Source organism: Ruegeria atlantica (assembly GCF_001458195.1).
GTDB classification, from domain to species: domain Bacteria; phylum Pseudomonadota; class Alphaproteobacteria; order Rhodobacterales; family Rhodobacteraceae; genus Ruegeria; species Ruegeria atlantica.
The window spans coordinates 1-57,228 of the sequence record NZ_CYPU01000068.1 but is presented as its reverse complement, the minus strand read 5'-3'; the positions used below and the strand labels follow the sequence as shown (position 1 = coordinate 57,228).

Here is a 57,228-nt window from a genome sequence, read left to right as displayed (position 1 = left end):
GGGTCTGAAGGCACAGCTGAACAATCCCGTCTGGCACATTCACGGCGGGAACGTTCCGGAATCCACCCTGATCGTGCCATTCGCGATGCTGCTGAACCTTGCGTCTGTGTCCGGGGCCGAGGACAAAGAGGCGCTGTGGGGCTTTATCCGCCGCTATGCGCCCGAAGCCACGCCCGACACCCATCCTGACCTGGATCAGGCTGCGGGCTTTGCCGTGCGTTACTTCAACGATTTTGTCAAACCCACCCGCCAGCACCGCGCGCCGAACGATCAGGAACGCGAAGCGCTGGAGGCTTTGAAAGCCGCGCTTGAGGCCTATGATGGTCCGGTTGAGGACGAGGCGCTACAATCCGTGGTTTATTCCATCGGACGCGAGCGGTTCGACCCGATGCGCGGCTGGTTCACTGCGCTTTATGAGGTGCTGCTGGGTGCCTCGCAGGGTCCACGCTTTGGCGGGTTTATCGCCCTTTACGGCGTGCCCGAAACCATCGCACTGATCGACAAGGCTTTGGTCGGGGATCTGGCCTGATTTGACCTGAAACCGCATGGGGCTACCTTTCAACAGGAGGTGGCCCCATGCGTCGTTTACTACTTGCTGTATCACTCAGTGCCGGACTGGCCTCGGGCGCGTTTGCCCAAAATGCCGAGATTGAGGCAAATATTGCGGCGCAAATACAGGCGTTTAAGGCAGATGACTTTGTCACGGCCTTTACCTTTGCAAGTCCCAACATCCAGAACTTTTTTGGGACGCCCGAGAACTTCGGAGCCATGGTCCGCAATGGTTATCCCATGGTTTGGAGACCTGCCGAGGTTCGCTTTCTGGAACTGCGAGAGGTTGCTGGCGCATTGTGGCAGAAGGTCATGATCACGGATGGCAATGGACAAGTGCACGTTTTGGATTATCAGATGATTCAGCAGGAAAACGGCTGGAAGATCAATGGTGTGCAACTTCTGGGAAACTCAGATCCGGCCGCTTGATGAAATACCACCGTCACGGTGATATGAGCGGCGGTTAATCCCTATTCGGTACTCAGACTTTTGCGTTCGGGCAGCCCCGGACACTGGGTTTGTGCGTGCAGTGACCTGCTGCGCGCAATTGGGAAAGGGATTTCTATGAACAAGGCAATCACCGACGGCATTGTCTTCATGCCGCCTGCTTTCGCGAATGGTCTGAGCGTCTGGTCCAGAGGCGACGGGACACCAGGTTCGCCAACCTATAACGGCGCACCGAACGGGGCATTTGTTCCGGCGGATCCGGATTTTGGCGGCTGTCTGGAAATCCTGAAAGTGCAGGCCACGCAACAGCTTCGCTATATGGGACAGACGCCCCTGATCCCGGGATGCTATTTGCAAATCAAGGCGCGGGTCAAAGCGATCAGCGGTCCCTTGCCGCAGGTTCGTATTGCGGCTTGGGCGGGCGGGGCCGGAGACCAGCAGGTACCCGGTGTGGTCGATCAGGGGCCGGTCACGCAGCTATCGGGCTATGGCACCGTCCACGAAATCACAGCGATCGTATGCAATGGTCAACGCTCGGGCGTCGATATGCCCTGGGGCGTTGCAGCGCTTTATGGGCATTTCGGTCTGAACATCGACGGTGCCAATGGTTCGCTCGTTCGGGTCGATGATATCGAGATTACCGATGTCACCAGTATCTTCCTGCGCGAAATGATCAGCACTGTCGACGTGCGTGACTATGGTGCAATCGGCGATAGCGTCGTCGACGATTCCGTAGCGTTCGAAGCAGCGGACCAGGCCGCTGGCGGTCGCAGGATTTATGTCCCGAAAGGCACTTATTTGCTGGCGCAGAACACGTCGATGTCGTCCGAGATGGATTTCGAGGGCACAATCATCATGTCCGACGACAAGATGTTGTTGCTGACAAAGAATTTCGACCTTCCGGCTTACATCGCAGCATTCGGGGACGAGGAGCTGGCGTTCAAAAAAGCGTTTCAGGCGTTGTTGAACAATTCGGATCATGAATCGCTCGACATGGGCGGGCGCAAAATCTCGGTTACAGCGCCAATTGACATGGCCGCTGCCGTTCCGAACCGGCAGGGCGGTTTTTCGACCCGGCGCATCATCCGTAACGGGCAGTTCGATGTCAAAAGCAGCTCGGCCTGGGATACCGAAACCTTCACCTCGGTCGCAACCTACAACCCGGCGGATTCGACCAAGCTGACTAATGTGGAGAACATCGCCAACATTCCGGTTGGCGCACTGGTGCAGGGCAATGGTGTTGGGCGTGAAATCTATGTGCGCTCCAAGGATGTCGGTGCCGGAGAGATCAGGCTGAATGACCCGCTTTATGATGCGGCGGGGACGCACACCTTCACGTTTCAGTCGTTCAAATACCTGTTGGATTTCAGCGGTTTCAGTACGTTGCGCAAATTTGGCATGGAAGAGATCGAATTTCAGTGCAACGGTCGCAGCAGCGCAATCCGACTTGCGCCGTCCGGCAGTACTTTTGCGGTGACGAATTGCTTTATCAGCCGGCCCAAAGATCGCGGCATCAGCTCGCACGGAACCGGATGTCAGGGGATGTTGATCGACAATTGCCAGTTCCTGTCGACCGAAGAATCCTTCAACGTGTCTGACCGCAAATCCATCGCGTTGAATGCCAATGCAAACGATATCAAACTAAGGCACAATCGCGCCGTGCGGTTCCTGCATTTTGCTGTGTTGGCCGGATCCAACAACCTGATCTTAGGCAACCACTTTTTCCAGGGTGACAGCATCCCGCAGGGTATCCGCAGCGCCGGGTTGATCATGACCGGGACCTATAACAGCTCGACCATTTCCGAAAATTATGTCGATAACTGCTTTGTCGAATGGACCAATGAACGGGATGCAAACCCGGTCTACACAAGCGGATATTCCTTCAGTTCGATGACAATTTCGGACAACATCTTTTATGCCAGCGAAGTCGCGCCGTGGTTCAGTCAGATCGTCATTCGACCTCATTGGGCCGGGCACTATCTGAACGGCGTGGTCGTGACCGGGAACAAATTCCGGTCTAGCAGCGGTCGTATCGACCGGGCCGACCGCGTTGATACCAGCTTTGCCGATCTGAACCATTCGGCGCATCTGAACGTGATTTTCGAAGACAACACGTTCAATGGCATCAACGCAAAGGTGGAAAACCCGTTGCGAATCCGACGCTCGCAACAATCGGCATCCTCGGTTTGGACTATTCCTGCTGACGGCCGGTTGCCCTTTGGCGGTAAGGCACGCGGGTGCGATGCGGTTACGGTGTTGGGGCCGCTCAGAAATGCGGGCGGGCAGATCGTTCATGCCACGCCCTATGTCGAGTTAGAGCAGGGCGCAAATCAGGACAACATCCAAATGCGCTGGCCTTTGCCCGTCAGTGGGTCGGTGTCGGCCATCATGCGAATGGAATACTAAGCGGCCCCCATCACGGGCGTCTTAGAATGTATTCCATATAGCCAGCCTGATGCCCGTATTTTTGCGGGCATCATTGCGCTCCAAGCCCAGAACCCATGTGGTGGGGCTGTCCTTGGTGCGGATCATGATCGAGGGCTTGATCCTCCAGTGCAGGGGGTGGTCGCTTTGGTACGCGGTTTCGATCTGCAGCAGGGGGTTGATAAGGCGCGGGGATGACAGGCCTGCAGTAAGGTCCAACTTGCGATATACCGCATCATGCGTTCGAAATTCTAGCGCAGCGTCAATGGCGATCCAGCCATTGCCCCAGCCGGTCTGAAACCCCTTGCCGTACGAGAGCGTGGCTTTGTACAAGGCCCAGGCTCGCATCTGGCGATGATGGGCACCGATTGCAATCTCGGCAGCAAAGCGCCCTGACTTTTCGAATTCGGCGACAGGCAAGCGGGCAAACACCAGAGCGTGCCCATAAATGTCGCGGTGCTCTTCAACGTCCAGGCCAAGCGTTAGCTTCTCTCGCAACCCGTACTCGGCATAAAATGACCCTTTGTAGTCGTATCCGTAATCCGGTTCCTTAAACGCCGTTACGGCAGTCGATACAAAAGCAGCGCCCTTGTCCCGCAACCAAGCGCCAGACCAGGCTGGTGAGGCTGCTAACAACAAAATCAGAAGGATTGAAACCCGGCGCATGAGCGCAGCATCCGCCAGCATGGTTAACGGATCGTTAGGATTTGACCCAAATCCGCAGGAACTCTATGCCGCTGAATGACAAAGGAAACACAAGACCTTTTCAAAACCTATGTTAAGTTTGAAACAGATAGAGGAGAATCCAGATGCCGAAGATTGCCAAAGACGCCAGCGTCCAGACAGTTATCACGACCTTTGAGATGACGCCCGGCACCTGCCAGGACCTGCTGGAAGCTCTGACGGATGCTTATGCGGAATTCATCTCGAAACAGCCCGGATTTGTCGCCGCGGGACTGCACGTGAATGACGCGCAGACGCGGATCGCCAACTATTCGCAATGGGAACGCCGCGAGGATTTTCTGGCCATGCTGCGCACCACGGAAATGCGCAACCGCAATCGGCAGATTAACGAGCTGTGCAAAAGTTTTGAGCCGGTGATGTATGAGGTGGCCGGGACCTTTGGTGGAGCCTGATCTGAATCAATGCCTAACAGCCTGAGATGGTGCAAGGTTCAGGCGTGAAAACGGAGGTGCGCGTCATGTATCACAATATTCTTGTCCCCATTTCCTTTGATGCCGAAAGGGATATCTCTGGGCCGTTGAAGCTGGCCGAAATACTGGCGACATCGGATGCACAGGTCACGTTGCTGCACGTGGTCGAGCATATTCCGAGCTATGCCATTTCTTACATGCCGCCCGAGTATCTGGTCGAAGCTCGCAAGGCGCTGCAGATGGAACTGGACGCGCTTGCGGAAAAACTGCCCAACGCCAAAGGTGTTCTGGCCGAGGGTCATTCGGGGCGGACAATTCTTGACTGGGCAGTCGAACATAAGCCTGACCTGATCATCATGGCATCTCACCGTCCGGGGATGCAGGATCTGTTGCTGGGTTCTACGACCAACCACGTCGTGCGCCATGCGGCCTGCGCCGTTCATGTGGTGCGCTGATCGGGCCAAATGTCGGTTGGGGCAAGGCGCCATGCCTTGCCAAAGCCGCCGTTCAAAACTGCATCGGAAATGGTGAACGTGACGAACCCGAAATCGGTGAAGTCCGCATAGAGCTTGGCCTTGGGGCGAAGGCTCACATACCGCGCGCGCAGCGCGGTGTGTTTCTCTGTCTCTCTGACGACGAACTGCGCGATGGCATGTAGCGTCAACCTTGGGTGCGTCAACGGATCGCCTTTATCACCGGGTTCACCAATCAACAGGGCGCAGGCCGAATTGGTGGTCAGTGCCCGGGTGTGGTCGGCCAGGGTTGAGATCAACGTGACCGGATGCCCCTGACTATCCGTTGCTAGTGCTACGCGCGACACAGAAGGAAACGCACTATCGGGGCGCAGCACGGCCAGCGCGCCGAACGTCGCGTTTTCGATCAGGTTGCGGGCCATTTGGCAGGCTGTGTCATCAACCGGGCGGTACGGATCGGTGTTGGTCATTGGTGTCTCAGCCTTGGGCGTTCATTCGGGTGCAACATTATCCGCATTGCGACCTGTGCGCGAGGGGTCGTACAGGTCTCGATTTTGCCGCAAAGCCGGTTTAAGTCTCCGATATGGTTCTCAATGATTCCGAGCAGGGCTCGAATAAGAAAAACCAAAGAGCCGCAGCGCGGCATCGGCGCGCGGATGCGCTGCGCAGACGAGCGTTGTCGCCTGTACGCATCATTTTCATGATCCTCATGTTGCCCGCCACCACCGCGGCGATCGCGGTAGGTGTCTTTTTGCGGACATCCGAATTCGAAAGTCCCGATGCCCTTTTGCATTTGGTAGCGTTGGCTGGCTGTCAGGCCGCCGAAGCGCTTGTACCCGGGCCGTACTGGGACGGTGAGCCGGGATATCACGCGCGCAACGATACGGATGGAGATGGTGTTGCCTGCGGGGCGACGGCTCCTCAGTTCGCAACCCCCCAACCGGCTGCGGACCCTCAACCAGCTGCGGCGGCGCCTCAGCGGCAGGTGGGTACGGCCAAGTTCGTCCGGCCCTGATCACCTCGACCCGAAACATTCAAATCTATGCTATAGTGCACGTGACGCGCCAATTCGGCCGTCAGTGGGGGATTTCGCCCTGAAAGGGAGAAAAGTCATGTTTGCACGTATTACGCAGTTCAAAATGAAGCCTGGCATGCGGGATGCTGCCGAGGCCAAAATGAATGAACTGAAAGACCAGATTATGGGCATGGAAGGTATGCACAGCTTTACCAATGTCATGAACGAGGACGGCACCGGATTTGTTGTCGCAGTTGTCCAAAGCAAGGAAACATCAAACGCAAACGCATCCAAAGTGGCCAAGCTTTGGGGCCATTTCGCCGAATTTCTGGAAGGCCCACCATCCCCTGCGGGGTATGACGTCGTGGTTCACTGGGACAAGGGATAAAACCTCGCCCAGCGCTTGCCAAACCACACCCAATCGCCAAAATTGGGCTGATGACCCGCGATGAATTCAACAGCTTTTGTGCCAACCTCAAAGCCACCAGCCATGTGGTGCAATGGGGCAATGCAGATGTGTGGAAAGTAGGCGGCAAGGTGTTTGCGCTTTGTGGCTGGAACGACGGCAAGGATGCTTTCACTTTCAAAGCGACCGATCTGGCTTTTGAGGTGCTGGGCAGCGAACCCGGCATCCGCCCAGCGCCTTATCTGGCGTCGCGGGGCATGAAATGGCTACAGGTCTATGACGAACGCGGGATGAGCGATGCGTCGCTGCGCGAGCATATCGTGACGTCCTACGAGTTGGTCGTGGCCAAGCTGACCAAGAAATTACGGGCGGAATTGGGTGTTTAGCCCTTCATCGCCTGCAGCAATTCCAGCAGTTGTTTTCGGTCGCCGTCATCCGTGTAGTCACCGGTGGCCAGACGCTCGGCAATGCGCAGGCGCAGGCGTTCCTGCTGGGTGCGCACCTCTTCGCCTGCGGTCTCAGCCAGAGTTTTCATGATCATCGCCACCGCCTGTTGCCGCTTGGTGGTGGGGTTGGCGATATAGTCGACGAGGCTCTGTTGCCCGGAATCGAGGATTTTTTCGGCCAGATCACGCAGTTGATCGCCATTGGGCAGCAGCGGGGCAGGGGCGTCCTCGGGCGGCAAGATTTCCGGTACGCTGCGCGGGGTCTCGGCCAGCGCATTTGCGCCGTCGACAAAGGCCTCGGTGATCATCCTTGTGATCTTGATGGCGCGCGGGTCCTTGAACAGGGTCGAGGCGATGGCCACGCCGTAATCGGTATAGACCCACGGATTGACCCGCCGCCCACCGCGGCCTTTGGGCTTTGAAATCACATTCCGTGATATCAAATCCGCCACCTCGGCATCGGTCAGCTGAAAGCGGTAGTCCTCGAACAGGTCGGTGTTGCGCGACACGGCCTGATTGAATGCGCTGACGGATTTCCCATAGAACTGCGCCAGATCCTCGGCCAGCACCACGCGGGTGCCACGCACCCTGTGGATGGCGCTTTGGACTTCATGTGTGCTGGGCAGGTTTTTCGGGTTCGTCATGGCCGCCGTTTGGAATCACAATTTGTGATTTCAAACGTGACGCAGCGCGCGCTGGGCTGCAAGTTTGAAGTGCCGTGGAAGACGCAACATGATACAACTAACGCTTGCAAATGAGCGCGAACGTAGACAGGTTTTGGAGACCAATTAACCAATACGAAGTAGATTAGTGTCAGCCCAACACGCAGATCCGATCCAGCAGTTTGTTCAGTTTCTATACTCGGACTTACCCGCCGAAAATGAATTTGAAACGGCGCGACCAAAGCTGGCACATTATTCCTCGCTTTTTGTGCTTGAGAGCATGTTGAAGAATGATGAGCTCTGGCTTTCTAACCCTTTAGTAATGAATGACTATGAAGAAGTTGCATTTGGGATCAACGCGTCACTGCGAGCGATATATCAGCATGAAAGGCTGCTAAACTCACTACAAACAAAGCAGAGATGTGATCTTTTTCTAGCTAGTTTTCAATCTTGCTATGACGAATATGGAACGAGTGAGATAGCCGAATTGTACGTTGGTTGTTTGTCGCAATACGATGATCGTGAGCCCAACGGAAAACTGTCGATGTGGAGAGCCTATGGCGCTGATGGTGGGGGTGCTGCGATTGTTTTAGACACTGCGAAGCTGACGAGTGTTCCACAGCGTGGCCTTGTCTTGGCAAAGGTAGTCTACGGCACTGCGCAAGAGCGGTTAGCTTGGATTAACAGGCTATTCAGTTCTGTCGCGGAGTTCTTGAGAAAAGTCGAATTTGATGATGCTGCGGTCCCTACTCTTGCCAAAGAAGTGTTTAAGAGGATTGTGTTGGCCTCGATCTTTTCAAAGGACGTCGGGTTTCGAGAAGAACAAGAGTGGCGCCTTGCATATTTGAAAGACCGCGATCCAGAATCTCAATTTGAGAAGATGAAGAGCTACTCGATTTCAGGCCGTGGAATCGAGCCTCGCCTGAAGCTGAATATGGGAGCGCTTAGCCGCATCTTTGGCATGGACTATTCCTATGAAAATTTAGCTGACGCGGTAATTCTTGGCCCAACAGCCAGTACGCCAATTTCTGTGATGGCGACCCGCAAGATGCTGCAAGAATTTAAGAAAACTACATTGGCGAAGAAAGTGCGGGGAGCGAACATTCCGTATCGTCGGCAGTAAAGGATTCCTACCGCTTTCTCCGCTTCACATTCCCACCCCGCTGCCCCGGCCTGCCAGCCGTTGACCTCCCACGCGATTTCACTGCATCTTCCGAGGCTTTCTCGACCGCCCATTGGCGCGCCATGGGGTCGTCGGCGATGGCCAGATCGACCGCTTCCAGACGTTTGATCTCATCCCGGATGTTGGCGGCCTCTTCGAATTCCAGGTTCTCGGCGGCTTTGCGCATCCTGTCGCGCAGACCGTCCAGATGGGCTTCGAGGTTCGCGCCGTGCATCGGTTTGTCGATGGTGGCGGTGACGCGGTTCATGTCGACGTCGCCCTTGTAGAGACCGGCCAGAACATCCTCGACATTCTTTTGTACGGTCGCGGGGGTGATGCCGTGTTCTTCGTTATAGGCGACCTGCTTGGCGCGGCGGCGGTTGGTTTCGCCCAGCGCGCGCTCCATGCTGCCGGTGATCTTGTCGGCATACATGATCACCCGCCCGTCAGCGTTCCGTGCGGCGCGGCCGATGGTCTGAACCAGTGAGGTCTCGGATCGCAGGAAGCCTTCCTTATCGGCGTCCAGAATGGCGACCAGACCGCATTCGGGGATGTCGAGCCCCTCGCGCAGCAGGTTGATCCCGATCAGCACGTCGAACGCCCCCAGACGCAGGTCGCGCAGGATTTCGATACGTTCCAGCGTGTCGATATCCGAGTGCATGTAGCGGACCTTGATGCCCTGTTCGTGCATGTATTCGGTCAGATCCTCGGCCATGCGTTTGGTCAGGGTGGTGACCAGCGTGCGATAGCCATCGGCGGCGACCTTGCGCACCTCGTCCAGCAGGTCGTCGACCTGCATGCCGACAGGGCGGATTTCGACCTCGGGGTCCAACAGGCCTGTTGGGCGGATCACCTGTTCGGTGAAGACACCGCCGGTCTGTTCGATCTCCCACTTCGCAGGCGTGGCGGAAACGAAGACAGATTGCGGGCGCATGGCGTCCCATTCCTCGAACTTGAGGGGGCGGTTGTCCATGCAGGACGGTAGGCGGAACCCGTGTTCGGCCAGCGTGAACTTGCGCCGATAGTCGCCCCGGTACATGCCGCCGATCTGCGGCACGCTGACATGGGATTCATCGGCGAAGACGATGGCATTGTCGGGGATGAATTCGAACAGCGTCGGGGGCGGCTCACCCGGTGCGCGGCCGGTCAGATAGCGCGAGTAGTTTTCGATCCCGTTGCAGACGCCAGTGGCCTCAAGCATTTCCAGATCGAAGTTGGTGCGCTGTTCCAGGCGTTGGGCCTCCAGCAGTTTGCCCTCGCCGACCAGCTGGTCCAGCCGGATGCGCAGTTCCTTTTTGATGCCGATGATCGCTTGGTTCATCGTTGGTTTCGGTGTTACGTAGTGTGAATTCGCATAGACCCGCACCTGATCCATCGACGCGGCGCGTTCGCCGGTCAGCGGGTCGAATTCGGTGATAGTCTCCAACTCCTCACCAAAGAACGAAAACTTCCACGCCCGGTCCTCAAGGTGAGCAGGCCAGATTTCCAGTGAATCGCCCCGAACCCGGAACGAACCGCGCTGAAACGCCTGATCATTGCGGCGGTATTGCTGGGCGACCAGATCGGCCATGATCTGACGCTGGTCGTATTCGTTGCCGACCTTCAGATCCTGCGTCATCGCCCCGTAAGTTTCGACCGAGCCGATACCGTAGATGCACGAGACCGAGGCCACGATGATCACGTCATCGCGTTCCAGCAGCGCGCGGGTGGCCGAGTGGCGCATCCGGTCGATCTGTTCGTTGATCTGGGATTCTTTCTCGATATAGGTATCCGACCGCGCGACATAGGCCTCGGGCTGGTAATAGTCGTAGTAGGAGACGAAGTATTCGACCGAGTTTTCCGGGAAGAAGCCTTTGAATTCGCCATAAAGCTGGGCCGCCAGCGTCTTGTTGGGCGCAAGGATGATTGCAGGGCGTTGGGTTTCTTCGATCACTTTGGCCATAGTGAACGTCTTGCCGGTTCCCGTCGCGCCCAGCAGAACCTGTTCTCTTTCGCCGTCAAAGATACCGCTGGTCAGTTCCTTGATCGCAGTTGGCTGATCACCAGCAGGCGCAAACTCGGTATGCATGACGAACTGCTTGCCACCTTCGAGTTTCAGGCGCGCGCGAACGTCATCAGCGGTCAGCTGTGTCTTGTCGGAATGGGCATAGGGCATAGGCAGGCTCCGGGTCAGGCCCTTACATTTGTTCTTATTTTGTCCAACTGCAAGGCCTGATCCGGTTCAGAAACTCAGTTTCAGTAATAGGCATACTGTGCATCGGGGATTTGAACCGATTGCACCTTGTTGGCCAGCGCTTTCAGATTGCTCTCCAGAACCCGGCCCATCATCGCCTTCATCAGTGTTTGACCCATCAGCCAGCCCAGTGGGCCATATTTCATCTGGTAATCCATGCTCCAGACGACCCGCGAATGGCCATTCGCGAGGGGTTCGATGGTGATGGACGCATGTGCTTGGGTCAAAGGCATCGCCGGCATCTCGGACAAGTGTACGCGATAGCCTTTGTTGACTTGCCAATCGGTCACTTCCTCGACCAGCGAGGTGCCGTTTTCAAAGTGGCAACGCCGTTTCGACCCGACGCCGTCTTGCCCAGTCGTCAGCGCGTCCACCGAGGCGACTTGTGGTGCGAATTCGTCGATATGCATGAAACGGCTTAGAATAGCCCAAAGGGATTCGGGCCGGGCGTCGATTTCCAGGCTTTTTCTATGGTGGATCATGTTGGGGTCCTCTTGATGGCGTTGCACGATTTATAAAAGGCCCTGATGACAGTTTCTGACATCAGGGCGTGACCAGCCGCGACAATTCCCATCTTGTCCCAGCCTGTACTCTGACGCATAAACAATCTCAGCCAAGTGAGGACGGAGGGGCGACATGCGCGCACGGATTTACAAGCCTGCCAGGAACGCAATGACTTCGGGGATGGCCAAGACCCGCAAATGGGTTCTGGAATACGCGCCCGCGTCGTCGCGTGAGGTTGATCCGCTGATGGGCTGGACGTCTTCCGACGATACGCAATCTCAAGTGCGCCTGAAGTTCGACACCAAGGAAGAGGCCCTGGATTATGCCAAAGACAATGGCATCGAAGTCCAGGTTAGCGAACCGCACAAACGCAAACCCAACCTGCGTTCGCGCGGCTATGGTGAGAATTTCGCCACCGATCGGCGTGCGCCCTGGACCCACTAAATGATCGAAATCCATGAGGCGGATCCGACCTCGGACGCGCTGCGCCCATTGATCGAGGCGCATTTCGCCCATGGCGAAGCTGCAGGACCTGCGGAAAGCAACCATACCATGGATGCCCAGGCTCTGGCTGCCGAGGGCATCAGGTTCTGGGCCATGTTTGAGGACGGACAGCCCGTCGGATGTGGAGCGTTAAAGGCGTTGCCGGACGGAACGGCCGAGGTGAAGTCTGTTCACATCATCTCGAAGGTGCGTGGACGCGGTCTGGCGCGTCAGATGATGAACCACCTGACAGATGAGGCCGGCATCCAAGGGGTGGCGGCTTTGGTTCTGGAAACAGGTTCGGAACATCTGCCGGAATATGCGGCCGCCCGTAAGCTATACGAACGGCTTGGGTATTCCTATTGCGGTCCGATTTTTGGATATGAAGACGACCCGAACAGCGCCTTTATGCGCTTGGCTCTTGAACCCCGGAAGTAAAAACAGCAAGAAGGGCCCAGCGGTCCCGTAGCTCAACTGGATAGAGCAGCTGACTTCTAATCAGCAGGTTGAGGGTTCGAGTCCTTCCGGGATCGCCAATTTATTTTATACACTTAAGCGACTAATGATCTGCCTATTTTACCGGTCTTCTGATATCTGGGGGACATATGGGGGACAAAACGCTATTTCCACCATTGCAAAATGGCTGTGTCTAGCCCCCGCGTTCTGGGTCATGCTTGTCGCGATGCGGTGGGCCTTTAGATAAGTCGCGTCGATCATCACGGTTTTTTCCTCGCCATGTTCGGAAGCCAGGCCGACCATCATCCGCGCGAAGATGCCTTTCTCGCTCCATCGTTTCCACCGGCTGTACAGCGTCTTATGCTGCCCGTATTCCTTGAGAGCGTCGCGCCAGCGCAACCCGTTGCGATTGATGAAGATAATCCCGCTCAGCACTCTCTTGTCATCGACCCGTGGCTTGCCGTGCGACTTCGGGAAGAAAGGGGAAAGCTTGGCCATTTGCTCGTTGGCCAGCCAGTAAATGTCGCTCATATCACCACTCCATTTTGGAATCCGTGAATCAGGCCGCGAGTTGAAAATCAATGCGCCCTAACCCTAGCCTGTCCAGATCCGGCGATACGCCGAACAGATTGCGCATTGCTTCCGAGGACTTTTGTTGGAGCACAGATTGCACACAATACAGACGGTAAGCGGCAATATCTGGTCGGACAAGCCTACTATGTTCTGTATTTGTTCTCATCGACTGATTGGCCTAACCGAATCCCATTTGACCTTCACGCGGACTTGGAATCCCACTCCGAGGGCGAATGGGAAACTGTCCTTCGCGCTTGGGCCAAGCGTCATGGCATTAAACTTAAGATTCAGTGGTATCTGCCTTTGCAACAAACGATTGAGGATCTGCACTCACGTAGATATGTCGCCAAACCTCAGGATCATTGGGCAGCCATAAAGGAATGGTCGGAGCGACATGACGTTCCTGCGCCAGACAAGCTACCTAAGGGCCAGAACAAGATTAGAGGTTGGCAGAGGGGGTACAGGCCAACCCCTATTCTTGTCTCGGAGGGGGGGGGGTGAAGTAATTCTTAATTTAGAATACGTATTCGCGATTTCGTTAACATTATGAAAACCCCGTAAAAATGCAAGTTTTTTGGAAACAGTCTGTTTTCAAATCGTAAACTAAGGGGTTCAAGAAGAAATGTGGACACATTCTTTCAAAACGCGCTACTTTTAGATTGGGTGGCACGTCTTGTTACTAGTAAATTCTAGTTTTTTGACTGGATTTGAGGGGGTTACTTAGTTCGGCGTGTCGCCTCACGTATTCCAAGTCAACTACAAAGAACCACGCATTACGGTAATTAAGTGTCAGAGCGTAGCCGCATGTTTCACGACATGGTCCTAGTTAGAAAACTTCCAACAGGTAACTGTGTGAAGCGGCGCGCATGATGGGGTTTAACGATTTTTTTGAGGGGGTACGAGTTACGCGCGTCGCACCTGTTTGCATGTTTTGTTTTTCGCAATGCTCAGCCCGGTTCTAATGCCAGGCAAATGTCAATCTAACAAGCCGCGCTGGTGAAAAATCACTAAGCAATCTAGACTTGTCACTATAAACCAAGAGAAACCCAGACCGTACTTGGATATCGCGGAGTGAGTTTTGCAAAATATCGCCGTTCGCACTGCCCCGTCGAGCGAAACTCTGCCGTTTAAAGCTTGCGCGCGTTTTTTAGACTGCAGTTTGTGGAAATTTGAACGAGTTTGCTTCGAAGATTGCGCTGAATCAGGGGATGGGTGATGTCGCAGGCCAGCACGCTTGAGCGTGAAATGCTAAATTTGATCAATGCAGAACGTGCATCGCGCGGACTTGATCCTGTGCAGCTGGAACTCCGCTTAAACGCTTCGGCCGAAGAGCACAGCCAGTGGATGCTGGAATCCGGTAGCTTCTCGCATACGGGCGAGGGCGGTAGCTCGGCCACCCAGCGCATGCGTGACGCGGGTTTTGTGTTGTCCGGGCCCTGGTCCACCGCCGAGAACATTGCTTGGCAAAGCCAACGCGGAGATCCGGGATTTTCGGACGATGTCGTTGATTTACACAATGCACTTATGAACATCCCCGATCACCGCGCCAACATCCTGAATCCGAACTTGGCATATATCGGCATCGGAATTGAAATTGGCTCATTCGGTGGTACTCCCGCCGTCATTGCGACCCAGAATTTTGCCCGTACTACGGCGAGTGTCCAGTTGGACACTGGTGCCGGTTCGGGTGCAGGTGGTTCCGATACGCCAGCAGATCCGGCGACCCTCGTTCCCGATCCAGACGAACTAGCAAGTCCGGTATCGACATCTTCGCACGAGAATCTGTCGTTCGGGGGCACGGACACACTCAGAGTGACACCGGAAGAACTGGAGCAGAGTATTGTCAGCGGGTTTGGCGTGGGAAAATTCCTGGTCATCGAAGGGGTTGAGCTAAACCGGTCCAACATCCGTTTCACCGATGGCTCGAACGTGGGTTTCGATCTTGATGGTGACGGCACGACGGACCTGACTATTTCTCTGGACGGTGAGCAGACAGGCGGCGACTTTTTTGCCATCGCCAAGGATGGAAACATTGTGGTCAGCTATGCAAATTTTCTACCTGACCTTGCGCCTGGAGTCAGAGTTGACACCAGCATCGTCAACAAGTCCTTTCTCGAAGGCAACGGCACGGCGGATTTTCGGATTCAAATGGTCGACCTTGGAACCGCGGACTTTAACAATGTCCTTGGCGTTTACGACATTCTGTGCAATGGCGAAATTGCGAATGTTCGACTGATTTTTGAAAACACCAATGATGCGAATGGAATAGTGAACTTTAGTAACGTGACCGACGGAAGCCACCTTGGGTTCTTTATTGTACAGGATGGTGCTGATTGGGCCCAGGCCCTTCCAGACAGCGACGATCTGAATTTTGTTGCCAGCAATGGTGGCATGGCAGACGTGGACGACGAATTTGATTTCGTTTTGACTGTGAATGGGAATTCTGCTGGCGTTACCACGTTTCACGCCGATAAGGCGGCCTTGAACAGTGACGATCAGCGACACGCGCTTTCGGGTATCGTGTCGGGTGGCCTAGTCAATGACCATCGGTTTCGAGGACTTAACGGGTGGGGGCGACTATGACTTCGAGGATGTGGTGTTTAACGTCACCAGGGATGAGGATGACTCACTTACGGTCGGGTAGCGTCATGCAGAGCGAATAATGCTAAACACGTTTAAATCCATCGCACGCCTGTCAAAGCGATCTAGATGATCAAATGATCCTATTGATAGACTCAATGGGGAGCGAAAGCCGAAAGTGTTGTCAGTGGTTTGAAAGTAGCAAAAATTGCGTGACGGTTTACTAGAATATGACAGCTTGCTGCGATCAAGTATTTGGCCGACCGCACAAAATCAAAGAGTTGCTGCAGCGATGGCACAGCACTGCATGTCATGCCAATGGGGCCGAGAGGGCAATTTTCCTTTTTCAATCCTTAGATACGGACTCTATAAAATGTGTTCCAAATTTTTGTTTGCCCTGTTTGGAAAATCATTGGGAAACTGTGGGCTGCCAATCCGAGTATTCGCACCGTAATTATGATCCAAGGCGGAATTTTGTCGGTGCCATGCCAGTCTGACCTCGGAAAAACCTAGTGAAATGGGACTTGTCGGAATAGCCGAGCATCAGACCAATCTCCGCAATTGTCATCTGGTCTTCTTTGAGGTGCTCTTTGGCGACATCGACACGCAGCCGTTTGATTTCACGGGGTAGAGTTGTGCCTTGTTGCTGAAGCGCTTTCAGAAACCGTTCCGGGCGTATTCCCAGCATTCCAGCCACTATCTCTGGCCCCAAATTGGTTTCATCTAGTTTGTCGCGTAAGACAGAGCGCAAAGCTGCCACCACGGTTACTTCTTCCTCTTGTTGAGGTGAAGCTATGGGCTTGGCAGAGCCCTCAGAGACATGGTGCAAAAACAACCATTCCACAGGAAAACTAATTTGCATTCCGGGATCAGTCCCAAGGCCAACCTCGATCCCTTTGTAGTCGATAGGCAGCCCATTGATGTATCTGCTTTCCCATCGCACGCGGGAAGGATCCCAGGCATCTCCGACGACGGTCTGCAATAGGCGTACATAGATTGCAGCACCAAAACCGGTCACCTGAATGGGTGGGACAGTTGGTTCCTGTTGCCTCTCGATACGATAAGTCGCTTTGTCTGCTTCAATAACAAGGCTGTGCCGCACAGAATTGGACTCCTGCGGTACGAGCCCAACAAAGCGGGTAAAAAACTCGTATAGCGTTTTTGTAGATTGCAAGGCTTGAGCGAAGGGCGGCCATCCTTGTAGGTCAAACACCTCACCTACATTCAGTCCTAGGTATCGATCCCCTGATACTTCTGAGAAGGCATTCACCAAACCGTAGACCAGCTCTGAGTGAACGAACACGGATGGGTCAGACAATAGTTCGACTTTCAATCCGACCTGGTCCAATGCTGGTTGCGGATTGATCTTGCGTTCGGTGAGATATTGTAAAAACGGAGCGGCTAAGGAGAGGCGAATAAAGCCCTCGCTATGCTCTTGAGAGGTGGAGTTGAAAGGCAAGCTCGTCACCCTTGTGATGATTAGTATTTGTATTCAGTGGCCATTTTTATAATCACATTCGAACATCCTAATTCAAAAGTGGCAACCGAGGCAAAGTTTTCCGGACTACTGTTGGCAAAACATGAATATGAAGGGAGTACTTATGTCCGGTCTACGAATGTCGCTTTGCTCGACGGTAATTGTCGCTGCAGGTCTTTCTTTTTCAGCGTCCGCGCAGGCTCAGGATCAAGGAGAACCCCAAACGTTGTTTACCAACGTGCACATCTTCGATGGCGTGAATGAACAGCGCATCGAGAATGCCAGCGTATTGGTCGAGGGCAACCTGATTAAGTCCGTATCAACCGATGCGATCGATGCCCCCAATGCTACAGTCATTGACGGAGAGGGGCGGACACTGACCCCCGGGTTTATTGAACTGCACGCGCATCTCATGCTGATGGGACCGACCTTGCCTGCGATGGAGGCCAACACGACCTGGGAGGATTTTGCCATACACGGTGCGCGGATGGCCGAGATGTATTTGATGCAGGGTTTCACCACTGTCCGGGATGCCGGTGGCGCTAATGGCGGACTACGTAGGGCGATAGACTCGGGGCAAATCGAGGGTCCTCGTTACTATCCATCTGGGGCATTTATTGGAACACGCGGTGGTCACGCTGACTTCGCGAATTTCACGGCACCACCTGGTTCGGAGACAAACATGGGTCGGCTGAACATGGCTCAGGAGGTCAGTGGTGTTGATGACGTCTATAAATTCGCACGTAACAACTTTCGTATGGGCGCGACGCAATTGAAATTCATGCAATCCGGGGGTGTCGTGTCGGCATTCGACCCTTGGCAATTGCTGGCCGGGTCGCCCGAAGAAATCAGAGCCGCCGTCCAGGTCGCGAATGAATATGGCAGCTATGTCATGGCGCATTCCTATCGTAAGGAAGCTATCCTGAGTGCGCTCGACGCGGGTGTGATGTCAATCGAACACGGTTTTTCTTTTGACTGCGAAATTGCCGAAGTCATGAACGAGAAGGGTGCGTTCATTACAACAAACCTAACTGCATTTGACCCCGGCCTTCTCGACATTCCAGCTGTGGCGAACGTGCCGGCGAGCCTTGCCAAGGCAAAGTCTGCGTCGGCCACATTTGCTGGCTATATCGACAATATGAAAGAATGCCCGGTGAAGCGGGGTTTCCAGACAGACTGTGTTGGTTCGGTGGAGGCGTGCAATATCCAGATTGCCTACGAAAAACACTTAAACAATGATTTTTTCGGCCCCTATACGTCCATGGTCACGCTGACATCGACGGGCGGTGAAGTCGTCGCTCTGTCAGGGGATTTTATGAACCCGTATACCGCTGGAAAACTGGGTGTGATCGAGGAAGGGGCCTATGCGGACATCCTGCTGATCGATGGTAACCCCCTCGAAGACTTCTCGGTCGTTGGCACGGGTGATCAGTGGTTTGGTGCCGATCCGAGGCCGGAAAGCCCTGAAACGATCCGGCTGATCATGAAGGACGGTGTGATATACAAAAATACACTGAAATAACCCCAAAACTCGACCGGAGAGTATTCATGTTCTTTTGGTTTCGTTCCGTCTTGCTCGCGGGTTTGGCCTGTTACGGTCATTCCGCCATGGCAACGCCAGGAACAGCGCTGGACTGGGTCGATCTTCCAGACCCATCTGTGCAGGTCTATGAAGATCCCTATCGGGACCTCAGCCCCGAACAGTTCGACGACGTCCTTTTCTTTGTGCGGATACGTGGCAGGCTGCAGCAAGACGCTGGCAGCGTGGAAGAAAGACAGAAATGGCAGGAGCTTCTGACCGAGACCGAGGATGCCTTGGCGGGAGTTGGCGTTGATGTCGACTGGCTGCTCGATCAGCGAGAGTTTGTGAAAGAACGGCGACGAAAGGCAGGAACGAGTGGAAATCCTCAACTCGACGGTCAAACAATAACAATCGCGGGCTTTGCCATTTCGGGCCCGAGCGATCCAGACGGGCGATCTGTGGCGTATCTAGTGCCAGAACGAGGTATGTGTAGCCACATGCCCCCGCCCCCGCCCAACCAGATGATCCGTGTGCGGTTGAATGGCGACTGGACGCCCAGCTATTTCCACGAACCCGTTCGGCTGACGGGCACACTGACTATCGATCCCACTGTTCAGAATATGATGGTTGTGGACGGCCTCATGCCTATGAATGCGACATTCCAGTTGGATACGGAACGTGTCGAAACTCTGGAAACCGAAGCAGACAGGCTGGAATGGAAGCAGCGCGCCGCTGATCGTATCCGAGCGGCGGGCAGTCGCAAGACCGGCGGGGCAAAGGCGTCTGAATGATAAGACTTCTCGTTGTCGCACTGAGTATTGTCTTTGCTGGCGCAGCGTCGGCTCAGGGATTATCCGGGCCATCTTCCGTCGAAGCTGATCTAGAGCCCGGAGATGGGCTAACTGATCCGCAATATCGTTCCGATTTTCCGCTCAATATTGCACCGGGTTGGTTTCAGTGGAAAGACCGACTGGCTGAGGGTGGGTTTCGGTTCAACGTGGACTATTTGGCGTTGGGCCAAACCACGAACGCGGATCTGGGGGAGGGCGAAGCTGCCAGCGGAATTGCGCGGTTCTATGGCAGTTGGCAGGCGACTGAACGGGGGTCTCTGACATTCAAGATCGAAGACCGGCACAGTTATCGCCCTCCGGCACCAGAAACCATCATCCCGATGGAACACAGGCCGATCATGCACTAACAATCACGTTGGACCCGTCAGATAGGGCTGCTCAGCAGCATCTGGGAGGTATGGGCTCGAAGCAGTCATTCGCCGCGCTCGGCGTAAACGACCGCTGTGCGGACAAAGCCGACATCGCGCGGGTTCTAGAAAGCTTCTGGCGGTTTGGCCAGAGGCCCCCAAGTTTCCGGGTCAGGTAAGCCGACACTTGACCATGCCTCCAGTAATACCTTGGAATCTGCTGACCGTGTACGAGGCAAGTCATCCAAAATGTCGAACCAAGGCATTTTGCTTTCTATCCCGGAGTGGACCGATGGAGCGAAGTTTTCTGGGTTATCGAGGCTTGAAGTGTGCATAACCAAGTAAGCCGTTTCCCTCGGCTGAACGAGTTGGTCGGTTAGGCTTGCTCCGCACTTGGCGCAGAAGCCCCGTTTGGCTATTGGGGTAGTCGCGAAATACACGGGCTCTTCATCAAGAAATCGAACAGCAGAAACGGGAAAAGCCGTCCACGCATTGACCGCTGACCCAGAGAATTTTCTACAGCAGCTGCAATGGCAATACCCTGTACTGATCGCGGGTGCATTAACTTCGTACCGGACGGCTCCACAAATGCAGCCGCCCTTTACCATAGTCTTTGCCAATTCGTCCTTTTCGAAATCCAGAAACCCGCCTTCTTCGCCGCGCTTTGACTGGGTCATGTAAACATGGACTGAAGTATCCGTGCTTTTTAGTTTTTTGTGCCCGCAATCCGCAAGTGGAATGTCTACCTTACCATTTATTTGCGCCATCACTTCGCCGGAGACCGCTATTCCTCCTGGCTCGGCCATTGCTTCGAGCCGAGCGGCAATATTAACACCATCTCCCAATATATCTGCCCCATGTACAACGACATCACCAAGAGAGACCCCGATACGCAAGATGAGTGCATTATCCATGTTCGACTGACGGGCTTCGAGCGCGGACGCTTTTTGAATGCCAATTGCACAGTTGACCGCCTCAATTACGCTTGAGAACTCAGCCAAGAATCCGTCGCCAGTAGACTTGAAAACACGGCCTCGGTTCGCCTCAACTTGCATGCGGATGATTTCACGTTCCAGACGTACCAACTCGGCCAATGTTCCGCTCTCGTCGCGCGAAACCAGCCCCGCGAAACCAACAACATCCGTGGCCAGAATGGCCGCCAATTTGCGTTCCATCTCTATTCCTTAGAACTGTTATGTATCTGCTGGTTTCTGTACAGCTTAACATAAATCGCCATAGCCCGAGGGATGATCATTCACACGTTTGTTTTGTCTTTCAAAAAAACTGCTCTGGGCTCCACGCGGTCATTCGCAAAATCACGATGCATTTCCACTTTGCGGGACAAAGCGGCATTTCGTAGATTGGCTTGTTTTTGTGCTTTATCTTGTATGTTGGTGTTGCAAAGTTCGGCTGCTCGACCAAAGCTCAGGTGACACTTTCCTGAAGTTGAAGGAGATCCCATGGTCAATCTGGGCACACAGCCGATCAGGACTCAAAGTGACATTTCTGAGTTCGAAGCAGAAATGACGCTTGAAGAGCGTTTACCTGAGCAAAGCATCTTGGATGTCTTTATCAACAGCGCTGACCGCGATCCTGATGCGACTGCGCTGACAATGCTGATAACCGGAACTGAAGACGAAGAGCCGCGTCGTGTGACATATAAACAGTTGCTGGGACAGATAATGCGCGCTGCAAATCTCTTTGCGGCGATTGGAGGTGAAGCGCCGGGTGTTGCGTTTATGCTGCCCGCTTTGATTGAAACCCACGTCACTTTGTGGGGAGCAGAAACGGCTGGGTACGCTGTTCCGATCAATTTTCTTTTGCAGCCTGAGAGCATAGCAGAACTTCTCAAAGCCTCCGAGGCAAAGATCCTTGTTGCTCTTGGCCCTCATCCACAGCTGGATATTTGGGAGAAAGCTCTAGCAATAAGGGAGCAGGTTCCAGGCCTCGTACTTGTGCGCGTTTCTCCGCCGGGTACACCGCCCGAAGAAGGAGTTATTGACCTTGCCGGTGCTTTGATGGCCCAACCTGATGATCATCTGACTTTTGGGGAGGCGCGCAGGGGTTCAGATCTGGCGGCCTATTTTCACACCGGGGGCACAACCGGTGTACCAAAGCTTGTTGCGCACACCCACCGCAGCCAGCTGGTCGCAGCATTCGGGGGAGCTGTCATGTGTGGCTTTCGCTCTGATGATGTATTTACCGCTACTTTTCCTCTTTTTCACGTCGCCGGAACGATTGTCGGCGGCCTCAGTTGCTTTATGGCAGGCGTTGAACTGCTCGTAATGACTCCTGCCGGTCTGCGAAACCCAGCAGTTGTCGCAAGCTTTTGGCGTCTTGTTGCACAATACAAGGTTACAATTGTTGGCGGCGTACCAACTGCTATTGGGGCGATCTTGCAAACGCCAATTGGCGATCATGACATCTCGCATGTGCGGGCGGGCGCGACTGGCGCTTCATTGCTACCGCCTGCGGTCGGTCAGAAGTTCAAGGAAGTGACCGGCTGCACTCTTTTTGAAATTCTGGGCATGACGGAAGCTTCCGGATTGATCAGTATCGATCCACTCTGCGGTACGGGTACTGCAGGTTCAGTTGGCTGGGCGTTACCTTACACAAATGTCGACGTTCTAAAGCTGGAAAGCGATGGTGGTCTTGGAGCGGTGTGTGAGATTGGCGAAATCGGTGTTGTAGCCATCAAAGGTCCTCACGTGTCGCCCGGCTACAGCGTTCCAGAATTCAACAGTGAGGTGTTCGTAGACGGTGTCCTGAATTCGGGCGACTTGGGGTGCAAAGATGCGAATGGGTGCCTTTATGTTGCCGGACGCTCCAAAGATCTGATTATCCGAAGCGGCCACAATATCGATCCGGTCATGATTGAAAATGCGATGAGTACCCACCCTGCTGTCGCGTTGGCAGCAGCGGTCGGCATGCCCGATCCTTATGCCGGAGAACTGCCGATATGTTTCATTCAGGTCCACACATCCGATGAGGTTACCGTTGAAGAACTAATGGCACATGCTCAGAACACTATCGATGAAAGACCAGCTTGGCCGAAGATTATTAAGATTGTTGATGAGATACCGCTGACGTCAGTCGGCAAAATCTTCAAGCCAAGTCTGCGGTGCGATGCTGCAAAGCTGGTAGTATCAAATCTGCTTCGTGAACAACTGAAGTTGCCCGACGCTCACGTGCAAGTGGAGGCCGGCGGGCCACGCGGACTTTGCGTCACAGTGTGCCTGTCTGAGACAGACGCGTCGTCTAGGTCCAGCGTTGAAAAGAAGCTTCATGACTTCCTTTTCGAGACGCGCGTTGAAGTGGGATCGTAGGGGACAACTCTCAACACGGCATCGTCAGAGGAAATCGGTTTAAGGCGATCAGGGTGGTTCCGTAGCTTCGTGGGATGACAAATCCCAATCCACTTCGCTACTTCAAGACCAGCCCTGAGATGGTCTTGTCAGAAGAACTTGGGTTGAGGCGGGCAGGGTGCTCTCGTAGCCTTCGCGCATGATCAAACAGTCGCCATTCAAGTACTTCAAGACCAGACCAGAGGTCATTCGTCTGGCAGTCATGCTGTACGTTCGGTTCCCATTGTCGCTTCGAAACGTGGAAGACCTATTGCACGAACGGGGAATTGAGGTGAGCCACGAAACCGTCCGATATTGGTGGAACAGGTTCGGCCCGATGTTTGCCTCCGAGATCAGACAAAAGCGAGTTCAGCAATTGCGAGCATACTCGAAATAGAAATGGCACGTCGACGAGGTCTTTGTGAAGGTGAATGGCAAGCGACACTATCTGTGGCGGGCTGTTGATCACGAGGGCGAGGTGCTGGAAGCCGTTGTCACTAAACGCCGAAACAAAGCTGCAGCACTGAAATTCCTTAAGAAATTGATGAAGCGACACGGCACGGCGGTCGAGATCGTGACCGACCGTTTTGCATCCTACAAGGCGGCACTCAAAGATATGGGAGCGCTAGAAAAACAACAGACGGGAAGGTGGCTCAACAATCGAGTTGAGAACTCGCACCTCCCATTCCGACGACGAGAACGCGCGATGCAGCGGTTCAGGCGGATGCGAAGTCTGCAGAAGTTCGCCGCTGTTCATTCTTCCGTCAACAACCACTTCAACCAGGAAAGATCTCTCACCCGCCGAGACACCTTCAAGCTGACCCGCGCCGCCGCTCTTGCCGAGTGGCGCGAACTTGGTGCGGCTTAAAGGGCAGTTCTATTGGCCTAGCTGAGACTGGTTCGAATTTGTCTGACAGCACCCCGTGCTGGGTCAGTTGAGAGTGAGGTTTTTTGCGTTGTATCGGGTTTTGACCCTTTACGCTTCGGCAACTCCAACTTGTCACTCATACTGCATCCTCCAATTACTTCATCAATATAGAGGTGTTAAATTCTGCAAGTAAATTATAGCCAATTGCATATGGAGTTTGCATGAAAGCACAGAAAGCACGATCAGATCGGAACCTGGAATGGGCTGACGCACCCTATCTCCTTTCCGTTTGCGAAGCAGGAAGCCTAGCGGGCGTCGCGAGGATCATGGGAGCATTGTCCGCCCAAGCATTCAAGACTACGCGTGCGCTGTCTGGCGAAAACCTGATGTTCGAGAACTTCGGTCCTTGGTGATGCTGACTGACAAACATCTTTGAAACTGCGAAGCGGTGTGGCAACGTTTGGCTATCCTACGAAACTGTGTGCTACTTTGCAGACTTCCATCATCAATCTCATGAGGAGAAGACATGCTAATCAAACTTCTTGCGCCCGCATTTTTCTTGATTTTGCCCGCGCTCAGTGTTGCTCAAACAGCTGAGCGCAGCGTGACCATCGAAGCCGATGCGACAGTTAAGTCGGTTGATCCGGACACTCGGCTTATCGTGCTGCAAAACTCGGAGACGGGCGAAGAAGAGACCATTGTTGCAGGACCGGAAGTCGTAAACTTCGACCAAATTGAAGAAGGCGACACAGTCAAAGCCGTATACACACTGGGGGTAGCCGCAAACATGGCGTTCCCCGGCGAGGTTGACAGTATGGTTGAATTGGAAGGCCAGGCTGCAGAGGGATCAACACCGGGCGTAGCTGCCGGAACGATGGTCACGTTAATTCTGACTTTTGTTTCCTTCGACGCCGCGAGCTCAATCGCCACTGTGACAGACAGCAGCGGCACTGAACAAATGATTGAGGTTGAAACGGATGTTGGTCGTGAGTTTGTTGAACAGCTTAGCCCGGGAGACAGAGTAGCTCTGAGCTTCACGGAAGGTATCGCTGTGGGAATTGTTGAAGAATAGGTGTCGTCCGCAGCGCAACCTTATAAGGCGTACCTGTTGTTTCCTATGTCGCCACCAATGGAACAACTCGCCCCACCAGTTCCAGCCACCCAAAGCTCTTAACATTGTTGGTCCAAATTGGGCGTCGAAAGGTGGAGAAAACCTGCCTTCCAAAAAGGGATAAGGGGCGCTGTCAGAAGAAACTTATTGAGGCGGGCAGGGCGAGCACTTAGCGTCGCAGGATGACAAGACGCAGCCCTTTTCGCTACTTCAAGACGAGCCCCGAGATCATCCGTCTGGCCGTCATGATGTATGTTCGGTTTCCGCTTTCGCTTCGCAATGTTGAAGATCTTTTGCACGAGCGCGGCATCGAGATCAGCCACGAAACTGTGCGTTATTGGTGGAACAGATTTGGCCCGATATTCGCGGCAGAGATCCGCAGAAACAGGGTCAATCGGATGCGATCTTATTCGAACTGGCAGTGGCATCTGGACGAGGTCTTCGTGAAGATCAATGGCGAGACGCACTACCTATGGCGGGCTGTGGATCACGAAGGCGAGGTGCTGGAAAGTTATGTGACCAAGCGCCGAGATCGCAAAGCCGCGTTGAAATTCCTCAGGAAAGCAATGAAACGCTATGGGAGCCCACATGTCGTCGTGACGGACAAACTTCGATCCTACGGTGCTGCCATGAAAATCATAGGCAATGCACAGAAGCAGGAAACCGGCCGCTGGCGGAACAATCGAAGCGAGAATTCGCACCAGCCGTTTCGACGACGAGAACGGGTGATGCTGCGGTTTCGTCAGATGAAAAGCCTGCAGAAATTCTCCGATGTTCACTCTTCGGTTCACAACCACTTTAATCTGGAACGCCACCTCTACAACCGCGATAATTTCAAGCTCAACCGCGCCGTTGCTCTCACTGAGTGGCGTCAACTTTGTTCAGCATAAGTTCCGGCATTTGGCGGTAAACTGAGACTGGTTCGAATTCGTCTGACACCACCCTTTTTGCCATTAGATAAGCCAGTTTAAATGTGGGATCAGAGTTTAGAGGTTATCGAATCCTGCGGTCTACGCATTCCGAAATCACAGAAGCGATAGTTGCAAAAACGTCTGGTCGGCTCATTAGCTCCACATGCTTCATGTCTAGGCTGTAAAGGCTTTTGTCCCGCAAGTGCGTATCCAAAACGTCGCCGCCAGTCAGAGAGGGGTTGCCGCGTGACAAAAACACGTGTGCCGGGGGATCAAAGCGAGGCACGCGAAAATTACTGATCGCCAATTCGTGGGCAATTTCGACACCCCTGATCCTCGCTTCTTCAGCTTCAGGTTGCTCAGCTAGAATGCGCTTGATTTCAGGAACGACGCGCCGTGCTTTAAAGCGGCGTTTCCAGCCTTTGATGATGTAGCGCAGTCTTTTGTACGAGCGAAAGTACAAGGGCTGTAACTCCGGTTCTGCCCCGACCATTTTGAACGGAGGGTCCAAAAGGATCATACCAAGGGTTTTTTCCTGCCCTAATTGTCTTGCCATTTCCATGGCAATCGGACATCCGGCGGAATACCCGCACAGAACAAATGGACCGGCCTTATTGGTCTGTTTAAGATGAGAAATAGCTTCGGATGCAAGGTCGCTGACAGACCGGTCAAACGGAACGGGAGTACCTTCTGTCCGATGGCTTGGAATATGCACAACGGAATGGTCTGGACCCAAGCTTCGGGCCATATACCGGCTGAACTTGACAGAGCAATGCGCAATTAAGACTGTTGTTTTGCTCGTTCCTTGGCTGGAAATCTGAATAGCGCTTTCGCTCCCAGAGAACATCTCGCCCGCGCGCCTCTCGGATACCCTTTTGGCCAGTTCAGCAACTGTTGGGCAACTAAAAAGATCGGTTGGTTCAAAGTGAATTCCTTGCTCGCAACCCCTGGCATAGGCCGAAAGTGTCGCCAAACTGTCGCCCCCCAAATCAAAGAAATTGCCGTTTCTCGTCTGACATCGCGTATTCAGCGTTTCGGAAAAAATTGCGGCTATTTGCTCCTCGAGCTCTGTCTTCGGGGGTGCGCCAACGTGGGATTGCAGGTGCTCGGTGACCATAGCCTTAAGTGCGTTTTGATCCAACTTTCCGTTCGGAAGAATAGGAAACACTTCAACACCAACAACCGAACTTGGATGGAAAGGTTCTGGAAGACTGGCCTCAATGTGACGCGCGGCGGCCTCACAAATCGGGTCGCTGGGTCCGCATTCTATCGCCAAGATAATACTATTGGAGCCCGAAAGCGCCAATGAAACGGCAGCTATACGGCGTTGTTCAGTAACAACTTGAGCAGCAGCCTCAATTTCCGAAAGCTCGACTCGATGTCCGCGTATTTTGATTTGTTTGTCCCGGCGGCCCAAGAACGTGATGCATCCCGAGGCGTCAGCAACCCCAAGATCGCCTGTTCTATACGCCCGGATGCCTTCACCCCCAAATTCAAAGAACCGATTTTTTGTGTATTCCGAATCGTGTAGATAGCTGTTTGCGACTGTGTGGCCAGCAACAATGATTTCACCGGTTATCCCCGGTTCAGCGGGGCAATCATCGTTATCGAAGACGCCCACCCAGGTTCCGGGAATTGCCTTCCCAATTGGAACAATCGGGCCTTCTTCAAAAGCCGTGGCATCAAACGAAGTGCACCAAACCGTACCCTCCGTCGGCCCATACTCATTCATCAATACGCAATTGGGCAGCAACTCTTTTAATTCGTGAGGCAGGCTGTCGTAGAGTGCTTCTCCAGCGGCGATTAGAACCCGTAGGCTTTGCAAATCACTTTGCGGTACGGACATCAGAAGCGCGCGAGCCAAGCTCGGTAGGCACAGAGTATGGGTCACATTGTGTCGGGAGATTAATTCTCCTAACTGGTTCGGACTTTGCTCGGCGCGTTTCTCGGCGACGACCAAATGCCCGCCAGTGCAAAGGGTCCAGTAAATTCCGGCAACAGAGCTGTCAAACGCCAAAGAGGACAGCAGTAGGTAGACTTCGGGCGCAGCACCGTAAACCTCATCTCGCGCGACCGTTGATACGGCCAGCGCTGAGTGAGAGATCTCAACACCTTTGGGTTTGTTTTCTGACCCGGACGTGAACATGACATAGGCACGCGCACCGAGCTTAACATCGTCCGGGTGGATCGCCTGATCGAGCACGTCAACTAGAACCGGATGAGCAGATTTGGTGGGCAGGTTATTTTGCGACGTTCGTGACGTCACAATGAAACGGGGCTTGACCGTTTCCATCATCTGCGAGAGACGAATTTCCGGATAATTCAGATCCAGCGGAACATATGCTGCACCTGACATCATCACGCCCAAAAAGGCTGCAATTGCATCCACGCCACGCGGCAAAGCTACAGGGACTATATCGTCTTCAGTCACACCAGCTTTGAGCAGTGAAAAGGCTAGTTGCCGCGCGCGTTTCGACAGTTCGGAATAAGTTACCGTTTTGTGGTTGTCAGATATTGCGACCGCATTTGGCGAAGCGTCAGCGTGTTGCAGGAAGCGATGAATGACAGTTTCAGCTTTTGGCGCGGGTAAGATGTAAACCGGGTTAGCACCGTCTTTCATCAGGTTGCTTATTGGCGTTGTAGGATCATTGGCAATTGCAAACAAGACGCGTTTGTAGCTTTCAAGGCACGACCGAATGGCTTCGGCGGAAATACGTTCTGGGTCGAAATAGATTTCAACATCCAAATCTTTCTGCGGCGTCACAAGAAGCGTTAAGGGATAATTGCTGAACTGCGCTGTCTTAAGACCAGTGATCTCAATGTCGTCAAAGACGAAATCTTGTTTCTGAACGCCTTCATTCACAAACAGCGTATCGAAAACGGGGGTTCCACTTGCGAACGGGGCGCAGCTTTGTACGTCTGCGAGCGAGGCGTGCTCATGTTTTAGTCGTTTCAACTCGGTGCTAGTGTGGTCTTGTAGGAGCTCGCCCACTGATTGGGACGGATCGATTTTGAAACGTACTGGCAGTGTGCTTATGAATGCACCAACGGCTTGAGAAATATTGGGGATTTCAGGTGGACGTCCTGCAGTCGTGGTACCAAACACGATGTCGTTTTGCCCGAGATACCTGCGCAAGACCAATGCCCAAGCCACAGACAAAACCGTATTTGGTGTGACCTTCAATTCTGCCGAAGCCCGATTTACGCTCTCCATCAAGTCGCTGCCTAATCGCTCGGCGTACGAGACCTGGGTCGGAGACTGATTTCGGCTGTCCAGTTCAGGAAGCAAGCAGGGCGCTTCCAAGCCCACAAAGTAATCGGTCCAAAACGCAGTGTCCGTCAGTGGACCCTGTTTTTTGAGCCAGGTCAGATAGGTTTTGAAATTTGGCGCAATCGAACCGGCAGGGCTTTTTCCATGGTAAAGGTCGAAGAGATCTCTAATCGAAACGCCGGTCGACCACCCATCACTGATAAGGTGATGAATTGTCCACACAAACCGCCAGCAGTCTTGCGCTTCCTTGATCATTGTAACTGCCATCAAGGGGGGGCTCTTCAAATCAAACTGCCGTAGCTGCTCTAGTTTCAGAAGGTCGTCGAAACGCTGTTCCAAACCTGAATGCTCAGTCCAATCCAATTCGGTCCACGGCAAGCTAACCTGTTCCTGGATGACCTGAACGGGTTGCTTCACACCCTTCCAAACGAAACCGGTTCGGAATACGTCGCGCGCTTTTATAAGAGACTCCATCGCAACTTTCAGCTGCACTGGGTCCAGAGGGCCCCGCAACGTGCAACTGACTACAGCTACATATTGTCCGTGTAGTTGCGCCTCGTCATCGACATGAAACAATATCCCGCGCTGGGCGGAAGACAGCGGAAGAATGTCGGCTACACCTTGCGGATATCCCATGTCAGCCCAGCGCCTCCGAGATGCTTGAAAGATCATCATCGTCCAGATCGAGCAGAGCTTCTTCCGGGCCTTCCCCAATGCTGACTGACGACAAATTGTCTGCATGTGCAGCAAGTGCTCGAACGGTTCGGTATTCAAACAGCGAGGTCGCAGGCAGGGCAAACCCCTGTTCATTGGCCTTCATAGCAATCTCTATCGCGGCAAGGCTGTCGACGCCTAGATCGAAAAAGTCATCGGTCGCACCGATCTGGAGTTTACCCATCACCGCAGACAGTATGTCGGCCAACTTTTGTTCCGTTTCCGTCTCAGGTGGAACCAAGCCCGAGCGCTGCACGCCTCGCCTGCTTCCTTTGGGCAGACGGGATGCATCAACCTTTCCATTGGGGCTAAGCGGCATATCCTTCAGTAAAACCACTTCGTCAGGCAACAAGCCTCTTGGAAAATGGGCCTCTAGTGTCTGCCAAACATCTTGTTCTGCGATATCGCGACCGGCCACGTAAACGGATAGCTTTTGTTGGTTGACGGGCTCGTCAAATCCAATCTCTTCGAGGATCGCTTCGACGCGCTGCGTATCGATGTCGTCGTTAAGCTCTTCTAATGCCTGTTCGCGGGTTTTGTGGCCTAAGCGCACATCCCAGGAATAGGGCAGTGCGTAGTTGTGGTACCCCTCGCGTGACTTGTGCAAATAGATCCCGGTGTCATTGATCAGGCAATTGGTCGACCTACCAGTGTCCGATGGGCGTTGCCATGCAGTTTCCTTATCAAGAAACTCGTAAATCTCAGCTACGGGCACGTCGATGTAGCGGTAAATGTCGAGCACCTCGATCTGATCCAGAAAACGTCCATCTTTCAGGTCATCCGTTTCCAAAAGCTTGGAAAGCGCGTCATCTTTTGCGTGATAGGCTTTACGCGCCTTGGTAACCATATCGTCCAGCTGGGAGCACGTAGGGGCTGCGTTGCGGAACAGGTCGGGGGTCAAGCGTGTTTCAAAGAACTGTCCTCTGGACAATCCTGTCACCACCATAGTCGCGCCATCGGCCAAAGCCGTACGGAACGCCAAAGTGTATAGCGCCTTGAAACAACCCTGACACACGTTGGAGTGTGTTTTCAGGCTGTCGACGAATATCTGGTTCATCTTGTCAGTGCTGAGATAGCGATGATCCCAACCAAGATCTTCTGCTACCCTTTGAATATTCGTCTTCGACTTTTCAGAGATATAGCCATTGTCCAAAGTCACGGCGAGCACGCGCGACGTGTAATCAGCAAGCCGATAGGCGGCGTATGTGCTGTCTTTGCCGCCACTCAGCATCATGACCGCGTCGTATTCCCCGGTGCTCGCTTCGGCTGCACGCGCTATTTGGCGCTGTAGCGCGGGTTCATCCTTAAAGTAGGCCTGCGCCCGGGCTTTGTAGTTGTCGAATTCTGCGCAAAAATGGCACAGATCGTTTTCAACAAAATCTACCCCGGGCACGGAATCCGTAAGGCCACATGTTTTGCATTGCTTATCTCTGCCACTAGACGGTGCTGATCCGAACGAGACATGAACGGCATTCACATTCGGCAATTGTCGCAAAACGCGGTCAATCTCTGCGACTTCGAAACGCACACCGCCTATTTTTATTTGTTGATCCGCCCGGCCAAGGTAATCAAATCGCCCATTTCGATTGATACGACCCAAATCACCAGTTCGGTAAACCTTGCCTTGAATTGCTTTTGGATCCTCCAAGAATTTCCCTTCAGTTTTGGAGGGTGCGCCAAGATATCCCTCGGCCAAGCGGCCGCCGATAACGATTTCTCCGGTTACACCAATGGGGCAAAGGTTCATGCCTTTATCCCTGACACTGACCGAAACACCGGCTGCGGGAGACCCTATTTGGACCGAGGGCTCGGTATCAGCAACGGGGTCATATGTGTGGTGCATGGCGCCGACGACGGCTTCTGTTGGGCCGTATTCATTAATAAGAGTTAAAGACGGTGATAGATCTTGGGTCGCTTTGCGGCAGAGTTGCGATGTCAGGTTCTCACCACCCAGAACAAGCGTCTGAATACGCTCAACAACATGACCCTGTTTGCAAGCCAAGGCGAGGTGAGAGGGGGTCAATTTCACGACATCCACCGCGTCTTCGGTAAACACGTCTAGCACTGCAAGGTCAGGGTCGGAGTGCTCCGGATAGATACGGATCGACCCACCGGTAGCCAACGGCGCGAATAAGGACGTCAGTGTCAGATCGAATGATATTGAAGAAAAGAATGCGTAGTGCGTAGGGCGGTTGCCTGTGAAAGTCTTTGCAGCCCAGTGAATGTATCGTGACAGGTTTGTGTGATTGACCTCAACGCCTTTTGGTACACCTGTCGAACCAGAGGTAAACAGGACATAGGCAAGGTCACCGCCAGATGGTCTCTCAAAAGTGCGTGGTGTATCTGCATTGACCAGTGTGATGTTCAAGCTGCGACAAGCAAAAGCGCGGTTATCGTCAGGGGGCACGAATACTGCCGCAGCGCCTGATATTTTGACAATCTGTTCTGCACGCGCGCTTGGTGTATTTGAAGCTATGGGCACAAAGCTGCAACTGGCTTTCAACACACCCAACATGACCAAAATGAAATCCATGGATCGCGGCAGATTGATCGCTATGGGAGACCCACGCGGGATTCCGAGGCCAATGAGGTAAGCTGCAATCTGATCGCTGCGCCGGTCAAGTTGTCGGAAAGTTATCTGGTCGTCGGTACACGACACTGCAATTGAATCCGGGGATTTGATAACTTGTGCCGAGAACGCGTCCAAAACTGTTTCGGGCGCCACCGCAAAGTTTTGTCCTCCAAATACAATCGCCCGATCTTTCTTATCTGCAGCGATGTCCAGCGCTGCTAAACGCGTATCCGGAACCTCGACCGTAGCTTTCAGGACACGCAGGAAATGATTCTGCAGGGCCCCAGCCGGTACGTTATCTAAGATTTCCTCGTGTACATCCAGGAACAGCTCTGGCTTGCCGTTTCCGTGAAAGTCCATGATATGGAGACGAATGGCATGGCCCGCGTCATGCGCACCGCTATGGAGCCACTTCACCGTTGCCGGCTTCCCGGCGAAGCTTCCAAACTCGGCTTGAATGTAGTTGCAAACGGCGCTTATGCCCGACGTGTCGATGTTCGCAACCGCGCCGGGTTTCGCCCGCCTCAAAAACCTGCCCAGCCCGGTTTTAACCTTTACATGTATATCCAACAGCGTGTCGTCAGCGTCTAACTCCACAGTTAACGGCAGAACTTCCACAAATGGACCCAGCGTTCTTTTGTCTTGGCCCGATAAGCGGTTATGGGATGGCAATCCAACGGTGATCTGGTCGTCGCCTGTGACCCGATGCAAATACCCAAAATAGGCCGTCAGGTAGATTGCAAGCTTCGATAAGTCTGGAGTGAACAGGCGGAATTCCGATTGGGTTACAGCGTGCTCAAGCGTGTCCTGTATATCCTGCGAAATCTCCACAGCAATACGTTTGGAAAAACCTGCTCGCTTGGCGTTACTACCGTATGGTGGGGACGACGGGTGGAAAGGCGAAGGCGCCGCAAGTACCTCGGCGGTGTTGAGCAGTGGCGGGCTTTCAAAAAAGCTTGGCAGCGGCTCAGCAGTGAAAACACCGTCATGATCGATAGCCGAATAGCGTTGGGACACTTGATCAAACAATAGAGCACCGGACTGTGCATCACACACGATGTGATGTTGACATACGGCCCAAACCCAATGGTCGTCCGCCAACTTGATCACTTGGCTGCGTAGTGTTTCACGCCTTAGATCAAACGGAATTTGAACCCACGCATCGAGTTCACGCTCCAATTCAGTTGCCGCATCAGGCGACTGACTGGCGTCCTTACACTCCAGAAGCCCTTCAACTGCATCTTTGACAACTTGAATGGGCGCATCAGTCCCTTCTCGAAAAACCGTGCGCAGAATTTCATTGTCCTGAACGGTTTCGAAAAGCGCCCGTCGAAACACATCGGAGTCCACCTCGAAGTTCAGGTCAAATCGCCAAGCCATATTGTAAACAGGCAGGTCCGGTTGCAGAAGATGGCCCTTCCAGAACCTCAGTTGGCTTTCAGACAATGGATGTGACATGTTAGCCATTTCAGTAAACTGCGATGCGCCGATTTTCGGCATAAACGGAAATTGCAGCGATAGAGCTGAGGTTTTCCAGCGTGACGTCCTCCAAAGGGATTTCAATGCTGTAGGTCTGTTCGACGAACGAAACCAAAGACATGACGCCCAACGAGTCGATCATTCCGCTTAGCAACAGCTCTTCGTCGTCTGTCACTTTTAGGCCGCCCAACAGCGTGACGCGAACGTAATCTCGCAAAGCCTGTATTTGTTCTTCAGGCTGCATGCTGTGCATCTTTCTGTCCGGCGAGCTTGGCACGGTCTATCTTGCCCGTCGAAGTGCGGGGCATTTCTTCAAGCCATACGATGTGATGAGGCACGGCATATTGCGGCAAAACAGCTTCTACTCTGGACCGAACGCTTGACAGATCTTCTTTTGAACCGCCGGTGACATACGCATGGATTTCATCGTCGCATAATGTCGCGACCGCCTCGGTAACCAATGGAGTGTTGACCAATGCAAGTTCGACTTCATCCAGTTCGATGCGAAAACCCCTGAGTTTTATTTGGCGATCTTTGCGTCCGATCAAGAAAAAATCATTGTTTTCCGCTCTTCGAACAATGTCCCCGGTACGGTAGAATCTACGCACATTGCCGTCGGTGTCCGGAAGATCGCAAATCGCAGCTTCAGTTAGCCCGGAATCGTGCCAGTATTCCAACATGACCTGTTCGGAAGCGATCAGAAGTTCTCCAGTTTCCTCATCTTCAGATCCGATCCCGATACGAGCGGTCACTCCAATATCCGGACGTCCAATAGGCAACGGGCTGGTTCCGTCCAACTCTGCATGCGTCATCACGGCTGTCGTGCAATGGTTCGTTTCTGTCGGACCGTATGCATTCAGGAATTTTGCGTATGGGGTATGTTTGGACAGCGCCTTCAAAGCAGCCGGAGGCGTTTTTTCTCCGGCAAACATGACGATCCGCAGCGCTTCCAGGTTTCGATCCTCCAGCACGCCGCGCTCTACCATTTGGATCAGGGCATATGGGACAGAGTACCAAACAGTGATCCTCTCCTTCTCCGTCAACTCCGAAAGGCTTGCAGGTAGTTTTGCATGCATTTCGGGAATAACTACGGTGCAAGCTCCGGCCTGGGCGGTGCTGAAGATATCAAAAATCGACATGTCGAAATGAATAGGGGTGTGGTGGCTCACTCGATCTGACGCGCGTAACGCGCACAGTTTCGCGGCCATCTTTGCATAGGCCAACCCGCTTTTGTGGGTATGGACTATGCCCTTTGGTGCGCCGGTGGTCCCAGATGTCATGAGGATGTACGCAGGATCCTCGGCACCCCTATCCGGTCTACAAGCGGTATCTAGATTGCCCGAAAATTCATCTAGGGGCTGTGAAATGTCAAACAGCTGGCTTTCGGAAAAAGTACTCGAAAACTTAGTTTTGCGCGCTGTGTCGGTGATGACCATTCTGGCCGAAACGATCGATACTTGCGCCTCAATGCGCTCGGTCGGTGCTGCGGGATCAATCGGAACATAAACGCCTCCGATGCGGAGGATGGCGTAAATCGCCGCGATGGTTTCCGCGCCTTTGACCGAGCAGACAGCCACTCTGTCACCGCGTTCTATGCCCATAGTGATTAGTGCATTTGCAATCTTATCGACTTTGGAGTTTAGCGCAGCGTAAGTGGTGATTTCCCCCAGCGTGCTGACCGCCGCAGCTTCGGGCGTTACTTGTGCATACCGCCTGAGTGCGTCGTCCAGGAACAAGCCCGCTTTGATCATTGGGTCACCATTACAACGGCGTCACCAAACTGCGGGAACCAGCCGACCGTTCGCTCGTAGAACCAGAACATTGCAATTGCGATCAGGGCGACGGACCCAATTTGCAGAAACACAACGCGGTAGGCCGTCAGGCGCCGCAAGGCGAATAAGATGGGGAACAAAACGACCACAATGGCGAGTTGCCCGACCTCAACTCCAATATTAAATGTAGCCAGTCCAAGCGCCTTGCGTGTGGGGTCGAGGCCAAGTGGCTCGAGCACATTTGCGAAACCGAAGCCATGGAATATTCCGAACAGAAAGACGACCTTCCAAGAACTTGCGTGAAAACGAGGTACAAGGTTGCCGACGGCGACGGCAGCAATCGAGAAAGCGATAACCGCCTCCACCAGCGTCACGGGCAGGGTTATGACTTCGAAGGTTGCGAGACAAAGTGTGATAGTATGGGCGATCGTGAACACCGTTACGATTTTGACAGTTTCCAACAGGCTTTCGCGGATGTTCTCGGATGGAACCCAATGCCGGTTCTCGATCCGCATGACCGCTCCCAACAGCAGGGTCACTAAAAACAGAACGTGATCAAACCCAAGCCAGATGTGCCAAACGCCGTGCACAAAGAACGTTCGCGCAATATCGCCTACCGGTTCATCGTTCAGATAAAGGGCCTTTGTGCCATCGCCCGGCGCGAAAATCAGCGAGATGTAGGCCTCGTTCTCGTCCATCCCGTTTCGGGTATTGCTTCCAATAAGTGCATAACCTCGGTGGTTTGGATCGACGTCAGAGAACAGGCCGTCATAGGCCATCTCGATAGTTGTCGGGGTTTGCTCGATGTCTAAAACATTAAAATGCAGTTGAGCGAACGTATCGACCGACGAATCAAAAAATGAGATGTCGTCAAATTCAACCTTAAGGGCTTGCCCATCCGACAAAAGCTTCATGCGATTTTCGAAATATTTGAAGAAGAACTCTTGTGATTGCCGGACTTCGTCTTCAGTCAGCGACGTCGAAACCTCCGGCACCCCCTGCTGAATTCGGGTTAGATCCGTCAACGTTGCTTCAATCCTGCCACTCAGGCTGTCATCAGTGACGTCAAAATAAACGTAGCTCTCGTTGAACTTGTGGGCATGAACCGGCGTTGCGAAGGCTATCAGAATTAAGCCGCCTACCCACAGAAAGAGCGCAGCCAACGATCCACTAAACGAATTTGCCCAAGTCGCGGCGCAGGCAATGGATTCGCGATCAGCGTTTTGCATTGGTTCAGTCTCCCCCGTTTTTCGGTTGGGAACTTTTTCCAAGTTCCATCTTTGAGATTATTTCGCGTTGAATGTCCGAGGTGCCCGAGTAGATGACACCGCCGAGGGCGTCATTCACATCGGTTCCTGAATTTGAACTTTGAAGATACCCACGACCGCCAAACGTTCGCATTGCATCCATGCTGGAACTTAGAAACGCCTCAGAAATGTGAAGGTTTGTCATCGCCGCAAACTGCGTCAGGGGTTGTCCGGTATCGTACAGCTGTGCCGCCCGCGCCAACATAAGTTCGCAGGTTTCCAGACGTACGCGCATGTCTGCCAAGCGGTTGGAAACGGATTGGAATTCCGAGATCGACCTGCCAAATTGCTTACGAGAAACGGCATGCTCAGTGCACTCGTTCAATTGGCGTCGCATCGCGCCTACTTGCGCTGTTAGGATAAAGCACCTCTCCCAGTCGAGCGTGGCTTGTAAAATCGTAGCTCCGGCGCCTTCTCGTCCAATTCTGCGGGCCTCCGGAACCCAACAGTCACGGAACTCAAGCTGTCCCATGGGGGCGGAGTTCAATCCGACTTTTTCCTGCCTATCAGCTCGCAAAAACCCTTCATCATCGGCGCGCACAACGAAGGCCGACAAACCCCAACGACCTTTCTCGGGCGCGGTTTGTGCGAAAGCGATCGCGAAATCGCAAACAGGCCCCATGCCGACAAACGCCTTTTGACCATTTAGGATGTATCCCGCCCGATTGTGTTCAGCAGTCGTTTGCAGCGACAAAGCGTCGGATCCCGCCGTAGGTTCGGTAAGTGCAAATGCGCCAATCAATTCGCCGGACAGGAGCCCGGATAAGTAGCTGTCTTGTAGCTCTTGGGAAGCAAATCGAATAAGGGGGCGTTGAATAGTCCAAATCTGTGAGACTATGGCCACCGCCAAGCCGCTATCCGCGCAAAACTCACCAAACAGCAACATTTCCTCAACGAATTCACTGGCGCTATTAATTGAACTTCCAAGGCCTGGCGGTAAAACGAACTCAAAAGCGCCACATTCACCGGCGGCTTTCCACACTGCGCGTAAGTTCCCATCAGAGACCTCAGGGCTTGCTTTTGCAAAGTCCAGTCTAGCGCATCTGGTATCGCGGTTTGTATGGCGCATCACTTCGTTCACTATCGTATTCGATTACGTGTACTGAACGCAATACGCACGTCGAAGCTGGCCGGATCATCCTATTCAGAAATTGACATTTAAAAGTTTGGACGGAAATACAGTGCAGAAAGCGCATTATTGTTTTTCATCAAACGGTGAACGGCGGTCTTGACCACCCTTTTAGTAGATTGATAAATGTCTTAATGTTCTATTTTATTTGAATTTTTAGTTACTTTGGGTGGTGACGTTTTGCAAAAAAGCAGCCAGCCCTCCATCAACCTTCTCCTGCTGGCAAGAAGCCTGCAATGCCTTGCAGTTCTTTTTGTATTTTGGGTCGGTCAGCAGTTTCTGAATATCATTTTCGATCTTTTCGACAGTATCCGCGTGGCGCCCCGCACGGCCAATTCCATGAAAGACAGCTCTGGCTGCGCTGCCCTGCTGATCGTTGACATGTGGATACAAGAGAACAGGTGTTGCAGCCTCAACGGCTTCGATAAGACCGCCTGTGCCTCCGTGCATTATTGCAAGATGAGCATGCTTTAGAACCTGATGTTGGGGGACCCAAGCCACAACATCAACGTTGCGTGGGTAGTCACAACTGCCACCATCCTCCCAATTCTGACCTGCAGCAAACAGGAACTGCCACTCTGGATGCTTACTTGCGACTTCCCAAAGGTTAACAAGCAGATCGCTCTTAGGCTTCATCATTGTTCCGAAACCGACGAAAATGCGTTTCTTTGTGCCTTGCCCCGAACAGAACCTGCGCACTTTTTCGCGGTCATGAGGCTTTTCAGGGCGATCTTGTATTACCATCGCTCCGAGATACGAAAAATCTGAGTAAGGACGTGTTGGCAAGTCAATGGACTGCGGGAGAAACAAAACAGTGGGAATCTTGTAAGTCCATGGCATTTGCCAGCAAATCAGCCGTCTTATTCTTGCGATCGGAACGTTGTAACGCCGTGCCAGTTCAAGCAGCGCCGAAGTGAAATCTGCACCTTGATGTTTGAACTTGTTTCGTAGAATTTTTTTGAGTTTCCAAATCAGGAAGCTCATCCAAATAATTGAGATTCCAATTCGACTTCCCCGCATACCAACACCCGGACACGCGCGTTTGTTCAAAGGAGGCGCCTGGGATCCGGGGGGCGACAAGAACATACTGCTACACTGAATGACCGGCGGCCCCAGAGACAAACCGACTATTATGTGCGCGTGAAGTTCACAGTCGACAAAAATAACATCTGGTTGAAAACGGGACATTGAGGCAGAAAAATCATTAACGCCAAGGGCATTCACTGCACAATCCAGACGATCATTTGATGATAATGTCCTAAACTGGTCTGCAGTCAGTAGGTCTGCGAAAGCATCAACTTTAGGAATTGGAATCTCGCCGTACTCCAGACCGAAATGTGAAATTAGATCGAAAGACGATTTTGGCGCAAAAACACAAACCTCGTAACCGAATAGTTTTGCTTGCTTAGCAAACTCTACCGCACTGTTAAGCGGGCCGCTTATCCCACTTGATACTATCGCCAATCTTTTAGACATCGCTTTGGGAAACTGGGCCGGATGAATTTGTTGTCAAGACCGGACATGTTTTCCCAAGTGGACTTTCGAGGGTCTTGTCAGAAGAACTTTGCTTGAGTGGGGCAGCGTGGTTACGTAGCTTTTGCCCATGACCAATCCTGCCTCTTTCAAATACTTTAGGACCAGTCCTGAGATCATCCGCCTTGCGGAGATGCTGTACATCCTTTTCCCGCTCTCGCTTCGGAATGTCGAAGACTTGTTGCACGAGCGAGGTATCGACGTTAGCCACGAAACTGTCCGATACTGGTGGAACAGGTTCGGCCCGATGTTTGCATCAGAGATCCGAAGAAAACGGGTTCAGCAACTCCGAGCCTTTTCAAAATGGAAGTGGCACTTAGACGAAGTATTCGTGAAAGTGAACGGCAAACGCCACTATCTCCGGCGTGCCGTCGATCACGAAGGTGAAGTGCTTGAGGCCGTCGTTACTAAGCGTCGAAACAAATCTGCAACACTGAAATTCCTCAAGAAATTGATGAATCGGCACGGTTGCGCCGAAGAGATCGTCACAGATCGCTTCGCTTCCTACAAGGCTGCGTTCAGAGAAATGGGTGCACTCGAAAAACAGAAAACGGGCAGGTGGCTCAACAACCGCGTCGAGAACTCGCACCTGCCGTTTCGACGACGCGAACGCGCCATGCAGCGCTTCAGGCGCATGCGAAGTTTGCAGAAATTCGCCTCCGTCCATTCCTCTGTCTACAACCACTTCAACCAGGAAAGATCGCGAACCAGCCGAGACACCTTCAAGCTGACCCGCGCCGCCGCTCTTAGCGAGTGGCGTCAATGATCAGCCCCACTTGTGTGGTCCAAGTTGATTGTTAGTGCATGACCGGCCTTTGGTCCATTTGAACGATGGTTTCCGGGGCCGGCGGTTTGTATCCCAGAGCACTGTGCGGGCGTTTTGTGTTGTAGTGTTTCCTCCATTCTTCGATCAAAATCTGCGCTTCTCTTAGATTGTAGAAGACTTCTCCATTCAGGAACTCATCTCTGAACCGCGCATTGAAACTTTCACAGTAACCGTTCTCCCATGGGCTGCCTGGCTCTATGTATGCGGTCTTTGCTCCAACTGCATTGATCCAGTCTTGCACCGCCACGGCAATGAACTCAGGGCCATTGTCGGAGCGAATGTAGCTTGGCACACCGCGTATGATGAACAGGTCACTCAGCACGTCGATGACATCGCTGGAGTTCAGCTTGCGGTCCACACGTATCGCCAAGCACTCCCGGCTGTACTCATCGATGACGTTGAGCGTGCGGAATGCCTTTCCGTCATCCGTTCGACAATGCACGAAATCATAGCTCCAGACATGGTTTCGATGCTCCGGCCGCAGCCGAACACACGATCCATCATTTAACCAGACCCGTCCCTTCTTTGGTTGTTTCATTGGCACTTTCAGCCCCTCCCGACGCCAAAGCCTTTCGACGCGCTTGTCATTCACCTGCCAGCCCGCATCTCTCAGCAAAGCCGCGATCCGACGATAACCGTAGCGGCCATACTGGCGGGCCAATTCTATCATGTCCGCCACCAGGCGCTTCTCGTCATCTCGACCTTTCGGCAGCTTTCGCTGTGTGGATCGGTGCTGCTTCAGGACACGACACGCCCGGCGCTCTGAGACACGCAGTTTGTGGCGCACATGGTTGATGCAGGCACGGCGACGGGCGGGGCTCAGTAGTTTCCCTTGGCCGCCTCCGTCAGGATCAGTTTGTCCAGGGTAAGATCCGAGACGGCCCTACGAAGACGCTCATTCTCTTTTTGAAGGCGCTTGAGTTCCTTCAATTAATCCGCGCCCATTCCGCAGTACTTTTTCTTCCAGCGATAATAGGTCTGTTCAACAACACCAATCTGCCGGATTGCATCCAGACGGGACATGCCTTGCCCCATCAATATCTCAACCTGCCGTAACTTCTAGACAATCTCTTCCGGCTTCGGTCGCTTGTTCGCCATGTGGTTCCTCCGTTTTCATAACCATAACGGCGGACCACACAAGTGGGGGAGGATCAAACACCCGTTCAACGACGTTCGCGGTTTGTTGCCGAGGCGTCGAACATCCATGGGTTGCAGAACTCCGGGCTCTGTGACGGACCGGCAGCGCCCGGATTGACGTCAAACTTCTAACTGTTGTCTTCCTCGCTTTCACCCAAACATGTTGATCCATCGGATCACCATCGGTGAAAGGCAGATCAGCAGAAGAACGGGCATCATACACATGGCCATAACAGCTGACATCTGCACTGGCAGTTTGTTGGCCTTTTCCTGTGCCCGAAGTTCGCGATCCACACGCATGTCGGTGGCAAACCTCCGTAGAGAAGCAGAAATGCTGGTACCGTATTGGTTGGATTGCAGGAAGGCGTTCGCGAAGGAGTTTACCTCATCAATACCGACGCGTTCCGCCATGTCCATAAAGGCGGCTTGGCGCTCTTTGCCAGCTTGCAGTTCCAGTTGGAGTATCGTGAATTCTTGCGAAATTTCCGGTGCTGCGTGCGCCATTTCATGCGACACACGCACCATCGCGGCGTCAAATCCTAATCCTGCCTCTATCGCTACTTGCAACAGGTCCAGCGCATTTGGAAGACTGTGTTCAATGGCCTGACGGCGCTTTCTAATACGGTACCGCAGCCACAGAGCAGGGCCGTAGAATCCGACTACCATCAGCGCGGTGACAATCTGCAATGCATTTACCCAGGAGATGCTCTGCAAAAGACTGGCAATACCAAGCTGAACCTGAATTTCTAACGGCAATGCCAACGCCGTAACGAAAGCGGCCGGTAGCACGAACCCCATAACCACACGAAACAAATAGAAAGTGCGGATGGCGTGTTTGCGCTGAATACCAGCCTGCTTAAGCATTCTGCCAATTCTGGAACGCTCACGTTTCGACGAGGGCACAAAAGCCTTTAGAAGACCGTGCGGGTCGCTGTTGTCCCCCTGGATGAGGTCGAAATCTGCGCCATGCCCCCGAGAAATTGATCCGACCCGCATCCGGCGTGCAGCCGTGTCATCAGTTGCGGTCATGCCGGAAATCCCGAGGATTACAAAGAATACGCTTACGGCGATCCCGCCCAGCACGAGATACTGAAGGGGAAGATCTTGGCTGTTCAGAAAACCTTGAATAAATTCCATTTTTCCGCTCCCTCTCAGAATTTGAACTTTACGAGCCGTTTCAGAATAAGCCCTTGAGCAATTGTCAGGCCGATGATCGCACACGCGAAATAGGGAAATAGCGGATCGTTTCGCACATCACCGTAGAACGTAGGTGTGGACATCTCGATTGAGAAGTAGATGAACACCGGCAAGACCGTAAGAATAAGGCTGCTAAGACGGCCCTCGGCAGAGATTGCCTTGATCTTTTTTTGCATGGTTTGCCGGTCGCGGATGACTTGGGACAAAATGCTTAGGACACGTGCAAGGTTGCCGCCGGTTCCGTGCTGAATACCGATGCTGACCGCAAGATAGTTTGCGTCCTCTGTTCCGACACGTTTCGAGAAGTCCTGAAACGCCGTTGCGACGTCGTCGCCGTAGTTAATTTGGTCTTGAATAATGCCAAACTCGGAACCTATTGGATCCGGAAGATCCGATGCCACATTCCCGACCGTTACAGCCACCGGGTGTCCGACCTTCAGGCCACGGGCCATAAGGTCCAATGCATCCGGCAACTGTTTTGTCAGTTTCCTGGATCGGGCATCCTTCATGGCGATCAGTACCAGCACCGGGAGAATAACGGCCAGAAAGCCGCTAAGAACTGCGGCAATTTCCGGGGCTAGGAGCCGGGATATTGCAACGAAGGCCGCTAGGGCTACACAAGTGGCTGCAAGGACTATCCAGATCGGATTGATCGTCAGCCCGGCTTGGACAAGCAGACGGCGAAAGCGCGCGATCAAACTGGGTTTTTCGCCAGGAGCCATCATTGCAGGGTCGCGTAACAATTGCAGAACCTGATCGGTCGAGGCGCCCCCCTGGATCAGCTTCATGCGCCGGTTTCTGGCCTCGCTGAGGGATTCCTTGCGCAGGAAAAGCTGCTGTAATCCTTCGTATGCAAGAAGAATTCCAAGGAAAATCGAAATGTAGAACAGAATGTTCAGGGTGTTCGGTTGCAGGTCAATCATAACGACATAGCCCCACGAATAAACATGTTGGTATCTACGTTGACCCCTGCGGCAACCAACTGATCGAAGCATTTTGGCCGAATACCCGTAGGCAGGAATTCCCCAAGAATCTGCCCGTCCTCCGACTTGCCGCGACGTTTGAAAACAAAAATGTCCTGCATGGTGATTGTGTCATCTTCCATGCCGGTAATTTCCGAAATGCTGACGACTCTGCGGGAGCCGTCACTAAGGCGGCTGAGCTGGAGTACAATCTGTATCGCCGAAGCAATCTGTGATCGGATGGTTTTCATCGGCAAGTCAGTGCCAAGCATTGTTACCATCTGCTCAACCCGGCTTAGTGAATCACGCGCCGAGTTTGCGTGAACGGTAGTCATAGACCCGTCATGGCCCGTATTCATGGCTTGAAGCATGTCAAAACACTCTGACCCACGAACTTCTCCTACGATGATGCGGTCAGGCCGCATCCTCAGGGCATTGCGAACTAGGTCACGTTGGGTGATTACACCTTGCCCTTCAGCATTCGGAGGGCGGGTTTCAAGACGAACAACGTGGCTTTGCTGAAGCTGAAGTTCGGCAGCGTCTTCGATAGTAACAATACGCTGATTGCCATCGATAAACGACGATACAGCGTTCAGCATGGTTGTTTTACCCGTGCCAGTGCCGCCTGAAATGAGAATATTCAACCTTGCTTCGACAAGGGCCGCAAGGAGTTTGGCTGCCTGATCATTCATGCTGTTCTGATCAACAAGCTTTTTTATTGTCAAAGGGTTGCGGGAGAATTTGCGAATTGACAAAGCTGGTCCATCGACGGAACACGGCCGAATAATTGCGTTAACGCGGCTGCCGTCTTCCAAGCGCGCATCAACCCAGGGCTGAGACTCATCGATACGCCGACCAACTTTGCTGACGATCTTGTCGATAATCCGCAGCAAGTGACGTTCATCGCGGAAGCGAACAGTAGAAAGCTCCAGAAGACCAAAGCGTTCGACGTAAACCTGATCAAAAGAGTTTACGAGAATATCGTTGATAGTCGGGTCTTCCAGCAACGGCTCCAATGGCCCCAGACCCATAACTTCGTGAATAAGCTCATCAACCAGCGCAGTGAAAGCCTCAGAGCGCATGTGCAGGTTTTCAGCCTCGATCAGACCGGTTACCAAAGATGCGATCTGGCGCTTCAATTCCGATCGTTCAACCTTATCGATAACTGAAAGATTGAGCCGGTCCAGAAGCTCACCATGCAAGCGGCTTTTGAGTTCCAGATGCGCCTGCAGATCGACATCTACTGGATCAGGAGTCGCCTTGGATTTGGTGGGCATGTCAATGGGTCGATCCAGTGTCAGCACATTCGACTTGGAAGCAACCTTGCGTGATCTAAATTCGTTGAACACGTTGATCTCCTTTTACGCTTTCTTCGTTGCCACGGGCTGAGTTTCAGCCGAGACCGCAGCGGCCAGTTTTGCCAAGGCTTTTCCAAGATCCGTTTGCCGCTTCAAGTCCACAATCGGCCGTCCAAGATCTACGGAGTTTCTGGCAACTTTCGAATTCTCGGGCAGCCAGTGTTTCAGGCTTGTCTTCAATACCTTCTCGGCCTCGCGGACATGCGAAGGCTTGATCAATGTGTTCCGCTCTCTGTTGACCACGAACTCCACCGGAAGGCCGACGTTTGCCTCGCGGTAGAAATCAATCAACCGCCGCGCCTGACGCACGCAGGGGACAGTAGTATCGGTAACCAAAGCCAATTTGGTGGCCCGTTTGAAAATAGGTTCAACCCATTCAACGACGGCGCAGGGAAGGTCGATGATAACATAATCATAGCGCTGTTGCAGAAGGTCCAGCATCCCTTCGATCAGATCAGGCCGCATCGATTGTAGGGGCACCATCGGGGTAGGCGCGCACAGAACGTCGACGCCAAGCCCATGCTCTTGCAGGATCGAAGACAGAAAATGATCGTCAGGAATCTTAGAGTTTTCGATAAGTTGAAGGAACCCGCCGTTGTCCTCGAGATCTAGAAAAACATTTGAGTTTCCGAACTGAAGGTCAAAATCCAAAAGGGCCACTCGGTTTTTTGCGGACTTCCTGAAGAAAGATCCCCGCCCGCCGACAAGCGAGCAAGCGAGGTTGACAGCAACTGTTGTAGCTCCGATTCCACCGCGCGCCTTTGCGACTGGTATGACCTTGCCCAACGCCGAAGAACCGTCTGAAATAGTGGTTCGCGAAACCGCGCGCGCATTTAGTTTCTCATTGACTGCGGCTTTCAAACCTTCGCCATCAATCGACAGCGGCAAAACCTCATCAATACCGATCTTGTACAATTCACGCGCCTTGGTGATCGACAGATCATTCTGAGTGAGTGCAACAAACAAGGTGTTATCGTCGCGGTGCGTCAGGACAGCCTCGATAGCGCGGAGCTCCCCTGTGTCATTAGGGTCGATTTCAAAGATCACCAGATCGTGCTTGAATGCAAGATCGAGGGCAGTTCCATTCAACATCTGAAACGATGCCCCGTTCCTGGTGACTTTATTTTCCTCATTTACGGGAAAGACATCCGCAACCAGCTGCGCGATCTCTTCGTTTTCCGAAACAAGCATAATTGCCTGCGATTTCGGTGTAAAAACATTCTGATCTCTCATCCTGACTCTCCTAATGCAAGGTCTTCAGCAGGCAGCGAGACGCTGAAGTTTGAGTAACCGACTGTCGAAGATATTGTGCTGTTAGTTGCGCCCGCAGCATTTGCCAGCGCGGCCAACGGTGAAACGAATTGAAAATCGTTAAGGTTCAATTCGACTGAGACCATGGGAGTATACGGGCCACCCAAGAAACCCAGATTGGGGTTGAAGTCATAATGAAACTGTAAGTTGTCTATTGTGGCATCCGGAGGCAAAAGCGGGCTAATCCGCGCCCAGACTTCCGAGGCCGTAGCATTGATTGCGACACCCGAACACGAAGGGGTTTGAGGATCCGCACAAACCCCGGCCGAGGCACTGCAGGACGTGCCAAACCGTGGTGACGAAGTAGAGGTGCCCCGCTGATGCGTCGTGGGTACTCCGGGGCACGCAGGCGGTCGAACGATTGCAATGCGCGCTGCCAGTTGCGAGGCTTTCTGAGCATTTGCAATGCTATAGGACATGCGACCGAAATCCAGTAGCGCCATGAAGAGGAACAGAAACAGGGAAACGACAATGGCGAACTCGACAAGAACGCCGCCGCTTTGATCCCAAAGAACTTTCTGCCCTCTGCGAAGCATGTGCGTGTGGATATGAAGCAGACCTTTCATTGCCCAAAAATCCGTGAAGTGTCCGAAACGTCAGTCGTCACCGAAGACAGCCCGTTGCCAAAGAGAGACAGGATTCCGCCCAAAGGAAATTGAATAGTAATGTTCGCGCTGACCGTACCGACAGGCGCCGGGTTGACCCGATAGGTTCCTGATACACAGGACAGACTGGGTGTCACCGAATTGACCGTTATGCTGGGCGGGAACAGGCTGTTGGCATTTTTGTCGTCCTCGACGATGCCCTTCAAAGTAGTAGTAAGTCCGGCAACATTGCCTCCAGAGGTGCAGATATCTGCGGGTGTCACTCTGGACAGATAGCGACTGGCGTCGCGAACGCCTGCTATGACCGATTGGTAGGACGACATCATGCGTGCAGATTCCAACGTGACCGCCAGCAGCAACAGCATAAGTGGCATGACCAGGCCAAATTCCACGAGGATCGCGCCATCATCCTTTTTTGCGAAGCGTTTGAAGGGTTTTGCGAGGCGGCTTTTCATGATCCTGCGTCCTATCACCGATACAGTTGCACGAGGTCGCGAAAGATACCGCCGAACCCATTACCGCCGCTGCCGACACCTGAAACGTCAGGGAAGCCGACAACTTCGCCATGGATGTCAAAGCTGGGTGGCGAGCCGCCATCATCCCCAACTGGTTCTGTCAGGAAGACAGCAACAAACTTTGTAACCGGAACGCCCGTGGTCGAGCCGGAAACCGGATTTTGGGTACAATCGATGCCTGCCGCTGTTACGACACGACGGGCCGGGTCAGTCGACATTTGGTTCGAGCACATCGGGCGGCCGGTTTCCGCAAGCGAAGGGTCCAGGATCGAATTTGCGTTCGGCGGTGAATGTGGGTTGCTATTGCCGTGCGCGATTTCCCGCAGATACATTCCGTATCTTGTGCCAGCAAACACGCTATCCGTTACGCTAAGAGCCGGAAGGTGAGCATCGCTGCCAATTCCGTCTGCGATACCGTCTGCAAGGTCATGGTTCCGGTTAAGATACCCTGCGCGATCCCAGACGCCGTCTCCGAACCGGTTGTTGCCACCGCATGTGCCTGCCGCCATGCAAGTGTCTCGACCAAGAGCGACCGTGTCAGGCGTAACCTCTTCGTTACCCTGAATGCAGGAACCACCCCCCTTTTTCTGTATCCCTTTGATGACGTTCGGAGCCGGTGCAAAGTCCGGGTTGTTTTTTTCACCATTAAGCACGGAGCGGAAAATATCAAAGCGGACATTGAACGCCGCATTGGTGATTCCGACCTTCTGACCCGGTTCGGTATCCAGACCATTAGTCAACACGCATTGCGTAATCTGGCTTTGCGCTGCGATGAGGCAGGCAAGTTTGTTCCCGCCTTCGTCCGCACATACGCCAGAGGCATCTTCAAATGTCGCCAGGTCGATAAACCCAAAATTACCTGGTCCCCAGGCGGTTCCGTTGCCACCGCTGCGCAACAAGATTTGATCGCCGACGGTCAGGGTATTTTCCCAATCCGGCGGCAGGCAGAACATCAAAGGTGAGATATCGCAGGCCGCTTTGGAGTAACCGGCGACGGCCTCGGCCGAAACGCTGGCCGAAATGCCGCTTCCACCAAACATTCTGTCCAAAGCCGAAGCAAGGTTCATGCTAAGGGATTTGGGTGTTAACACGACCTGCGCAAATTTGGCTTCTCGTGGGTTGGTGGTGACATCTGAGCCCAACGGCGTGAGGTCCGAAACCGGCAGCGCGGAGTGAAACAAAAGCGTATAATCCGACGAGCCCGAAAGCGTGGAAGGACCGTTGGCAAATGTCTGGCTGTCACTGATCAAGTTGGCCGCTGCATTGGTTGCGCGGGTGATAGCGTCGGGTTGTCCGTCCAACTCACCAGCGGCTGCCAAGGCTACGTGGTCCGCGAAGGACTGAAACTCTGCGTGGGTCGAGTTCAATCGGCCAACATCCAGCGTGATCGCAAAGAAACCGAGAAATGCAACAAATGCTGTGCCCCAAAGGATCGCGACCGTGCCGCGTTCGTCCCTTACAAAGAATGATATGTTGGCTTTAAAATGCATGGCGCAGACTTACTGTGCAGAGTTCTGGCTGACTTCGATCGAGCGGGCTTTTGGCTTGATCTCTGGGCTGACAGTTAATGGGGTGGACGAGGCATCCGTCTGATTGCTGGATTGCGTCTGGGGGGTCGTCTCCGCCTCTGTCGCTTCTTCGGCTCCGCGGGAGTTCCTCTGGATGATGACAACTTCGGATTCCGTGCCGCGATTCAACCTAACCGTCGGTTGAGTTTCGACTTCTTCAGTTGGACCTTCTTCTTGCAAAAGATCGCGCAGGCGAACCATTTCCATTGGCTCATCCTCGACACCGTCCAGCGTTCTTAGAGTGAGGCTCAGGGTCCCGGCTTTTTGAGCCAAAGCCAGGCGCTGTCCTTGCTGAGGTGTCACTTCCACTGTGATCGTGCGGGCAATTTCGGGTTGATCGCTCAGTTCTTCGGATTGCTGGTCGACGCCAATCACGCGGATATTCTGCAAAATAGTAACAGCGCGCAAATCCATCCTTGCGCCTTGAGTCAAAACGATGTCGACCCAATCACCCGGAGTGACAAATCCGCCGACCGCGGTCACGGCATCCACTTCGATCGCCATCGCGCGCGTGTTTTCACCCAGCTTTTGAACCAGCGTGACCTTCTCTCCGAAATTCGAAACTTTCGAAAGAAGCATGACTTCACCGGGATAGAACCGCCCCTTTGCGCGACGCAGCTTTTGGCGACTATCCGGAACAAGTACCCCTAACTCGGTAAAAACCCCTGCAGGTAGCGCTTCGCGTGGCCAGAGATGAGTTGTGACGTGATGATTTTCTATTGTTTGACCAAATGCAATCTCTGAGCGGGCAACGTAGATCTCAACGAGATCGGCGTTCGTCGTAGCACTGGGTGCAGTCGTGTTAAATTGGATGTAGTCTTTCGCCAGGAACACAGAGCCTGAAGCAATCGCAATTCCGAAAAATGTGGTAATAATTGGTCTGATACGCATCTCTGTCTCCAAAAGTTACGCTCAAAAATCTCGAAACTTCTACAAATGTGATTTCGAAAATCCCGGCGGTGTATTCTGCGCCGCTATACGGATGGGACGGCGCAGAATGTTGTTGTGGTTTGTAAATCGCAAGGAACCAATGGCTCAGCAGGTTGCGCTACCCAGAGCTGCGCAAGCACCCGTCACGTTCGTGTTTGTAGTGGTGCCAAGATAAGAGAACGCACCAACCGCAATTGACGCGACAACCAAAAGGGCAAGGCCATATTCAACAATTGCCGCGCCGCTTTCTTCTTTGACAAACTTCTTCATAAATTTGGTCATGTTTCCCCCGAAAGGTTAAATTGAAATCCACGTTGCGTTTGTCGCAACGCAAGCCAGACATTTTGCATTGGCTCTGAAATAACGGTAGCCGTGATAAAAATTCCCGCCTTCCGCGAAGAATAGGAAAAATACACCTTTAAAGTGTGTTTTTAATTTCATTAGCTACCTGAAGGTGACAAAAATAAACCTTGCATTAACAAGGTCTTAACATTCATTCGAATCAGCATGTTTGGAAACAATTTAGTGATTTGAGGGGTAACTGTAGTCTAAAATCTCGTTCTCTGGATCGATCGGATGTCGACGTTTAATTTTCACGAAATTGAATTTTTAGTAATAAATTCAGATAATTAAAATTTAGTTCGGCGCCATGCTTTATTGTGCATCTTCATTTGAGGCTTCAAAAACCAGTTGCTGAGCTGATGAGACCTGAACAAGTTTGTAACTGCGGCGGGGGCTGCGAAAGAAATTTTGACCAGCAAAGTTTGCTGATTTGGTTGGTAGAGTAATGAGTGTCAGTTTTCCCAGAAGCGCCCAGGCCCAAAACAGCTTCAGATTCGTTATGGAGTGGACACACGCTTTAGCGGGTAATAATTCCATTCCACAAGCTTTAAGAAAATTAATAGAGTTGGTTAATGCAGACGCTGCACTAATTGCGCGAACATTTAAGCTGGACCGAAAAGTAAAATACGTTGCTCGGTGTTGCAAAGAAGAAGGTAAAGTCTGGCCCTCTCAATCTCAAACTCAGGCAGAGCTGGTTTTGGGTGACAATTTTGCGACGGCAAAGGCTGGTTCAATTTGGACATTGTCGGATGCATTGATTGCAGACAAAGCAGCAATACCACGACATCTTGAGGGCGATTTAAAGGATTTGGGTGAGGTGATCATCGTTCCGCTTGATACGAGTGGCGGGCATGTGGATCACATCGAGCTGCATTTCCGGCATAAGCCTGCCCAATTTGAATTGGACTTACTGGCCATAATGGCGTCGACACTAGCGTCCGGTTGGAGCAATCGAACGCCTGGTTCAGCTTCCGCGATTTGTGAGAAGGGCCGAAACCACCATCTTAAGGAGGTTTCGGGAAACAAACGTGTTCCGATACTGGGTCTTCAAAATCCAGCAGGCCTGAGCCGGTGTGAATTTCGGGTTTGTGCCATGTTGAAGGAAGGATTTACGGTCAAAAAGGTTTCCGAAGCCCTGACTGTCTGCCCAACGACTGTTCGGTCGCATCTGAGTTCAGTTTTTTCAAAGACGGGCGCTTCTAATCAAGTTGAACTGCTGCATTTGTTAAATCGAAGAAATGATGCAGACCGCGGCTCCAACAATGCTGAAACAGCACGTATCGGCTGACGGCTAGTGAATGCCATAGCTGTAAAGCACCAAGTTAGCCGCACAGGTAGGCAAAACGCTCCTTTGTCTGTTCTACTACACAGCGATGGTGCAAGGCCAAATACGATAAATGCTGCTTATCTACTATCAAGGGTTACTTAAACCATCAGTGGGGATTTGAGCAGCGAAGAGCAACTTAGGCTATTGTTGACGTATCGGCGACAACTTTAACCAAAGATGAACAATGTGTTCTCGCAGTGTTCAACAGACATCGCGCATACTCATTCTACCGAGCCGAGACGGTTAAGGGCGCTTGGCTCCCTGGAAGGGGAACAGCATGATTAAGTCTGCCACTGAAAAAGCTTTGGATCCGGTTCCTGTACGAATGAAACCATCACGTTCCACCGCGCACAAATACGTGTCGAACACCACGAAATCCGGCAGCGGGCGTTTCTCGCCTGTCGAGATTGCTCTGACGGCTATCGTAAACAGCGAACAGTTTGAAAGAGCAAAAAAGGACGTCTGACCCTACATTAAGACGTCTGCAGTTTTCCAGGGACACGTCCTACCCGGGAAAACACAAATGCAAAAGCCCGCTCTAACCAGAGCGGGCTTTTTTAAAGTGAGAGGTCAAGGTAAAGAATCCAAATGGTTATTGGGGCATGATGCGAACCCGTGCGATATTGGCGCGGACCAGGTCTTTACCAACACCCTTCTGACCTAGCACTTAGCCATTACTAGCAAGTTCTTCCTCTTCCCCTCCATCAGGCGTCTGATCTTCTTCGACCGGATCGATACTGACTTCTTCGTCATCGTACTTGTCTTCGTCATACGAATTGCCAAGAGCGGTTTTGACGGCTTCCTCGTCAGGATTAGAGGCTCGTACAGCGTCGAGAACACTGTCTTGCTGCTGCGCTGCGATGGCGTCATCTTCTGAAAACCCGCCCTTGTGGTGATCCAAAAGGTTGTCTTCTGCCTGATGCACGGCTTCTGCGGACGCCAACTGATCTTCCGTAGGTCGATCAATCGGATTACCATCTTCATCCGTGGTTAAGTCGTGCGCATCTTTAACGGCTTGCGCGTCTTCCAAATCTTCAGGATCAGTTGTCCCAGGGTTGGCTTCCTCATTGGCAAGGATATCCTCGGCTTCTTCCAGGGACAGGGGGGCTTCGTCCAAGTAGTCCAACGCTGCGTTGATTTCTTTCACGTCTTTGGGACTCAACGTGTTGTTTTCACCCATGATGTGATTGAATTTCGTGTCCGCAACGGCAAGGCCTGCTGCAAGGCTGACCGGCCCCGTTCCTTTCATATACTGACCGTTGGCAATATGCGCGAGCTTTGCCTTGGGGCTGGAGTTAGTGGCGCCGTTCAACTTGCCGAGGTTGCGCGGTTCAAGCGCAAGCGTACTATCTTCTAGAATCGTTGCTTTCCTGCTTGGCGGGCGCAAAGACCGCTTAACTGAAGTAGTTTTTGTTCGTTTTGCAGTGGTGACTGGCTTGCTACCTTTGAACAGGCCGGCAATTCCCTTCCTTTGTGTCTTCTTGGGAGTTTGTTTTTTATTGCCGCCAAACAATCCATTCAGAGAGAATTGACCCTTCTTGGAAGATTTCGAGGAGCTCCGTTCAGCGCCTTTTGACTTGTGACCAGATTTCCCGGCAGCTTTGCTTGCGCCGTTTGTGGATGCGGTTGATCCTTTACCTTTATCTTTTCCGCTACTCGCGCTGCTGCCGTGGCCTTTGCCACCGCTGTTGCCTTTGTCGCCCCCGTTACCATTGCCCCCGCCGTTACCATTGCCACCGCCGTTACCATTGCCACCGCCGTTACCATTGCCTTGCTTGGCATAGGCGGTATCGGGGAATGTGAACGCCCCAATAATTGCAGTAGATCCCAGCAAAGCGATTGCTATTGCAGAGGCTTTCATTAGGCCGGTCGTTTTGATCTTCATGACGGTCCTCGTTTGTTGAATGCGAATTTCCACACACAATGAAATGCGTGGAAACCTGACAGCACGAGTGTGTGCGCCGGAATCAGGAACTAACTGACAGATTTAAGCCCATTATCGTTGAACCTGCGACGAACCGGCCGTTCATCGCCAGTTCATCTTAAAATCTGTAGAATTGAGGCGCGATTACGCTGTATTGAGTGCTGAGGATGAGAAAGCTTTTTATCATCGCTTGTCTGTTCGCCTTTCTCCAGGTTGGGGAAGGGCATGCTGCTGTGCGCGAACTAAAACAGTCCGAATTGCGCAAAGTGACAACGTCAGGCAGCACCATCAGGTTGAAGAGGGTTCTTAAAGGCGTTGAAAGAGTCTTTGGCGGAACGCCGGTTGATGCGCGTGCGTTCCAGACTGACAAGGTCTACTATCGGATCCTTGTAAAGAAACCCAACGGCAAGATCATCAGTGTTATCGTGAATGCTCAAACCGGTGTGGTTGTGCCCAATCGTTCAAATATCGGACGCCAGATTTCCAATGCAGCCAAGTCCACACCCGGCAATTCTGCCAAATCCAACTCGCAAGGACAGGCCAGCAGTAAGGGCAATCAGAGCAACAATAGCGGCGGCAATGGTAACGGCAACTCCGGCGGCAACGGCAACGGTAACTCTGGCGGCAACGGCAACTCAGGTGGCAACGGCAATGGTAACTCTGGCGGCAACGGCAAATCCGGTGGCAACGGCAACTCTGGCGGTAACGGCAACTCAGGTGGCAACGGCAACGGCAACTCAGGTGGCAACGGCAACGGCAACTCTGGCGGCAACGGCAACAGCGGTGGCAACGGTAACGGCAACTCCGGCGGCAACGGTAATGGTGGCGGCAAAAAATAGTGGTTAAAATTTCGGTCGCAGGCCTATAGATAAAAGTATGAGAGTATTACTCGCTGAAGATGAACCGCACCTTTGTGAGCAGATCAAAAAGCTGCTAAACGCTGAAGGCCGAGTGGTCGATATCGTCCACAATGGCATTGACGCCCAGCATCTGGGAACTACAGAACCATATGATATGATCATCCTCGATCTCGGGCTTCCGGAACGAGATGGCATCTCTGTTTTGCGCGACTGGCGCAGCGCAGGCGTAAAAACTCCGGTATTGATCCTGACGGCACGTGATGGGTGGAGCGAACGGGTCGACGGGTTGGATGCTGGTGCGGATGATTACATGACCAAACCATTCCATTTGCCCGAGCTGGCCGCGCGTGTCCGCGCCATCTTGCGCCGTCAGAGTGGGCAGCTTAACCCCATTATCGAGATGGGCAACGTCATTCTTGATACACGTAATGGACGGGTGACTGTTGAAGGTGTTCCGATCGATTTAACCGCCCAGGAGATTGCTGTTCTGACTTACCTGGCCCATAACGCCGGTCGCCTGATTCCAAGATCCGAGCTTTCGGAGCATATCTACGAATACAATGGTGACCGGGACTCGAATACCATCGCGGTTTTCATAAACCGACTGCGTAACAAGTTGGGACCTGACCTGATCACGACGGTTCGGGGTCGCGGATACATGATCGATTCACTCTGATGTTGTCATTGCGTCAACGGGCATTGCTTGGGGGGATTGCGTCCGGGGCCTTGTCGGTTGGCGTGGGCACACTCGCGGTGTTTTCATTCATCGATTCCCGAGTTTCAAACAGGTTCGACGCCACGCTTCTAGATCGCCACACCCAGCTTGTTGTCGGGCTGAGCGTCACGACCCAAGACCCGGATGCCCTGCGTGATCTCATGTTTGATCCGGCATACAGTGGGCCATATTCCGGCAGATACTGGCAGGTCACCAACGGCGACGGAGAGGTTTTCACGTCGGCGTCTCTGTTTGATGAAACAATCGCCGAGCCACCCAACGCCTCAGAAAACGCAACCCTTTGGAACACTTCGGGCCCCGAGGGCGAAGCGCTGCGCAGCGCGTACCAACAGATTACCTTCGAAGATGACACTGTCTGGGGCATAAGTGTTGCTGAAAGCCAGGCGCAATTGGTCAACGAAAGACAGGCGGCACAGCGCAGTCTTCTGCCAGTGTTTGGGTTGGTTGGCCTGATCGGCGTTGCGAGCTCATTGATGCTGATGTCTGTCATCCTGGGGCCTCTTCGTAAATTGCGCAGGGATGTGGCTTATCGTTGGGACGCTGATGACGACCTGAAACCAAAGGATTATCCGGAGGAAGTGGCCCCTTTGGTTAATGACTTGAATCAGCTTTTGCGTCGCAATAGGGACATTGTGTCCGGATCACGCAGGCAAGCCGCTGATCTGGCACATGCTTTGAAAACACCTGCCACTATTCTGAGAAATGAATTGCAGGCTATGTCCCAGTCCGGCGTCGATACAAATATCGCTGACGAAGCTCTTGATCGAATCGACGCTCAACTCGGTCGGTCACTCGCGCGCATCCGAGCTCTAAACACAGCTGAGTTGACGCATTCGCGCACGGATATTTCACATTCAGTCGAACGTCTCGCACGGCTGTTTTCAACGATTGCCGAAAGAGAAGGCAAAAAGCTGGACGTCAAAAGCGACCCCGAACTCTGGGTGCGCATGGATACGCAAGATATCGAAGAGGTTCTTGGAAACTTGTTGGATAACGCAGTCAAATGGTGTCGTGGCCAAGTAAGACTGATTGCGAAACGTCGGGAATACTGCGTCGAGATCTGTATCGAAGATGACGGGCCGGGTATTCCAGAGGACGCAATACACGAAGCATTGCGCTCTGGTGGGCGGCTTGACACTTCGGTGAGAGGCAGCGGGCTGGGGCTGGCAATAGCGGTTGATCTTCTCAATGCATATGGTGCGCACTTTGACTTGGGAAAATCTGTCTCGCTTGGAGGTTTAAGCGGTCGGGTGGTGATTCCAACTAAGTCATAAGCGTCGACGGCTCAGAGAATGAGTGGCTCAATTGATCCTCCCCCACTTGTGTGGTCCGCCGTTATGGTTGTGAAAACGGAGGAACCACATGGCGAACAAGCGACCGAAGCCGGAAGAGATTGTCTAGAAGTTACGGCAGGTTGAGATATTGATGGGGCAAGGCATGTCCCGTCTGGATGCAATCCGGCAGATTGGTGTTGTTGAACAGACCTATTATCGCTGGAAGAAAAAGTACGGCGGAATGGGCGCGGATTAATTGAAGGAACTCAAGCGCCTTCAAAAAGAGAATGAGCGTCTTCGTAGGGCCGTCTCGGATCTTACCCTGGACAAACTGATCCTGACGGAGGCGGCCAAGGGAAACTACTGAGCCCCGCCCGTCGCCGTGCCTGCATCAACCATGTGCGCCACAAACTGCGTGTCTCAGAGCGCCGGGCGTGTCGTGTCCTGAAGCAGCACCGATCCACACAGCGAAAGCTGCCGAAAGGTCGAGATGACGAGAAGCGCCTGGTGGCGGACATGATAGAATTGGCCCGCCAGTATGGCCGCTACGGTTATCGTCGGATCGCGGCTTTGCTGAGAGA

General features: G+C 53.0%; 51 protein-coding genes, 1 tRNA gene and 4 pseudogenes (1 of these 56 only partly in view). 29 read left to right on the top strand and 27 right to left on the bottom strand.

Annotated elements, in window-relative coordinates; genetic code table 11:
* The 3 genes from RUA4292_RS17230 to RUA4292_RS17220 form a co-directional block, all read left to right on the top strand.
* Positions 1-529, top strand: partial view of a lysine--tRNA ligase gene (locus RUA4292_RS17230; RefSeq protein ID WP_058278899.1) — the final stretch only. 1,046 nt of this gene lie to the left of the window's left edge; the window shows 529 of its 1,575 coding nt (coding positions 1,047-1,575); its start codon lies beyond the left edge, outside the window; the stop codon is at positions 527-529.
* Between the two features lie 47 nt (positions 530-576).
* Positions 577-978, top strand: a complete 402-nt coding sequence (locus tag RUA4292_RS17225) for a DUF4864 domain-containing protein (RefSeq protein WP_058278715.1) — start codon at positions 577-579, stop codon at positions 976-978.
* Between the two features lie 135 nt (positions 979-1,113).
* Positions 1,114-3,402: a glycosyl hydrolase family 28-related protein gene (locus RUA4292_RS17220; protein WP_058278714.1), complete on the top strand. Its 2,289-nt coding sequence runs from the start codon at positions 1,114-1,116 to the stop codon at positions 3,400-3,402.
* Positions 3,403-3,423: 21 nt separating this feature from the next.
* On the opposite strand, the gene RUA4292_RS17215 is transcribed toward RUA4292_RS17220, so the two are convergent.
* On the bottom strand, positions 3,424-4,086 hold the full coding sequence (locus tag RUA4292_RS17215) for a hypothetical protein (RefSeq protein ID WP_233493485.1): 663 nt from the start codon (positions 4,084-4,086) through the stop codon (positions 3,424-3,426).
* 143 nt (positions 4,087-4,229) lie between these two features.
* Between RUA4292_RS17215 and RUA4292_RS17210 the strand changes: the two genes are divergently transcribed.
* Positions 4,230-4,556 (top strand): antibiotic biosynthesis monooxygenase family protein, encoded by a 327-nt coding sequence (locus RUA4292_RS17210; RefSeq protein WP_058278712.1) that lies wholly within the window; start codon positions 4,230-4,232, stop codon positions 4,554-4,556.
* Between the two features lie 65 nt (positions 4,557-4,621).
* Complete coding sequence (locus RUA4292_RS17205) at positions 4,622-5,029, top strand: universal stress protein (RefSeq protein ID WP_058278898.1); 408 nt, start codon at positions 4,622-4,624, stop codon at positions 5,027-5,029.
* Here the strand turns inward: RUA4292_RS17205 and RUA4292_RS17200 are convergent.
* Positions 5,014-5,517 carry a HugZ family pyridoxamine 5'-phosphate oxidase gene (locus RUA4292_RS17200; protein ID WP_058278711.1) on the bottom strand — a complete coding sequence of 168 codons (504 nt, stop codon included), beginning with the start codon at positions 5,515-5,517 and terminating at the stop codon, positions 5,014-5,016. The two genes, RUA4292_RS17205 and RUA4292_RS17200, sit on opposite strands and share 16 nt — an antisense overlap.
* A gap of 230 nt (positions 5,518-5,747) precedes the next feature.
* On the opposite strand from RUA4292_RS17200, the gene RUA4292_RS17195 reads away from it, so the two are divergent.
* The 3 genes from RUA4292_RS17195 (at position 5,748) to RUA4292_RS17185 (ending at position 6,854) form a co-directional block, all read left to right on the top strand.
* Positions 5,748-6,062, top strand: coding sequence for an excalibur calcium-binding domain-containing protein (locus RUA4292_RS17195; RefSeq protein ID WP_370737422.1), 315 nt, complete (start codon positions 5,748-5,750; stop codon positions 6,060-6,062).
* A 97-nt stretch (positions 6,063-6,159) separates the two neighbouring features.
* Entirely contained in the window at positions 6,160-6,450 is a 291-nt protein-coding gene (locus RUA4292_RS17190) for a hypothetical protein (protein WP_058278709.1), read from the top strand.
* A gap of 50 nt (positions 6,451-6,500) precedes the next feature.
* Positions 6,501-6,854 carry an MmcQ/YjbR family DNA-binding protein gene (locus tag RUA4292_RS17185; protein WP_058278708.1) on the top strand — a complete coding sequence of 118 codons (354 nt, stop codon included), beginning with the start codon at positions 6,501-6,503 and terminating at the stop codon, positions 6,852-6,854.
* Here RUA4292_RS17185 and RUA4292_RS17180 read toward each other — a convergent pair.
* The gene (locus RUA4292_RS17180; protein ID WP_058278707.1) at positions 6,851-7,558 is read right to left on the bottom strand and encodes an ORF6N domain-containing protein; all 708 of its coding nucleotides are present in this window, start codon (positions 7,556-7,558) and stop codon (positions 6,851-6,853) included. The genes RUA4292_RS17185 and RUA4292_RS17180 overlap by 4 nt on opposite strands.
* Positions 7,559-7,724: 166 nt before the next feature.
* On the opposite strand from RUA4292_RS17180, the gene RUA4292_RS17175 reads away from it, so the two are divergent.
* The gene (locus RUA4292_RS17175) at positions 7,725-8,699 is read left to right on the top strand and encodes a DUF2971 domain-containing protein (RefSeq protein WP_058278706.1); all 975 of its coding nucleotides are present in this window, start codon (positions 7,725-7,727) and stop codon (positions 8,697-8,699) included.
* Positions 8,700-8,706: 7 nt separating this feature from the next.
* On the opposite strand, the gene uvrB is transcribed toward RUA4292_RS17175, so the two are convergent.
* Both uvrB and RUA4292_RS17165 read right to left on the bottom strand, forming a co-directional pair.
* Positions 8,707-10,893, bottom strand: coding sequence for an excinuclease ABC subunit UvrB (uvrB, locus tag RUA4292_RS17170; protein ID WP_058278705.1), 2,187 nt, complete (start codon positions 10,891-10,893; stop codon positions 8,707-8,709).
* An 80-nt stretch (positions 10,894-10,973) separates the two neighbouring features.
* Positions 10,974-11,453 carry an SRPBCC family protein gene (locus RUA4292_RS17165; protein ID WP_058278704.1) on the bottom strand — a complete coding sequence of 160 codons (480 nt, stop codon included), beginning with the start codon at positions 11,451-11,453 and terminating at the stop codon, positions 10,974-10,976.
* Positions 11,454-11,607: 154 nt separating this feature from the next.
* On the opposite strand from RUA4292_RS17165, the gene RUA4292_RS17160 reads away from it, so the two are divergent.
* From RUA4292_RS17160 to RUA4292_RS17150, 3 genes are all read left to right on the top strand, one after another.
* The gene (locus tag RUA4292_RS17160; RefSeq protein ID WP_058273439.1) at positions 11,608-11,919 is read left to right on the top strand and encodes an ETC complex I subunit; all 312 of its coding nucleotides are present in this window, start codon (positions 11,608-11,610) and stop codon (positions 11,917-11,919) included.
* A complete protein-coding gene (locus RUA4292_RS17155; RefSeq protein WP_058278703.1) occupies positions 11,920-12,396 on the top strand; it encodes a GNAT family N-acetyltransferase in 477 nt (158 codons plus the stop codon).
* Between the two features lie 21 nt (positions 12,397-12,417).
* Positions 12,418-12,494: transfer RNA gene (locus RUA4292_RS17150), tRNA-Arg, on the top strand.
* Between the two features lie 112 nt (positions 12,495-12,606).
* Here RUA4292_RS17150 and RUA4292_RS17145 read toward each other — a convergent pair.
* Positions 12,607-12,945: pseudogene (locus tag RUA4292_RS17145) on the bottom strand (transposase); the annotation flags it as partial.
* Between the two features lie 1,257 nt (positions 12,946-14,202).
* On the opposite strand from RUA4292_RS17145, the gene RUA4292_RS24215 reads away from it, so the two are divergent.
* The gene (locus RUA4292_RS24215; protein ID WP_082637181.1) at positions 14,203-15,570 is read left to right on the top strand and encodes a CAP domain-containing protein; all 1,368 of its coding nucleotides are present in this window, start codon (positions 14,203-14,205) and stop codon (positions 15,568-15,570) included.
* Positions 15,527-15,631 (top strand): DUF4114 domain-containing protein, encoded by a 105-nt coding sequence (locus tag RUA4292_RS25660; protein WP_082637180.1) that lies wholly within the window; start codon positions 15,527-15,529, stop codon positions 15,629-15,631. Before RUA4292_RS24215 ends, RUA4292_RS25660 begins: the two co-directional genes overlap by 44 nt.
* Before the next feature lie 390 nt (positions 15,632-16,021).
* Here RUA4292_RS25660 and RUA4292_RS17130 read toward each other — a convergent pair whose 3' ends face one another.
* Positions 16,022-17,026, bottom strand: coding sequence for a helix-turn-helix domain-containing protein (locus RUA4292_RS17130; protein ID WP_145975008.1), 1,005 nt, complete (start codon positions 17,024-17,026; stop codon positions 16,022-16,024).
* A gap of 142 nt (positions 17,027-17,168) precedes the next feature.
* On the opposite strand from RUA4292_RS17130, the gene RUA4292_RS17125 reads away from it, so the two are divergent.
* The 3 genes from RUA4292_RS17125 to RUA4292_RS17115 are packed head-to-tail and all read left to right on the top strand — an operon-like array spanning position 17,169 to position 19,764.
* On the top strand, positions 17,169-18,566 hold the full coding sequence (locus RUA4292_RS17125; protein ID WP_082637179.1) for an amidohydrolase family protein: 1,398 nt from the start codon (positions 17,169-17,171) through the stop codon (positions 18,564-18,566).
* Positions 18,567-18,592: 26 nt separating this feature from the next.
* Positions 18,593-19,357, top strand: coding sequence for a DUF3299 domain-containing protein (locus tag RUA4292_RS17120; protein ID WP_058278700.1), 765 nt, complete (start codon positions 18,593-18,595; stop codon positions 19,355-19,357).
* Positions 19,354-19,764, top strand: coding sequence for a hypothetical protein (locus RUA4292_RS17115; protein ID WP_058278699.1), 411 nt, complete (start codon positions 19,354-19,356; stop codon positions 19,762-19,764). Before RUA4292_RS17120 ends, RUA4292_RS17115 begins: the two co-directional genes overlap by 4 nt.
* A 125-nt stretch (positions 19,765-19,889) precedes the next feature.
* On the opposite strand, the gene RUA4292_RS17110 is transcribed toward RUA4292_RS17115, so the two are convergent.
* The gene (locus RUA4292_RS17110; protein WP_058278698.1) at positions 19,890-20,939 is read right to left on the bottom strand and encodes a GFA family protein; all 1,050 of its coding nucleotides are present in this window, start codon (positions 20,937-20,939) and stop codon (positions 19,890-19,892) included.
* Positions 20,940-21,019: 80 nt separating this feature from the next.
* The gene (locus RUA4292_RS25400) at positions 21,020-21,226 is read right to left on the bottom strand and encodes a hypothetical protein (RefSeq protein WP_233493484.1); all 207 of its coding nucleotides are present in this window, start codon (positions 21,224-21,226) and stop codon (positions 21,020-21,022) included.
* Between RUA4292_RS25400 and RUA4292_RS17105 the strand changes: the two genes are divergently transcribed.
* From RUA4292_RS17105 to RUA4292_RS17085, 5 genes and pseudogenes are all read left to right on the top strand, one after another.
* Positions 21,225-23,090, top strand: coding sequence for an AMP-binding protein (locus tag RUA4292_RS17105; protein ID WP_058278697.1), 1,866 nt, complete (start codon positions 21,225-21,227; stop codon positions 23,088-23,090). The genes RUA4292_RS25400 and RUA4292_RS17105 overlap by 2 nt on opposite strands.
* A gap of 178 nt (positions 23,091-23,268) precedes the next feature.
* Positions 23,269-23,976 (top strand): annotated as a pseudogene (locus RUA4292_RS17100) (IS6 family transposase).
* A 221-nt stretch (positions 23,977-24,197) separates the two neighbouring features.
* Positions 24,198-24,389, top strand: coding sequence for a hypothetical protein (locus tag RUA4292_RS17095; RefSeq protein ID WP_058278696.1), 192 nt, complete (start codon positions 24,198-24,200; stop codon positions 24,387-24,389).
* 113 nt (positions 24,390-24,502) lie between these two features.
* Positions 24,503-25,048, top strand: coding sequence for a hypothetical protein (locus tag RUA4292_RS17090; protein WP_058278695.1), 546 nt, complete (start codon positions 24,503-24,505; stop codon positions 25,046-25,048).
* Positions 25,049-25,269: 221 nt separating this feature from the next.
* Entirely contained in the window at positions 25,270-25,977 is a 708-nt protein-coding gene (locus RUA4292_RS17085; protein WP_058278694.1) for an IS6 family transposase, read from the top strand.
* 103 nt (positions 25,978-26,080) lie between these two features.
* Here the strand turns inward: RUA4292_RS17085 and RUA4292_RS25395 are convergent, their stop codons facing one another.
* From RUA4292_RS25395 to RUA4292_RS24205, 7 genes are all read right to left on the bottom strand, one after another.
* Positions 26,081-29,905, bottom strand: a complete 3,825-nt coding sequence (locus tag RUA4292_RS25395) for a non-ribosomal peptide synthetase (RefSeq protein WP_058278693.1) — start codon at positions 29,903-29,905, stop codon at positions 26,081-26,083.
* A 1-nt stretch (position 29,906) separates the two neighbouring features.
* Positions 29,907-34,013 carry a non-ribosomal peptide synthetase gene (locus RUA4292_RS17075; protein WP_233493483.1) on the bottom strand — a complete coding sequence of 1,369 codons (4,107 nt, stop codon included), beginning with the start codon at positions 34,011-34,013 and terminating at the stop codon, positions 29,907-29,909.
* 10 nt (positions 34,014-34,023) lie between these two features.
* The gene (locus tag RUA4292_RS17070) at positions 34,024-34,278 is read right to left on the bottom strand and encodes an acyl carrier protein (protein WP_058278691.1); all 255 of its coding nucleotides are present in this window, start codon (positions 34,276-34,278) and stop codon (positions 34,024-34,026) included.
* Positions 34,268-35,785, bottom strand: a complete 1,518-nt coding sequence (locus RUA4292_RS17065; protein ID WP_058278690.1) for an amino acid adenylation domain-containing protein — start codon at positions 35,783-35,785, stop codon at positions 34,268-34,270. The genes RUA4292_RS17070 and RUA4292_RS17065 overlap by 11 nt, the downstream gene beginning before the upstream one ends.
* Entirely contained in the window at positions 35,782-37,035 is a 1,254-nt protein-coding gene (locus tag RUA4292_RS17060) for a HupE/UreJ family protein (RefSeq protein WP_058278689.1), read from the bottom strand. The genes RUA4292_RS17065 and RUA4292_RS17060 overlap by 4 nt, the downstream gene beginning before the upstream one ends.
* 4 nt (positions 37,036-37,039) lie before the next feature.
* A complete protein-coding gene (locus RUA4292_RS17055; protein ID WP_145975007.1) occupies positions 37,040-38,182 on the bottom strand; it encodes an acyl-CoA dehydrogenase family protein in 1,143 nt (380 codons plus the stop codon).
* A gap of 216 nt (positions 38,183-38,398) precedes the next feature.
* On the bottom strand, positions 38,399-39,718 hold the full coding sequence (locus RUA4292_RS24205; protein WP_082637175.1) for a glycosyltransferase: 1,320 nt from the start codon (positions 39,716-39,718) through the stop codon (positions 38,399-38,401).
* A gap of 127 nt (positions 39,719-39,845) precedes the next feature.
* Here RUA4292_RS24205 and RUA4292_RS17045 point away from each other — a divergent pair, with 127 nt between their 5' ends.
* Positions 39,846-40,541: an IS6 family transposase gene (locus tag RUA4292_RS17045; protein ID WP_058278686.1), complete on the top strand. Its 696-nt coding sequence runs from the start codon at positions 39,846-39,848 to the stop codon at positions 40,539-40,541.
* A gap of 31 nt (positions 40,542-40,572) precedes the next feature.
* Here RUA4292_RS17045 and RUA4292_RS17040 read toward each other — a convergent pair.
* The 10 genes and pseudogenes from RUA4292_RS17040 to RUA4292_RS24585 form a co-directional block, all read right to left on the bottom strand.
* Positions 40,573-41,642 (bottom strand): annotated as a pseudogene (locus tag RUA4292_RS17040) (IS3 family transposase).
* A gap of 246 nt (positions 41,643-41,888) precedes the next feature.
* Positions 41,889-42,959, bottom strand: coding sequence for a type II secretion system F family protein (locus RUA4292_RS17030; protein WP_158507058.1), 1,071 nt, complete (start codon positions 42,957-42,959; stop codon positions 41,889-41,891).
* Complete coding sequence (locus RUA4292_RS17025) at positions 42,890-43,858, bottom strand: type II secretion system F family protein (protein ID WP_058278684.1); 969 nt, start codon at positions 43,856-43,858, stop codon at positions 42,890-42,892. Before RUA4292_RS17025 ends, RUA4292_RS17030 begins: the two co-directional genes overlap by 70 nt.
* Positions 43,855-45,099: a TadA family conjugal transfer-associated ATPase gene (locus RUA4292_RS17020; RefSeq protein ID WP_233493481.1), complete on the bottom strand. Its 1,245-nt coding sequence runs from the start codon at positions 45,097-45,099 to the stop codon at positions 43,855-43,857. The genes RUA4292_RS17025 and RUA4292_RS17020 overlap by 4 nt, the downstream gene beginning before the upstream one ends.
* A 159-nt stretch (positions 45,100-45,258) precedes the next feature.
* Positions 45,259-46,488 (bottom strand): CpaE/TadZ family protein, encoded by a 1,230-nt coding sequence (locus RUA4292_RS17015; RefSeq protein ID WP_058278682.1) that lies wholly within the window; start codon positions 46,486-46,488, stop codon positions 45,259-45,261.
* The gene (locus RUA4292_RS17010) at positions 46,485-47,132 is read right to left on the bottom strand and encodes a TadE/TadG family type IV pilus assembly protein (protein ID WP_058278681.1); all 648 of its coding nucleotides are present in this window, start codon (positions 47,130-47,132) and stop codon (positions 46,485-46,487) included. Before RUA4292_RS17010 ends, RUA4292_RS17015 begins: the two co-directional genes overlap by 4 nt.
* Positions 47,129-47,626, bottom strand: a complete 498-nt coding sequence (locus RUA4292_RS17005) for a TadE/TadG family type IV pilus assembly protein (RefSeq protein WP_058278680.1) — start codon at positions 47,624-47,626, stop codon at positions 47,129-47,131. Before RUA4292_RS17005 ends, RUA4292_RS17010 begins: the two co-directional genes overlap by 4 nt.
* Positions 47,627-47,640: 14 nt before the next feature.
* A complete protein-coding gene (locus RUA4292_RS17000) occupies positions 47,641-49,176 on the bottom strand; it encodes a pilus assembly protein TadG-related protein (protein ID WP_058278679.1) in 1,536 nt (511 codons plus the stop codon).
* 9 nt (positions 49,177-49,185) lie between these two features.
* The gene (gene cpaB, locus RUA4292_RS16995) at positions 49,186-50,145 is read right to left on the bottom strand and encodes a Flp pilus assembly protein CpaB (protein WP_082637174.1); all 960 of its coding nucleotides are present in this window, start codon (positions 50,143-50,145) and stop codon (positions 49,186-49,188) included.
* Positions 50,146-50,289: 144 nt separating this feature from the next.
* Positions 50,290-50,466 carry a Flp family type IVb pilin gene (locus RUA4292_RS24585; protein WP_145975006.1) on the bottom strand — a complete coding sequence of 59 codons (177 nt, stop codon included), beginning with the start codon at positions 50,464-50,466 and terminating at the stop codon, positions 50,290-50,292.
* 559 nt (positions 50,467-51,025) lie between these two features.
* Here RUA4292_RS24585 and RUA4292_RS16990 point away from each other — a divergent pair.
* Positions 51,026-51,814 (top strand): helix-turn-helix transcriptional regulator, encoded by a 789-nt coding sequence (locus tag RUA4292_RS16990; protein WP_233493480.1) that lies wholly within the window; start codon positions 51,026-51,028, stop codon positions 51,812-51,814.
* Positions 51,815-52,130: 316 nt separating this feature from the next.
* Positions 52,131-52,319, top strand: a complete 189-nt coding sequence (locus RUA4292_RS16985) for a hypothetical protein (protein ID WP_058278677.1) — start codon at positions 52,131-52,133, stop codon at positions 52,317-52,319.
* A gap of 201 nt (positions 52,320-52,520) precedes the next feature.
* Here the strand turns inward: RUA4292_RS16985 and RUA4292_RS24995 are convergent, their stop codons facing one another.
* Positions 52,521-53,738 (bottom strand): hypothetical protein, encoded by a 1,218-nt coding sequence (locus tag RUA4292_RS24995; RefSeq protein ID WP_058278676.1) that lies wholly within the window; start codon positions 53,736-53,738, stop codon positions 52,521-52,523.
* Positions 53,739-53,944: 206 nt separating this feature from the next.
* Between RUA4292_RS24995 and RUA4292_RS24990 the strand changes: the two genes are divergently transcribed.
* The 4 genes and pseudogenes from RUA4292_RS24990 to RUA4292_RS24570 form a co-directional block, all read left to right on the top strand.
* Positions 53,945-54,616 carry a PepSY domain-containing protein gene (locus RUA4292_RS24990; RefSeq protein ID WP_058278675.1) on the top strand — a complete coding sequence of 224 codons (672 nt, stop codon included), beginning with the start codon at positions 53,945-53,947 and terminating at the stop codon, positions 54,614-54,616.
* A gap of 37 nt (positions 54,617-54,653) precedes the next feature.
* Complete coding sequence (locus RUA4292_RS16970; RefSeq protein ID WP_058278674.1) at positions 54,654-55,313, top strand: response regulator; 660 nt, start codon at positions 54,654-54,656, stop codon at positions 55,311-55,313.
* A complete protein-coding gene (locus RUA4292_RS16965) occupies positions 55,313-56,647 on the top strand; it encodes a sensor histidine kinase (protein ID WP_058278673.1) in 1,335 nt (444 codons plus the stop codon). The genes RUA4292_RS16970 and RUA4292_RS16965 overlap by 1 nt, the downstream gene beginning before the upstream one ends.
* Positions 56,648-56,792: 145 nt before the next feature.
* Positions 56,793-57,228: pseudogene (locus RUA4292_RS24570) on the top strand (transposase); the annotation flags it as partial.

Bases quoted from the DNA above. Each gene is read 5' to 3' on its own strand.
- RUA4292_RS17225 (WP_058278715.1), top strand. From the start codon at position 577: ATGCGTCGTTTACTACTTGCTGTATCACTCAGTGCCGGACTGGCCTCG.
- RUA4292_RS17220 (WP_058278714.1), top strand. From the start codon at position 1,114: ATGAACAAGGCAATCACCGACGGCATTGTCTTCATGCCGCCTGCTTTC.
- RUA4292_RS17215 (WP_233493485.1), bottom strand. From the start codon at position 4,086: ATGCGCCGGGTTTCAATCCTTCTGATTTTGTTGTTAGCAGCCTCACCA.
- RUA4292_RS17210 (WP_058278712.1), top strand. From the start codon at position 4,230: ATGCCGAAGATTGCCAAAGACGCCAGCGTCCAGACAGTTATCACGACC.
- RUA4292_RS17205 (WP_058278898.1), top strand. From the start codon at position 4,622: ATGTATCACAATATTCTTGTCCCCATTTCCTTTGATGCCGAAAGGGAT.
- RUA4292_RS17200 (WP_058278711.1), bottom strand. From the start codon at position 5,517: ATGACCAACACCGATCCGTACCGCCCGGTTGATGACACAGCCTGCCAA.
- RUA4292_RS17195 (WP_370737422.1), top strand. From the start codon at position 5,748: ATGATCCTCATGTTGCCCGCCACCACCGCGGCGATCGCGGTAGGTGTC.
- RUA4292_RS17190 (WP_058278709.1), top strand. From the start codon at position 6,160: ATGTTTGCACGTATTACGCAGTTCAAAATGAAGCCTGGCATGCGGGAT.
- RUA4292_RS17185 (WP_058278708.1), top strand. From the start codon at position 6,501: ATGACCCGCGATGAATTCAACAGCTTTTGTGCCAACCTCAAAGCCACC.
- RUA4292_RS17180 (WP_058278707.1), bottom strand. From the start codon at position 7,558: ATGACGAACCCGAAAAACCTGCCCAGCACACATGAAGTCCAAAGCGCC.
- uvrB (WP_058278705.1), bottom strand. From the start codon at position 10,893: ATGCCCTATGCCCATTCCGACAAGACACAGCTGACCGCTGATGACGTT.
- RUA4292_RS17165 (WP_058278704.1), bottom strand. From the start codon at position 11,453: ATGATCCACCATAGAAAAAGCCTGGAAATCGACGCCCGGCCCGAATCC.
- RUA4292_RS17160 (WP_058273439.1), top strand. From the start codon at position 11,608: ATGCGCGCACGGATTTACAAGCCTGCCAGGAACGCAATGACTTCGGGG.
- RUA4292_RS17155 (WP_058278703.1), top strand. From the start codon at position 11,920: ATGATCGAAATCCATGAGGCGGATCCGACCTCGGACGCGCTGCGCCCA.
- RUA4292_RS24215 (WP_082637181.1), top strand. From the start codon at position 14,203: ATGTCGCAGGCCAGCACGCTTGAGCGTGAAATGCTAAATTTGATCAAT.
- RUA4292_RS25660 (WP_082637180.1), top strand. From the start codon at position 15,527: ATGACCATCGGTTTCGAGGACTTAACGGGTGGGGGCGACTATGACTTC.
- RUA4292_RS17125 (WP_082637179.1), top strand. From the start codon at position 17,169: ATGTCCGGTCTACGAATGTCGCTTTGCTCGACGGTAATTGTCGCTGCA.
- RUA4292_RS17120 (WP_058278700.1), top strand. From the start codon at position 18,593: ATGTTCTTTTGGTTTCGTTCCGTCTTGCTCGCGGGTTTGGCCTGTTAC.
- RUA4292_RS17115 (WP_058278699.1), top strand. From the start codon at position 19,354: ATGATAAGACTTCTCGTTGTCGCACTGAGTATTGTCTTTGCTGGCGCA.
- RUA4292_RS17110 (WP_058278698.1), bottom strand. From the start codon at position 20,939: ATGGAACGCAAATTGGCGGCCATTCTGGCCACGGATGTTGTTGGTTTC.
- RUA4292_RS17105 (WP_058278697.1), top strand. From the start codon at position 21,225: ATGGTCAATCTGGGCACACAGCCGATCAGGACTCAAAGTGACATTTCT.
- RUA4292_RS25400 (WP_233493484.1), bottom strand. From the start codon at position 21,226: ATGGGATCTCCTTCAACTTCAGGAAAGTGTCACCTGAGCTTTGGTCGA.
- RUA4292_RS17095 (WP_058278696.1), top strand. From the start codon at position 24,198: ATGAAAGCACAGAAAGCACGATCAGATCGGAACCTGGAATGGGCTGAC.
- RUA4292_RS17090 (WP_058278695.1), top strand. From the start codon at position 24,503: ATGCTAATCAAACTTCTTGCGCCCGCATTTTTCTTGATTTTGCCCGCG.
- RUA4292_RS17085 (WP_058278694.1), top strand. From the start codon at position 25,270: ATGACAAGACGCAGCCCTTTTCGCTACTTCAAGACGAGCCCCGAGATC.
- RUA4292_RS25395 (WP_058278693.1), bottom strand. From the start codon at position 29,905: ATGGGATATCCGCAAGGTGTAGCCGACATTCTTCCGCTGTCTTCCGCC.
- RUA4292_RS17075 (WP_233493483.1), bottom strand. From the start codon at position 34,013: ATGTCACATCCATTGTCTGAAAGCCAACTGAGGTTCTGGAAGGGCCAT.
- RUA4292_RS17070 (WP_058278691.1), bottom strand. From the start codon at position 34,278: ATGCAGCCTGAAGAACAAATACAGGCTTTGCGAGATTACGTTCGCGTC.
- RUA4292_RS17065 (WP_058278690.1), bottom strand. From the start codon at position 35,785: ATGATCAAAGCGGGCTTGTTCCTGGACGACGCACTCAGGCGGTATGCA.
- RUA4292_RS17060 (WP_058278689.1), bottom strand. From the start codon at position 37,035: ATGCAAAACGCTGATCGCGAATCCATTGCCTGCGCCGCGACTTGGGCA.
- RUA4292_RS17055 (WP_145975007.1), bottom strand. From the start codon at position 38,182: ATGCGCCATACAAACCGCGATACCAGATGCGCTAGACTGGACTTTGCA.
- RUA4292_RS24205 (WP_082637175.1), bottom strand. From the start codon at position 39,718: ATGTCTAAAAGATTGGCGATAGTATCAAGTGGGATAAGCGGCCCGCTT.
- RUA4292_RS17045 (WP_058278686.1), top strand. From the start codon at position 39,846: ATGACCAATCCTGCCTCTTTCAAATACTTTAGGACCAGTCCTGAGATC.
- RUA4292_RS17025 (WP_058278684.1), bottom strand. From the start codon at position 43,858: ATGATTGACCTGCAACCGAACACCCTGAACATTCTGTTCTACATTTCG.
- RUA4292_RS17015 (WP_058278682.1), bottom strand. From the start codon at position 46,488: ATGAGAGATCAGAATGTTTTTACACCGAAATCGCAGGCAATTATGCTT.
- RUA4292_RS17010 (WP_058278681.1), bottom strand. From the start codon at position 47,132: ATGAAAGGTCTGCTTCATATCCACACGCACATGCTTCGCAGAGGGCAG.
- RUA4292_RS17005 (WP_058278680.1), bottom strand. From the start codon at position 47,626: ATGAAAAGCCGCCTCGCAAAACCCTTCAAACGCTTCGCAAAAAAGGAT.
- RUA4292_RS17000 (WP_058278679.1), bottom strand. From the start codon at position 49,176: ATGCATTTTAAAGCCAACATATCATTCTTTGTAAGGGACGAACGCGGC.
- cpaB (WP_082637174.1), bottom strand. From the start codon at position 50,145: ATGCGTATCAGACCAATTATTACCACATTTTTCGGAATTGCGATTGCT.
- RUA4292_RS24585 (WP_145975006.1), bottom strand. From the start codon at position 50,466: ATGACCAAATTTATGAAGAAGTTTGTCAAAGAAGAAAGCGGCGCGGCA.
- RUA4292_RS16990 (WP_233493480.1), top strand. From the start codon at position 51,026: ATGGAGTGGACACACGCTTTAGCGGGTAATAATTCCATTCCACAAGCT.
- RUA4292_RS16985 (WP_058278677.1), top strand. From the start codon at position 52,131: ATGATTAAGTCTGCCACTGAAAAAGCTTTGGATCCGGTTCCTGTACGA.
- RUA4292_RS24995 (WP_058278676.1), bottom strand. From the start codon at position 53,738: ATGAAGATCAAAACGACCGGCCTAATGAAAGCCTCTGCAATAGCAATC.
- RUA4292_RS24990 (WP_058278675.1), top strand. From the start codon at position 53,945: ATGAGAAAGCTTTTTATCATCGCTTGTCTGTTCGCCTTTCTCCAGGTT.
- RUA4292_RS16970 (WP_058278674.1), top strand. From the start codon at position 54,654: ATGAGAGTATTACTCGCTGAAGATGAACCGCACCTTTGTGAGCAGATC.
- RUA4292_RS16965 (WP_058278673.1), top strand. From the start codon at position 55,313: ATGTTGTCATTGCGTCAACGGGCATTGCTTGGGGGGATTGCGTCCGGG.